The sequence below is a fragment of the Isoptericola maris genome, assembly GCF_048065335.1.
GTDB classification, from domain to species: domain Bacteria; phylum Actinomycetota; class Actinomycetes; order Actinomycetales; family Cellulomonadaceae; genus Isoptericola; species Isoptericola rhizosphaerae.
Genome location: NZ_JBLUNY010000006.1, coordinates 20796 through 66943, shown reverse-complemented (window position 1 = coordinate 66943; position 46148 = coordinate 20796). Strand labels below are relative to the sequence as shown.

Annotated in this window: 47 protein-coding genes; 24 read left to right on the top strand and 23 right to left on the bottom strand. The window is 73.4% G+C overall.

The features are described from left to right. Positions 1–89: 89 nt before the first annotated feature. The 4 genes from ACH5HR_RS10535 to ACH5HR_RS10520 all read right to left on the bottom strand — a co-directional run bounded on the left by ACH5HR_RS10535 (position 90) and on the right by ACH5HR_RS10520 (position 4234). Positions 90–752, bottom strand: coding sequence for a hypothetical protein (locus tag ACH5HR_RS10535; protein WP_416477758.1), 663 nt, complete (start codon positions 750–752; stop codon positions 90–92). Next, a complete protein-coding gene (locus ACH5HR_RS10530) occupies positions 749–1345 on the bottom strand; it encodes a TetR/AcrR family transcriptional regulator (RefSeq protein ID WP_416477757.1) in 597 nt (198 codons plus the stop codon). The genes ACH5HR_RS10535 and ACH5HR_RS10530 overlap by 4 nt, the downstream gene beginning before the upstream one ends. After that, complete coding sequence (locus ACH5HR_RS10525) at positions 1338–2204, bottom strand: alpha/beta fold hydrolase (protein WP_416477756.1); 867 nt, start codon at positions 2202–2204, stop codon at positions 1338–1340. Before ACH5HR_RS10525 ends, ACH5HR_RS10530 begins: the two co-directional genes overlap by 8 nt. Positions 2205–2317: 113 nt before the next feature. Then, entirely contained in the window at positions 2318–4234 is a 1917-nt protein-coding gene (locus ACH5HR_RS10520; RefSeq protein WP_402377567.1) for a glycoside hydrolase family 15 protein, read from the bottom strand. A gap of 163 nt (positions 4235–4397) precedes the next feature. Here ACH5HR_RS10520 and ACH5HR_RS10515 point away from each other — a divergent pair, with 163 nt between their 5' ends. From ACH5HR_RS10515 to ACH5HR_RS10505, 3 genes are read left to right on the top strand one after another with little or no spacing between them, the layout of a single operon-like run. Continuing rightward, the gene (locus ACH5HR_RS10515) at positions 4398–4826 is read left to right on the top strand and encodes a YciI family protein (protein ID WP_402377564.1); all 429 of its coding nucleotides are present in this window, start codon (positions 4398–4400) and stop codon (positions 4824–4826) included. A gap of 37 nt (positions 4827–4863) precedes the next feature. Then, positions 4864–5286, top strand: a complete 423-nt coding sequence (locus tag ACH5HR_RS10510; RefSeq protein WP_402377561.1) for a YciI family protein — start codon at positions 4864–4866, stop codon at positions 5284–5286. Then, entirely contained in the window at positions 5283–6641 is a 1359-nt protein-coding gene (locus ACH5HR_RS10505; RefSeq protein ID WP_402377558.1) for an RNA polymerase sigma factor, read from the top strand. Before ACH5HR_RS10510 ends, ACH5HR_RS10505 begins: the two co-directional genes overlap by 4 nt. Here the strand turns inward: ACH5HR_RS10505 and ACH5HR_RS10500 are convergent. Beyond that, positions 6633–7688 (bottom strand): DMT family transporter, encoded by a 1056-nt coding sequence (locus ACH5HR_RS10500; protein WP_402377556.1) that lies wholly within the window; start codon positions 7686–7688, stop codon positions 6633–6635. The two genes, ACH5HR_RS10505 and ACH5HR_RS10500, sit on opposite strands and share 9 nt — an antisense overlap. Before the next feature lie 82 nt (positions 7689–7770). Between ACH5HR_RS10500 and ACH5HR_RS10495 the strand changes: the two genes are divergently transcribed. Both ACH5HR_RS10495 and ACH5HR_RS10490 read left to right on the top strand, forming a co-directional pair. Then, positions 7771–8664, top strand: coding sequence for a LysR family transcriptional regulator (locus tag ACH5HR_RS10495; RefSeq protein ID WP_416477754.1), 894 nt, complete (start codon positions 7771–7773; stop codon positions 8662–8664). 65 nt (positions 8665–8729) lie between these two features. Continuing rightward, positions 8730–9131 (top strand): FKBP-type peptidyl-prolyl cis-trans isomerase, encoded by a 402-nt coding sequence (locus ACH5HR_RS10490; protein ID WP_402377550.1) that lies wholly within the window; start codon positions 8730–8732, stop codon positions 9129–9131. Between the two features lie 169 nt (positions 9132–9300). Here ACH5HR_RS10490 and ACH5HR_RS10485 read toward each other — a convergent pair whose 3' ends face one another. Further along, positions 9301–10545: a class I SAM-dependent methyltransferase gene (locus ACH5HR_RS10485; protein ID WP_416477752.1), complete on the bottom strand. Its 1245-nt coding sequence runs from the start codon at positions 10543–10545 to the stop codon at positions 9301–9303. 22 nt (positions 10546–10567) lie between these two features. Between ACH5HR_RS10485 and ACH5HR_RS10480 the strand changes: the two genes are divergently transcribed. Further along, entirely contained in the window at positions 10568–10909 is a 342-nt protein-coding gene (locus ACH5HR_RS10480) for an Rdx family protein (protein ID WP_416477751.1), read from the top strand. 34 nt (positions 10910–10943) lie between these two features. Here ACH5HR_RS10480 and ACH5HR_RS10475 read toward each other — a convergent pair whose 3' ends face one another. Continuing rightward, on the bottom strand, positions 10944–11351 hold the full coding sequence (locus tag ACH5HR_RS10475) for a DUF5997 family protein (RefSeq protein WP_416477750.1): 408 nt from the start codon (positions 11349–11351) through the stop codon (positions 10944–10946). Positions 11352–11403: 52 nt separating this feature from the next. Between ACH5HR_RS10475 and ACH5HR_RS10470 the strand changes: the two genes are divergently transcribed. Further along, positions 11404–12285 (top strand): LysR substrate-binding domain-containing protein, encoded by an 882-nt coding sequence (locus ACH5HR_RS10470; RefSeq protein ID WP_416477749.1) that lies wholly within the window; start codon positions 11404–11406, stop codon positions 12283–12285. 20 nt (positions 12286–12305) lie between these two features. On the opposite strand, the gene ACH5HR_RS10465 is transcribed toward ACH5HR_RS10470, so the two are convergent. Both ACH5HR_RS10465 and msrA read right to left on the bottom strand, forming a co-directional pair. Further along, positions 12306–13901, bottom strand: coding sequence for an ATP-dependent DNA ligase (locus ACH5HR_RS10465; RefSeq protein ID WP_416477747.1), 1596 nt, complete (start codon positions 13899–13901; stop codon positions 12306–12308). A 285-nt stretch (positions 13902–14186) separates the two neighbouring features. Then, positions 14187–14858 (bottom strand): peptide-methionine (S)-S-oxide reductase MsrA, encoded by a 672-nt coding sequence (msrA, locus tag ACH5HR_RS10460; protein WP_416477746.1) that lies wholly within the window; start codon positions 14856–14858, stop codon positions 14187–14189. Positions 14859–15114: 256 nt separating this feature from the next. Between msrA and ACH5HR_RS10455 the strand changes: the two genes are divergently transcribed. From ACH5HR_RS10455 to ACH5HR_RS10425, 7 genes are all read left to right on the top strand, one after another. Continuing rightward, positions 15115–15726, top strand: coding sequence for a YdeI/OmpD-associated family protein (locus ACH5HR_RS10455; RefSeq protein ID WP_416477745.1), 612 nt, complete (start codon positions 15115–15117; stop codon positions 15724–15726). A 117-nt stretch (positions 15727–15843) separates the two neighbouring features. Beyond that, positions 15844–17073 (top strand): AI-2E family transporter, encoded by a 1230-nt coding sequence (locus tag ACH5HR_RS10450; RefSeq protein WP_416477744.1) that lies wholly within the window; start codon positions 15844–15846, stop codon positions 17071–17073. Then, on the top strand, positions 17070–18290 hold the full coding sequence (gene ilvA, locus ACH5HR_RS10445; RefSeq protein WP_416477743.1) for a threonine ammonia-lyase: 1221 nt from the start codon (positions 17070–17072) through the stop codon (positions 18288–18290). The genes ACH5HR_RS10450 and ilvA overlap by 4 nt, the downstream gene beginning before the upstream one ends. Positions 18291–18400: 110 nt before the next feature. Then, complete coding sequence (locus ACH5HR_RS10440) at positions 18401–18565, top strand: hypothetical protein (protein ID WP_416477742.1); 165 nt, start codon at positions 18401–18403, stop codon at positions 18563–18565. 10 nt (positions 18566–18575) lie between these two features. Further along, the gene (locus ACH5HR_RS10435; RefSeq protein WP_402377510.1) at positions 18576–18941 is read left to right on the top strand and encodes a YciI family protein; all 366 of its coding nucleotides are present in this window, start codon (positions 18576–18578) and stop codon (positions 18939–18941) included. 94 nt (positions 18942–19035) lie between these two features. Beyond that, positions 19036–19209 carry a YciI family protein gene (locus ACH5HR_RS10430; protein WP_402377508.1) on the top strand — a complete coding sequence of 58 codons (174 nt, stop codon included), beginning with the start codon at positions 19036–19038 and terminating at the stop codon, positions 19207–19209. Beyond that, complete coding sequence (locus ACH5HR_RS10425) at positions 19206–20537, top strand: RNA polymerase sigma factor (protein WP_416477741.1); 1332 nt, start codon at positions 19206–19208, stop codon at positions 20535–20537. Before ACH5HR_RS10430 ends, ACH5HR_RS10425 begins: the two co-directional genes overlap by 4 nt. A gap of 96 nt (positions 20538–20633) precedes the next feature. On the opposite strand, the gene ACH5HR_RS10420 is transcribed toward ACH5HR_RS10425, so the two are convergent. From ACH5HR_RS10420 to ACH5HR_RS10400, 5 genes are all read right to left on the bottom strand, one after another. Further along, entirely contained in the window at positions 20634–21047 is a 414-nt protein-coding gene (locus ACH5HR_RS10420) for an ectoine synthase (RefSeq protein WP_402377502.1), read from the bottom strand. Positions 21048–21087: 40 nt separating this feature from the next. Further along, a complete protein-coding gene (ectB, locus tag ACH5HR_RS10415; protein WP_416477739.1) occupies positions 21088–22386 on the bottom strand; it encodes a diaminobutyrate--2-oxoglutarate transaminase in 1299 nt (432 codons plus the stop codon). A 97-nt stretch (positions 22387–22483) separates the two neighbouring features. After that, on the bottom strand, positions 22484–23035 hold the full coding sequence (gene ectA / locus ACH5HR_RS10410) for a diaminobutyrate acetyltransferase (RefSeq protein WP_416477737.1): 552 nt from the start codon (positions 23033–23035) through the stop codon (positions 22484–22486). Between the two features lie 126 nt (positions 23036–23161). Then, entirely contained in the window at positions 23162–23644 is a 483-nt protein-coding gene (gene greA, locus ACH5HR_RS10405; protein WP_402377494.1) for a transcription elongation factor GreA, read from the bottom strand. Between the two features lie 165 nt (positions 23645–23809). Further along, positions 23810–24241: a DUF4307 domain-containing protein gene (locus ACH5HR_RS10400; protein ID WP_416477735.1), complete on the bottom strand. Its 432-nt coding sequence runs from the start codon at positions 24239–24241 to the stop codon at positions 23810–23812. A 53-nt stretch (positions 24242–24294) separates the two neighbouring features. On the opposite strand from ACH5HR_RS10400, the gene mca reads away from it, so the two are divergent. The 3 genes from mca to ACH5HR_RS10385 are packed head-to-tail and all read left to right on the top strand — an operon-like array spanning position 24295 to position 26380. Continuing rightward, positions 24295–25191 carry a mycothiol conjugate amidase Mca gene (gene mca, locus ACH5HR_RS10395; RefSeq protein ID WP_416477733.1) on the top strand — a complete coding sequence of 299 codons (897 nt, stop codon included), beginning with the start codon at positions 24295–24297 and terminating at the stop codon, positions 25189–25191. Then, positions 25191–25574: a hypothetical protein gene (locus ACH5HR_RS10390; RefSeq protein ID WP_416477732.1), complete on the top strand. Its 384-nt coding sequence runs from the start codon at positions 25191–25193 to the stop codon at positions 25572–25574. The genes mca and ACH5HR_RS10390 overlap by 1 nt, the downstream gene beginning before the upstream one ends. After that, positions 25571–26380, top strand: a complete 810-nt coding sequence (locus ACH5HR_RS10385) for a nitrilase-related carbon-nitrogen hydrolase (RefSeq protein ID WP_402377482.1) — start codon at positions 25571–25573, stop codon at positions 26378–26380. The genes ACH5HR_RS10390 and ACH5HR_RS10385 overlap by 4 nt, the downstream gene beginning before the upstream one ends. Positions 26381–26420: 40 nt before the next feature. On the opposite strand, the gene trhA is transcribed toward ACH5HR_RS10385, so the two are convergent. Beyond that, on the bottom strand, positions 26421–27098 hold the full coding sequence (gene trhA / locus ACH5HR_RS10380) for a PAQR family membrane homeostasis protein TrhA (protein WP_416477901.1): 678 nt from the start codon (positions 27096–27098) through the stop codon (positions 26421–26423). 283 nt (positions 27099–27381) lie between these two features. Between trhA and ACH5HR_RS10375 the strand changes: the two genes are divergently transcribed. The 3 genes from ACH5HR_RS10375 to ACH5HR_RS10365 are packed head-to-tail and all read left to right on the top strand — an operon-like array spanning position 27382 to position 29905. Next, the gene (locus ACH5HR_RS10375) at positions 27382–28143 is read left to right on the top strand and encodes an isoprenyl transferase (RefSeq protein ID WP_402377480.1); all 762 of its coding nucleotides are present in this window, start codon (positions 27382–27384) and stop codon (positions 28141–28143) included. A gap of 48 nt (positions 28144–28191) precedes the next feature. After that, complete coding sequence (locus ACH5HR_RS10370; RefSeq protein WP_402377477.1) at positions 28192–28680, top strand: MarR family winged helix-turn-helix transcriptional regulator; 489 nt, start codon at positions 28192–28194, stop codon at positions 28678–28680. A 22-nt stretch (positions 28681–28702) separates the two neighbouring features. Beyond that, positions 28703–29905: a glycerate kinase gene (locus ACH5HR_RS10365; RefSeq protein WP_416477730.1), complete on the top strand. Its 1203-nt coding sequence runs from the start codon at positions 28703–28705 to the stop codon at positions 29903–29905. A gap of 24 nt (positions 29906–29929) precedes the next feature. Here ACH5HR_RS10365 and ACH5HR_RS10360 read toward each other — a convergent pair whose 3' ends face one another. Continuing rightward, a complete protein-coding gene (locus tag ACH5HR_RS10360) occupies positions 29930–31396 on the bottom strand; it encodes a hypothetical protein (RefSeq protein WP_416477729.1) in 1467 nt (488 codons plus the stop codon). Positions 31397–31595: 199 nt separating this feature from the next. On the opposite strand from ACH5HR_RS10360, the gene ACH5HR_RS10355 reads away from it, so the two are divergent. The 3 genes from ACH5HR_RS10355 (at position 31596) to ACH5HR_RS10345 (ending at position 34444) form a co-directional block, all read left to right on the top strand. Continuing rightward, positions 31596–32741, top strand: coding sequence for a ferrochelatase (locus ACH5HR_RS10355; RefSeq protein WP_416477728.1), 1146 nt, complete (start codon positions 31596–31598; stop codon positions 32739–32741). Positions 32742–32783: 42 nt separating this feature from the next. Next, the gene (gene hemQ / locus ACH5HR_RS10350; RefSeq protein WP_402377466.1) at positions 32784–33548 is read left to right on the top strand and encodes a hydrogen peroxide-dependent heme synthase; all 765 of its coding nucleotides are present in this window, start codon (positions 32784–32786) and stop codon (positions 33546–33548) included. A 68-nt stretch (positions 33549–33616) separates the two neighbouring features. Then, positions 33617–34444 (top strand): TspO-related membrane protein, encoded by an 828-nt coding sequence (locus ACH5HR_RS10345; RefSeq protein ID WP_416477726.1) that lies wholly within the window; start codon positions 33617–33619, stop codon positions 34442–34444. Between the two features lie 16 nt (positions 34445–34460). Here the strand turns inward: ACH5HR_RS10345 and ACH5HR_RS10340 are convergent, their stop codons facing one another. The 3 genes from ACH5HR_RS10340 to ACH5HR_RS10330 all read right to left on the bottom strand — a co-directional run bounded on the left by ACH5HR_RS10340 (position 34461) and on the right by ACH5HR_RS10330 (position 37510). Next, positions 34461–35216, bottom strand: coding sequence for a putative protein N(5)-glutamine methyltransferase (locus tag ACH5HR_RS10340; protein ID WP_416477725.1), 756 nt, complete (start codon positions 35214–35216; stop codon positions 34461–34463). A gap of 47 nt (positions 35217–35263) precedes the next feature. Further along, complete coding sequence (locus tag ACH5HR_RS10335) at positions 35264–36562, bottom strand: Glu/Leu/Phe/Val family dehydrogenase (protein WP_416477724.1); 1299 nt, start codon at positions 36560–36562, stop codon at positions 35264–35266. A gap of 153 nt (positions 36563–36715) precedes the next feature. Next, positions 36716–37510, bottom strand: coding sequence for a helix-turn-helix domain-containing protein (locus ACH5HR_RS10330; RefSeq protein ID WP_416477722.1), 795 nt, complete (start codon positions 37508–37510; stop codon positions 36716–36718). 125 nt (positions 37511–37635) lie between these two features. On the opposite strand from ACH5HR_RS10330, the gene ACH5HR_RS10325 reads away from it, so the two are divergent. Further along, positions 37636–41160, top strand: a complete 3525-nt coding sequence (locus tag ACH5HR_RS10325; RefSeq protein WP_416477720.1) for a proline dehydrogenase family protein — start codon at positions 37636–37638, stop codon at positions 41158–41160. A gap of 110 nt (positions 41161–41270) precedes the next feature. On the opposite strand, the gene ACH5HR_RS10320 is transcribed toward ACH5HR_RS10325, so the two are convergent. The 4 genes from ACH5HR_RS10320 to ACH5HR_RS10305 all read right to left on the bottom strand — a co-directional run bounded on the left by ACH5HR_RS10320 (position 41271) and on the right by ACH5HR_RS10305 (position 46036). Then, complete coding sequence (locus ACH5HR_RS10320; RefSeq protein ID WP_402377616.1) at positions 41271–42284, bottom strand: LacI family DNA-binding transcriptional regulator; 1014 nt, start codon at positions 42282–42284, stop codon at positions 41271–41273. A gap of 17 nt (positions 42285–42301) precedes the next feature. Further along, positions 42302–43858, bottom strand: coding sequence for a glycoside hydrolase family 1 protein (locus ACH5HR_RS10315; RefSeq protein ID WP_416477719.1), 1557 nt, complete (start codon positions 43856–43858; stop codon positions 42302–42304). A gap of 76 nt (positions 43859–43934) precedes the next feature. After that, entirely contained in the window at positions 43935–44858 is a 924-nt protein-coding gene (locus ACH5HR_RS10310) for a carbohydrate ABC transporter permease (protein WP_402377446.1), read from the bottom strand. Beyond that, positions 44855–46036, bottom strand: a complete 1182-nt coding sequence (locus tag ACH5HR_RS10305; RefSeq protein ID WP_416477717.1) for a carbohydrate ABC transporter permease — start codon at positions 46034–46036, stop codon at positions 44855–44857. Before ACH5HR_RS10305 ends, ACH5HR_RS10310 begins: the two co-directional genes overlap by 4 nt. Positions 46037–46148 lie beyond the last annotated feature (112 nt).

The following is a 46148-nucleotide window of genomic DNA, read 5'->3' as shown; positions in this document are numbered from 1 at the left end:
GGGGGGCCGCCGGCCGCCCCCCGCCCCCCCCCCCGGGCCCGCCCACCCCCACGGGGGGGGCCGCCCGTCGTCGTCCCGCAGCGCCCGGCTCAGCGCGCGGGTGCCAGCCGGACGGCCGCACGCGCTACGAGCAGCATCCCGACCGCCACGAGCACCCCGTGCGCGATGCGGACCCCGGGCCCAGCCCAGAACTGCGGCAGCAACAGGACGAGGCCGACGGCGAGCGGGATCCCGGCCCAGCGTGGCGATACCCCGGCACGCCACAGCGCGACGGCGGTGAGCACGCCGGCCGCCGCGACCAGCAGCAGTCCGAGCCCGAACAGGACGACCGCCGTCGGCTGCTGGCGCAGGACGTCGACCTGATCGAGCAACGACAGGTCCGCCTCGCGCAGTGCGGCTCGGGCGATGACGCGCAGGCCGAAGGTCTCCGCCCCGAAGTACAACGCCGACAGTCCGGCGCCCGCCCAGGCCGTCACGACCGCCGCGGTGGCCGCGCCCTCGGCGGACGAACGGCCGGCGTGCCGGGCCAGCAGCGCGCGGAGACCGAGCAGCGTCGGCGCCAGCAGCCCGATGCCGAGGATCCCGCAGAGGTGCGCCGCCACCCAGCGGTCGGAGGCGAACGCCTCGGCGAGCGCCGCCGTCGGCACCGTCTCGTCGGGCCAGGGGCGCAGGACGGGGAAGAGCAGGAACGCGGCGGCCGCGCCGACGGCGCCGGCCGCGGTCCAGCGCGCGGTCCGGACGACGTCGCTCACGGGGAGTCCTGGTGAGCGAGTGCGGAGATCCCGGCCACGAGCATGTCGACCAGAACGTCGAAGCTACGGTCCACGTCCTGCGGCATCCGGAAACCGCCCCCGAGCTCGAGGGTGACGAAGCCGTGCACGGCGGACCGGGCGGCGCGGACGGCGTCGACCACGCCGTCCTCGGGCAGGTCGAAGCCGCGGAGCGTCGCCACCGCGACGGCGACGCTCTCGGCGGCTGCCGCGCGGTGCTCGGCGTGCGACGGGTCGTCGGGGTCCGGCCCCACCTGGGTGGCGACGTACCGCCCTGGGTGCGCGCGGGCGTAGTGGCGCCAGGTGTGCGCCATGGCGCGGACGGCGTCGGGCCCTGCCGTCCCGACGGTCGCGCGGGAGGCGAGGGCGGTGAGCTCGCGGACGGCGCGGACGGAGATCTCGCGGCGCAGCTCCGCCAACGAACCGACGTGCTTGTACAGGCTCGGTGTGGCCACGCCGGCCCGCGACGCGACCTGGGCGAGCGTCAGACCGGAGAACCCGTCCGGGCCGCCGTCGTCGACCACCTCGAGGGCCAGCCCGACGACGGCCTTGCGCGACAGCCCGGCCCTAGCCATGCCGACCACCCGCCGCGGGAAGCCCGGCGAGGAATCCGAGCACGGCCGGGACCACGACGTCGGGCGTCTGGTGCTGCGGGTAGTGCCCCGCGTCCGGGACGAGCACGCTGTGCTCCGACGGCACACCCAGCGCCTCGCGCACCCAGGCGAGCTCGGCGGCCGGGTCGGTGAAGTCGGGGTCGAGGGCGCCGACGACGGCGAGCGCCGGTGCCTGCACCTGCGCCAGACGGCGCTCGACGACGCCGTGGTCGAGCGCCAGGGCGAGGTGCCGGAACGAGCGCAGGCGGTCGGCGTCGGACATCGCGGACCTGACCTGCGCGACGTGCTCGGTGTGCCGGGGCGAGCGCCGGCCCTTGCTGATCATCGAGTAGTAGCCGGCCCACACGGCGGCGCCCCACGGCCGGGTGAACAGCACGCGGTAGGCCGCGTGCAGCAGCCGCTGCTTGCCGGGTGAGGTGGTCTCGCGCAGGAACGGGCTGAGCAGCACGAGCCCGCGGACGAGGTCGGGCCGCTCGGCGGCCGCCCAGGTGGCGGCGGACGCCCCCATCGAGCTGCCCATCAGGACGGCGGGGCCGGCGTCGAGGTGCTCGACGAGCGCCAGCAGGTCGGAGCCTGTGGCGTCGTCGCCGTGCCGGGTGAAGGTGGTGTCCGCGTCGCCGTGGCCGCGCAGGTCGGCGACCACGACTCGCCAGCCGGCCTCCACCAGGGCCGGGGTGACGTCGTCGTACGTGGAACGCAGGTCTCCCATGCCGGGGACGGCGACGAGGAGCGGGCCGCCGCCGTCGGCGGGGGACGTGTCGGTGTAGGTGAGGCGGCCCTCGGGCCGATCGAGGTGCCGGAGTGCTCGGCTATTGCCCATGCCCCTGAGGCTAATGGCATTAGCCAAAGAGGGCAAGAGGCACGGCGCGTGCGATGCGCCACGATCTCGGCGGGCCGACTACTACCCCGGCTGGCCTGCCACGACCTCGGCGGTCAGGCGCCTCGGGGGGTACGGAACGCGCGGTGGTCCGTGGGCTCCTCCTCGGCCCGGATCACGTGCATGACCGCGTTGATGAGGGCCAGGTGGGTGAACGCCTGCGGGAAGTTGCCGAGGTGCCGGCCGGTGTGCGGGTCGATCTCCTCGGCGTACAGGTTCAGCGAGGACGCGAAGGACAGCAGGCGCTCGCACAGGGTGCGCGCCTGCTCGATCTCACCGATCTCGCACAGCGCGCTGACGAGCCAGAACGAGCAGATGGTGAACGTGCCCTCCTCGCCCCGCAGACCGTCGTCGGTCTCCTCGGTCCGGTAGCGCAGCACCAGGCCTTCCTCGGTGAGCTCGTCGGCGATGGCCAGCACCGTGGCGCGCACACGCTCGTCGTCCGGCGGCAGGAACCGCAGGAGCGGCACCAGCAGCAGCGAGGCGTCGAGCGCGTCGTCGCCGTAGCGCTGGGTGAAGACGCCGCGCTCGTCGACACCCTTGGCGCAGATGTCGGCATGGATCTCGTCCGCGAGCTTCTGCCACTGCGCGGCGAAGTCCGGCTCGTCGTAGAGGCGGGCGAGGCGTGCACCACGGTCGAGCGCCACCCAGCACATCAGCTTGGACGACGTGAAGTGCTGCGGCTCGCCACGCACCTCCCACATGCCGCGGTCAGGCAGGTGCCAGTGCTTGGCGGCCTGCTCGACCTGACACTTGAGCACCGGCCACAGGGCCTCCGGGAGCTGCTCCCGGTTGCGCGTGTGCAGGTAGACCGAGTCGAGCACCGCGCCCCAGACGTCGTGCTGGCGCTGGTCGTAGGCGGCGTTGCCGATCCGCACCGGACTGGCCCCCTCGTAGCCGCTCAGGTGGGACAGCTCCGACTCGGTGAGCTCTTCCTCGCCGCCCACGCCGTACATGATCTGCAGCTCTTTGTTGTCCTGGCAAACGTCCTGGATGAACGCGAAGAAGTCGTTCGCCTCGCGGTCCAGGCCCAGGGTGTACAGCCCCCACAGAGCGAACGTCGAGTCCCGGATCCATGCGTAGCGGTAGTCCCAGTTGCGCTCGCCGCCCGGCGTCTCGGGCAGCGACGTCGTGGCCGCGGCCAGCAGAGCACCTGTCGGCGCGTAGGTCAGGCCCTTGAGGGTCAGCGCCGAGCGCTGCAGGAAGATCCGCCACGGGTGGTCGGGGAACGAGCCCTGCGTGATCCAGTCGCGCCAGAACTGCTCGGTGCGCCACATCTTCTCCAAGGCCTCGTCCCAGGTCGCGGGAGCAGGCAGCGAGGACCAGGCGAGCGCCACGAAGTGTGTCTGCCCCTCCTCGAGGCGGGTGCGGGCGTGCGCCCGCTGCCCCTCGAGCCCGAACCGGAGGTCGGAGCTGAGGCGCAGGTCCGGGTTCTTGCCGCCCATCCTGGCCACGACCGAGGAGTAGCCGTCGTCCAGGTACTCCCACTCCGGCTCCCCCCGGGCGTAGTCCGGCTTGGGGGCGCAGACCACCTCGAGGTCGACGGTGCCCGACACACACTTCACGGTGCGCAGCAGGACGTGCTCGGTGTCGTGGTCGGTGGGCGTGCGCCGGTGCGTCTGCGAGCGCTCCTCGACGTTGTGCCACGGGCCCATGACCATCGCGTCCCGCACCACCAGCCAGCCCGTCGACGTCTGCCAGGTGGTCTCGAGGATCAGGGTGCCCGGCACGTACCGGCGCGCCACCGGGACGCGGGCGCCGTGCGGCCCCACGCGGAACATGCCCGCTCCCCGGTCGAGGATCGACGAGAAGACGCTGGGCGAGTCGGGCCGGGGCAGGCACATCCACTCGATGGCGCCGCTGGGGGCGACCAGTGCGTTGGTCTCGCAGTCGGACAGGAACGCGTACTCCGCGATGGAGGGGAAGGAGCTGCGGCCGTCGGTGCGCGGCGTCGGCTGGGCATCGAGCATCATGACACCAGACTGCTCTGCCCGGGGGGCCGGACGCCAGTCCGTGCCCCGTCGGGCCAAGAAGATTCACACACTTGTGACGTGACGTGTCGATCCCCGGGTTTCCCGTTCGACCTGGGGGTGAGAAGGTCCAGACGGGGCCACCACATCACGGGAGATGAGAAGAATGGCCAAGTACATGCTGATCATGCGCAGCACCGACGAGGCGGAGGCGGCGTTCGCCGACTCCGGCATCGACTTCGACGAGATGCTCGCGACGATGGGGCGTTTCAACAACGAGATGATCGAGGCCGGCGTGCTGGTGGCCGCCGAAGGGCTCGAGGAGGCCGACAAGGGCGTCGTCGTCGACTACTCCACGGACGAGCCGACCGTCACGGACGGGCCGTACGGCGAGACGAAGGAGCTGTTCAACGGCTACTGGATCCTCGACGTCCCCACCATCGACGACGCCGTCGCGTGGGCGAAGAAGGCCCCGCTGGCAGGCCCGGGCATGAAGTCCGAGATCCGCCGCATCCCCACGATCGACGAGTTCCCCGCGGACAACGAGTGGATCCAGGCGGAGCGCGCCTGGCGCGAGCGCACCGGCCAGCTCTGAACCGCACCACGCCGAGAACGTCTTTCGAGGAGGAACCATGCCGAAGTACATGCTGATCATGCGCGGGACCGACGAAGGTCAGGCTGCCTACGAGCAGACGGACTTCAACGAGGTCATCGCCGCCATGGGCCGCTACAACGAGTCCATGATGGACGCCGGGGTGCTCTCCGCCGGTGAAGGGCTCTCCGACGCGTCCGAGGGCGCCGTCGTCGACTTCTCCACCGACACCCCGGTGGTGACGGACGGGCCGTACGGCGAGACGAAGGAGCTGTTCAACGGCTTCTGGATCATCGACGTCTCCACCCGCGACGAGGCGGTCGAGTGGGCCAAGCGCGCGCCGCTGAGCGGCCCGGGTACGAAGCTCGAGGTCCGCCGGGTGAACGGCGACGAGGACTTCCCGCAGGACAACGAGTGGATCCAGAAGGAGAAGGAGTGGCGCAAGGACCTCGGGACCGAGTGAGCGCACCGCGCGGGGTGCCCGACGACGGCACCCCGGCTCCGGCGTCCGGTGTCGGGACCGACGATGGTCCCGACACCGGGCGCCGTGCGCTCGAGGCGACCTGGCGCATCGAGTCCGCGCGGATCGTCGGTGCGCTGGCCCGCTACACCGGTGACCTCGCGCTGGCCGAGGACGTGGCGTCCGAGGCCGTCGCCGAGGCCCTCGTGAGCTGGCCGCGCGACGGGGTGCCCCGCGACTCGACGGCCTGGCTCCTCGCCACCGGGCGCCGTCGGGCCATCGACGCGTTCCGCCGTCGGGCCGGCCGCGACGTGCGGTACGCGGCGTTCGCCCGCGACCTGGACGAGGGCGGCGTGCACGCCGGGGCCACGCCGTCGGGCGACGACGAGCCCGACCTGCTGTGGGACCCCGACCGCATCGAGGACGACAAGCTCGCCCTGATCTTCACCTCCTGCCACCCGGTGCTGCCCAAGGAGGCGCGCGTCGCGCTGACGCTGCGGGTGGTCGGGGGACTGACGAGCGAGGAGATCGCGCGGGCCTTCATCGTCCCCACCCCGACGATCCAGGCGCGCATCACCCGGGCGAAGAAGCAGCTCGGCGCGGCCCGGGTCCCGTTCGAGGTGCCGCCCGCGGACGAGCGGCCCGCGCGGCTCGGATCGGTGCTGAACGTGCTGTACGTGATCTTCACGGAGGGCTCCTCGGCGTCGGGCGGTGGTGACTGGATCCGGACGGACCTCGCCCGGGAGGCGATCCGGCTGGCGCGCGTCCTGTCGCGTCTGATGCCCGACGAGCCCGAGGCGGCCGGGCTGCTCGCCCTGCTCGAGCTGACGGCCGCCCGCTTCCCGGCACGCACCGGCCCGGACGGTGAGCCGATCCTCCTGGCCGACCAGGACCGGCGGCGGTGGGACGCCTCGGCGGTCCGGCGCGGCCGGGCCGCCCTCGCGCGTGCCGAGGCAGCCGGTCGGGGGCTGGGCCCTTACGCGCTGCAGGCGGCCATCGCCGAGCAGCACGACGTCGCGGACTCGGTGGACGGCACCAACTGGGCGCGGATCGTCCGGCTGTACGAGGCGCTCGGCCGGGTGGCGCCGTCGCCCGTGGTGGAGCTCAACCGGGCGGTGGCCGTGTCGATGGCGTCCGGGCCGGAGGCGGCGCTCGAGATCGTGGACGTGCTGGTCGGCTCCGGCGCGCTGGCCGGGTCCTACCTGCTGCCGAGCGTGCGGGGCGAGCTGCTGTCCCGGCTGGGGCGGCGTGACGAGGCCCGGCGCGAGCTCGAGACCGCGGCGCAGCGGTGCGGCAACGAGCGCGAGCGCGGCGTGCTGGAGGCCAAGGCCGCCGCCCTGGGCCCGCCGTCAGGCTGAGCTCGTCGCGGCGGCACGTCGGCGCCGGAGCGTCGGCAGGGTGGCCACCGCGACGCCCGCCAGGGCCAGGGCGCCACCGAGCAGCGCGGCCGGAGCGGGCACCTCCGCGAGGAGTGCCCACGACAGCAGGACGACGACGGCCGGCACCGCGTAGGTCGTGGCGGCGGTGCGCCCGGCGCTCGCTCGCGTCAGCACGTACCCCCAGGTGCTGAACGCGATCGCCGTGGGGAAGACCCCGAGGTAGACGATGCCGAGCACGGTCGACGTCGTTGCCCCGGACACCTGGCTCACCAGGCCCGGCAGGAACGGCAGGGAGGCCACCGTGCCGGCGAGGCAGCCCAGCCAGGTCATGGTGAGGGCGTCGACACGGGGCAGCAGCCGCTTCTGGAGCGTCGCGGCGCCCGCGTACAGGACGGCGGAGACGAGGCCCAGCACGACGCCGACGGCATCGAACCGGCCCGAGGAGGTCGTGGTGGCGATGACGACGACGCCGGCGAACGCCACGGCGATCCCGACCAGGAGCCGTCGAGGGAACCCCTCGCCCAGGAGCGCGCCGGCGAGGACGGCGACGAGCATCGGGGCGATGTTCACCAGCAGGGCGGTCGTACCGGCGTCCAGGTGCTGCTCGGCGGCGTTCAGCGTGAGGTTGTACGCGCCGAACCAGGCCACGCCCCAGACCAGGACGAGGAGCAGCACGCGTCCGCGCGGGACCGCCGTCCGCCCAGGGCCGGCCGGCACGCCGGTGGTGGCCGGCACGCTCGTGGTGGCAGCGCGGGCGCGTCGGCGGGCGCGCACGACGAGGAGCATCGCCGTCAGCGCGACGCTGCCCACGGCGACGCGGCCGAGGGTCAGGGGGCCGGGGTCGACGTCGTGGCCGACGGCGCGGATCGCGACGAAGGCCGAGGCCCAGAGCAGCACGGTGACGGTCATGGCGGCGGCCGTCAGACGTCCGGCGCGGCGGGTCGTGGCGCTGGGTCCGGTGGCGCGAGGTGCCGTGGCGCGGGGTCCCGTGGCGGGCGCGGTCGCTGCGGTGCTGCTCGTGGTCATGTATCGATGGTGGACCGAGCGAAGGTTCAGCACCAGTCCCGATATCTATCGCATCATTCAGTACCGCTGTATTGTTCATGGCATGCTGGACGTCCACCGCCTGCGCATCTTCCGCTCCGTCGTGGCGAGCGGCTCCGTGGCCGCGGCCGCCGCCAACCTCGGCTACACGCCGTCGGCCGTGAGCCAGCACGTCTCCGCCCTGCAGCGCGAGACCGGCCTGCAGCTCGTCGCCCGGCACGGCCGCGGCGTGCGGCCCACCGCGGCCGGCGAGGCGCTCGCGGCCCAGGCCGACGGGGTCCTCGCGCGGCTCGGCGAGGCCGAGTCGTTCATCGCCGACCTCCGCTCGGGCCGCACCGGACGGCTCTCCATCGCGTACTTCGCCTCCGTCGGGGCGGCCTGGCTGCCGCGCGTGGTCAGCACGCTCACCGACAGGTTCCCCGGGCTGCGCCTCGAGCTCGAGCTGCGCGAGGACGTGCCGACCGACGCTGCGCAGCGCGCCGATCTCCAGGTCGCCGTCGCCCGGCGCGGGTACGAGCCCGGCCAGGGCTTCACGGCGCACCACCTGCTCGACGACCCGTACGTCGCCGTCCTGCCGGTGGACCACCCGTTCGCCGGCCGCGACGAGGTCGAGCTGGCCGAGCTCGCCGACGACGCCTGGATCGACAACGACTTCGCCCGCGGCTGGTGCCGCCGCAACCTCCTCGAGGCCTGCCGTGCGGCCGGGTTCAGCCCGGCGTTCCGCGTCGAGGCGCACGACTACCCGACCGCGCTGGCCTTCGTCGCGGCCGGGATCGGTATCACCGTGCTCCCCGAGCTCGGCGCCGTGCACCTGCCACCGGGGACGATCGGCGTCCCCGCCGTGCGTCCCACCCCCTCGCGGACCATCTACGCGGTGGTGCAGGACGCCGTCGCCCACACGCCGCCGGTCCGCGCCGCGGTGGACGTGCTGCGCGAGGTGGCCGGCGACCCCGCGTAGGCTTGACGCGCACCTGCCGCAGGGAGACACGACCCGCGGCTCCCCGAGAACGGATGAGGTATCCCGTGACCACGCTCCCCACCGCCACCGGCTCGTTCGGCGACAAGCCCGAGATCACGTTCCCGGAGGGCGACGCGCCGACCGGTCTGCAGGTGCAGGTCCTCGCCGAGGGCGACGGGCCCGTCGTCGACGCCGGCCGCACCATCGTCGTGAACTACCTCGGCCAGACCTGGGGCGGCGACGTCTTCGACAACTCCTGGGACCGCGGTCAGACGATCGACTTCCCGATCGGCGTGGGCGCCGTCATCGGCGGCTGGGACAAGGGCCTCGTGGGCCGCAACGTGGGCGACCGCGTGCTGCTGTCCATCCCGGCCGAGCACGGCTACGGCTCGCGCGGCGTGCCGCAGGCCGGCATCCCCGGCGGGGCGACGCTGGTCTTCGTCGTCGACGTCGTGGGCGTGCGCTGAGCGTTCTTGGTTTCGAGCGGGGCGAAGGAACCCGTGCGAGCTCGCGTTCACGGGCCCCAGGGGGCCCTCCACTTCGGGAGATGACGAGCTCGCACGGCTTCCTTCGCCCCGCTCTTGTGTGTCCGGCTCAGCCTCGTCCACCACGCGAGGGGTTGGGGGTGTGGAGGGGTCAGGGTTTGCGCGAGCGGGTGACCGTGAAGCGGGGGTCCTGGGCCACGTGCTCGGTGGGGCCGACGGCGCGGTCCAGCGAGCCGCGGTAGCGGAGCTTCGTGTTGAACACGCACCACAGCTCGCCGCCCGGGCGCAGGACCCGGCCGGCCGCGGCGAACATGCGGTGCGCCGCGTCGGTGCTCACCGCCGACCGGTCGTGGAACGGCGGGTTGAGGAGCACGAGGTCCGCGCTCGCGTCGGCCAGGTCGGCACCGGCGTCGCTCCTCGTCACGGTGCCCTGCACGCCGTTCGCCGCGAGGGTGGCCCGCGTGGAGGCGACCGCCGCCGCCGACCGGTCGGTGCCGACCACCCGGGCGTCCGGGTAGCGGCGTGCCAGCACCACCGCGAGCAGCCCCGTGCCGGAGCCGAGGTCGACGGCGTCGCGCACCCGGGACGCCGCCGGCCAGCGCCCCGCCGTGCTCAGCAGGAACCGGGTGCCGTGGTCGAGGCCGGCACCGGCGAAGGCGCCCCCGTGCGCGACGACGTCCACGTGCTCGGCCGGTGCGGCGCCGTCGTGCGTGGGCGTGGCCGCTGCGAGCAGCTCAGGATCGGTGAGGCGCACACGGGCCGGGTAGAGCGGAGCGGCCGAGCGGGCCTCGGGCCGGGGCGTCGTGGCCACCAGGGCGCGGGACTTGCCGCGCGCCAGGGTGGCGTGCACGGACTCGAACCGGTCACCGAGCACGTCGTTCATGGCGCGTGTCATGTGCTTGATGCGGCCGCCGGCGAGGAGCGTGACGTCGTCGGCGGCATACCGGGCGACGGCCTCCGCGATCTCGGTGAGCTCGCCCAGCGACTTGGGCAGCTGCAGCAGGACGAGGCGGGCGCCGTCGAGCAGGCTGGGGCCGAGCTCGTCCGACGTGACGACGCGGTCTGGTACGGCCGCCGTCCCGAGCGCGTCCTGCGCGCGGGCCGCGTTGTGGCGCGCCGCTGCCTCGGAGTCGACCGTGTCGTGATGGACGCGGACCACGTCGGCCCCCAGGGCGAGAGCGCCGAGCGTCAGTGCCCCGAACCGGTCCCCGAGGACGACGACGCCGCCTGGTGCGGCACCTGGCCCGGCGTCGGCGACGAGCGGAGCCGCCTCGGTCAGCAGCAGGCGGTCGGTGGCGTCCACGGCGACGGGAGCGTCGGGGCGGGTGCCGTCGGCGGGCCAGGGGACCAGCTGGTCGAGCAGGGCGGTCAACGACGGTGCGGCGGGGGAGGTCACGGGACGACCGTAGTCTGGCCGCATGGACGAAGCCACGTCGTCGGACGCCCGGGTGACCATCACCTACTGCACGCAGTGCCGCTGGTTGATGCGCGCTGCGTGGGTCGCCCAGGAGCTGCTGCAGACGTTCCGTACGCGGCTCGGCGAGGTCGCGCTCGTGCCGGGGACGGGCGGGGTGTTCCGCGTGGAGCTGGTGCCGTCGTCGGGCGCGGAGCCGGTGCTGCTCTGGGATCGCAAGGCGGAGGGCGGGTTCCCGGAGATCCCACCGCTCAAGAAGGCGATCCGGGACGCCGTCGCGCCGGATCTGGCGTTGGGGCACACGGACCGGGTCGCCGGGACGGATCAGGTGCCCGGGGAGGGCTGATCTCTGCCGTCCAGATCGCGCCGCGGCCGGCGGATCAGCGGTTCTCGCGGGCTTCCTTCTTCGCGGCCTGCGCAGCCTCGGCCGCGACCCGCTCCTCCTCGGCACGCACCTTCTCGGCCGTCTCGCGCTCGCGGACCAGCCACTCGGGCGGGTCTCCGCGCAGCTCGTTGATCTGCTCGGTGGTGAGCGGGTCGGTGATGCCGCCGCGCGCCAGCCCGGCGATCGAGACGCCCAGGCGGCCGGCGACGACGGGCCGCGGGTGCGGTCCGTTCCGGCGCAGCTCGGAGAGCCACTCGGGCGGCTGCTCCTCGAGCTTCTCGAGCTCGGCGCGCGTGATCCCGTGCTCCTGGAACTCGGGCGGCGTGGCGGGCAGGTACACCCCGAGCTTCTTCGCCGCGTTCGTCGGCTTGAGGACCTGCTGGGAGAAGGGGGTTCCGGCCATGGGCCCAGCCTAGTCGCCGGTGGGCGGCCGCAGCGCCCCGTAACCTGGTCGCGTGAGCGACGACACCCGCCCCGTGCCGGGCGACACCGGGGCCGACGACGTCGGTCCCGACCGGCAGGACGGCCCTCGGTTCCGGCTGGGCTACGTCCCCGGGGCGACTCCCGGCAAGTGGGCGAGGACCTGGCGGGAACGGCTGCCCCGGGTGTTCCTCGAGCTGGTCCCCGTGGGCGCCGCCGACGTGCCGTCCGCCCTGCGTGACGGTGAGGTGGACGCGGCCATCGGCCGCCTGCCCGTCGACAAGGAGGTCTTCCACGCGATCCCGCTCTACTCGGAGCTGCCGGTCGTCGTCGCCTCGAAGAGCCACCTGGTCGCGGCGACCGAGGAGTCGGAGCACGTCGCGGCAGAGGACCTGGGCGACGACGTCCTGTGGGTCCCGCGCGACGACGTCCTGTTCGGCGCGGGCACCGGCCGTCCGGGCCTGCGCCCCGAGGCGTACGACGACGGCTCGGGCACGTTGGTGGAGCCCGAGCCGGCCTCGACCGAGGAGGCGATCGCGTGGGCCGCGGCGGGTTCCGGCGTCGTGGTGACGCCGATGTCCCTCGCGCGGCTGCACCACCGCAAGGACACGGTGCACCGGGTGGTCGACGGCGCGCCCGAGTCTCCGGTCGGGCTCGTCTGGCGGCGGGACGGGCTGGCGGACGGGGTGGCTGAGCTCGTCGAGGAGCTCGTCGGGATCGTGCGCGGGCGCACCGCCAACAGCTCGCGCGGGCGGGGGGCTCCGGAAGCGGCGCGTCCGTCGAAGAAGACGGTCGGCAAGGGCGGTTCCGGTGGAAAGGGTGGTGCCGGCGGCGCCGAGGGCAAGAGGGCTGCGGCTGCTCGTCGGGCCCGGACGCAGCGTCCACGCGGCGGCGGGAACCGGGGGCGCGGACGCTGACGGGCCGACGAGCCCCCGCCTCAGCCGGGCATGTTGCCGAGGGCGCGCACCTGCGCGAGGGTGTCGGCCTCCTCGGCCGTCTTGTCGTCGCGGTAGCGCACCACCCGTGCGAAGCGGAGGGCGACGCCACCGGGGTAGCGCCGGGACCGTTGCACCCCGTCGAAGGCGATCTCGACGACCTGCTCGGGTCGTACCCGGACGACGTAGCCGTCCGTCGGCCCGTCGGCGAGCTCGGTGAACCGCTCGGTCTGCCAGGCGAGGGTCTCGTCCGTCATCCCCTTGAACGTCTTGCCCAGCATCACGAACCCGCCGGTGTCCCGGTCGCGTGCCCCCAGGTGGATGTTGGACAGCCAGCCCTCGCGGCGGCCCGATCCTCGTTCGACGCCGAGCACCACGAGGTCGAGGGTGTGCCGCGGCTTGACCTTGACCCAGGCTGCACCGCGCCGTCCGGCGTCGTACGGGGCGTCGAGTGCCTTGACGACGAGGCCCTCGTGCCCGGCGCCGACGGTGTCCTCGAAGAACGTCTGGACGGCGTCGGGATCGGCGGTGACGACGCGCGGGACGACGGCGGCCGGCGGCACGACGCGGTCCAGCGCGGCGAGGCGCTCGTGGGCCGGGGCGTCCAGCAGGTCGGCGCCGTCGAGGTGCAGGACGTCGAAGAACCGCACGCTCAGGGGTACCGACGGTGCGGTGGGGCCGACGTCGTGCGTCCCGGCGCGCGCGGCAGTCTCCTGGAACGGGCGCGGGCGTCCGGCGTCGTCCAGGGCGAGGGCCTCGCCGTCGAGCACCGCGGCCTGGACGTCGAGCGCACGTGCGAGGGACACGACCTCCGGCAGCCGCTCGGTGATGTCGTCCAGGGAGCGGGTGAACACCGCGACGTCGTCGCCGACGACGTGCACCTGGACGCGGATCCCGTCGAGCTTGACGTCCGCGGCCACCTCGGCGCCGTCGAACCGGTCGAGCGCGCCGACGACGTCGGGGGCGGACGAGGCGAGCATCGGCCGGACCGGACGCCCGACCTGCAGCCGGAAGGTCTCGAGGGCGCTGACGCCGCCGGCGAGCGCGGCCCGGGCGATCGGACCCGACGGGGCGCTGAACATCGCGGCCCGCCGGACGGCCTCCGGCGGCACGTCCGCCGCCGCGGCGATGGCGTCGAGCAGCAGGGAGTCGAGGGCACCCTGGCGCAGCTCGCCCAGCACGAGCCCTCGCAGGAAGCGCTGCTCGTCCGGCGTGGCACGGGCCAGCAGCCGGGCGAGGGCGTCGGAACGGGCGGCGTGGGAACCGGCGCCGGTCAGCGCGGACATGGCCTCGAAGGCGCGGTCGACCTCGACGGGTGTGAGCGTCGGGTCGGTGGCTGCCGGCGGCAGGTCGGTCAGGGACCGTCCGCCGACGCCGGTGCGGCGCTGCCGCAGGCGCCCCGAGAGGTACGAGGCGACGATCTCGGCCTCGTCGGCCTGGCGTCCCGACGGCGCACCTGCGGCTTCCTGGGACGCGTCGGCAGCGTCACCGTCGTCGGCGACACGACGCAGGGTCCCGGCCAGCAGCTCGCGCTTGCGCAGGCGCGAGCGTGTCGCGGCGACCGCGGCGTGGGTCGTGACGAGCTCGGACAGCAGCACCGTCCCATCGTGGCAGCGGCCACTGACGCCTGCTACCGGTCCGTGCGAGGCGCCCGGCGCGGCCGCGCGTCGTAGGCCCGGCGCATGGAGACCGTCCGAGGTATCGGGGGCGTCTTCTTCCGCGCTCGTGCAGGAGTACCCCAACGGCCGTTTCGCCGACCTGACCGACCCCGAGGGCACCCCGGGTCCAGCTCTGGGAGCCTGCCGGCGTGGACGTCGGCGAGCGGTCGCCGGACGGCGGAGCGTGAGCACGGCGCTCTCCGCCATGCGGCGCTCGTGGCCCGCTCAGACCGCCGCGGGGAACGGCACTCCCGTCGTGGCGTGGCAGCGGTAGCCGTGCGGGTTCTTCGCGTCCGACAGGTACTGCTGGTGGTAGTCCTCGGCGTAGTAGAACGGCCCTGCCTCGACGGCCGGCCGCATGTCGGTGGTGATCGGGTCGTAGCCCTTCACGGCAAGCACCTCACCGTACTGCTCGGCGGTGGTGTGTACCGCCTCGGCCTGCTCCGGCGTCGTCCAGTACACGCCGGAGCGGTACTGGGTGCCCACGTCGTTGCCCTGGCGGAAGCCCTGGGTCGGATCGTGCCGCTCCCAGAAGATCTTGAGCAGCTCGGCCTCGCTCACCCGGGACGGGTCGTACGCGACCATCGCCGTCTCGGTGTGCCCCGTGCGGGCCGAGCACACCTCCTCGTACGTGGGGTTCGGCGTCGTGCCACCCATGTAGCCGACGGCGGTGCTCACCACGCCGGGGACCTGCCAGTAGATCTCCTCGGCGCCCCAGAAGCAGCCCATCGCGAGGTAGAGCACGCGCGTGCCCGGCTCCCACGGGCCGGTGAGCGAGGTCCCCAGGACGGTGTGCGACCGCGGGGCGGGCAGGATCGGCGACTCACGGCCCGGCAGGGCGTCCTCGGGGGTCACCATCGTGGTCTTGGCCGACTGGCCGAACAGGTTCTCGAACATCGCGTCGCCTCCTTGGTGCGGTGCGGGGGCGTTCCGCCGACCCCGCACCTGCGCAACGATGCGGGGCGCGCGGGTGTTCCGTGGTCGTCGCCCGCCCCTCCGCGGGGGGGGGGGGGGGGCCCCCCGGCCCCCCCCCCGCCCGGGGGGGGGGGGGGGGCGGGGGGGGGGGGGCCCCGCCCGGGGGGGGGGGGGGGGGGCCCCCCCACAGCGCAGAGAGGGGGTGCGGGGTGTCGGGGGCTGGGCGTAGCGTCGCAGCATGACGCAACCGGTCGACGTCGACGAGTTCCTGCTGCCCGACGCGGCGGCCTGGCGTGCGTGGCTCGACGAGCACGAGGACTCCGCGCCCGACGGCGTCTGGCTGGTCCTGGCGCGCAAGGGCCAGGACGCCCCGACCACCCTCACCCGCGCCGCGGCGCTGGAGGAGGCGCTGTGCAGCGGCTGGATCGACGCGCAGGCGAAGAGCCGTGACGGCGCCACGAGCCTCCAGCGGTACTGCCCGCGACGACGCCGCAGCATCTGGTCCGTGCGCAACCGCGAGATCGTCGCGCGGCTGATCGACGAGGGCCGGATGCGCCCGCGTGGCCAGGCGGAGATCGACCGCGCGAAGCAGGACGGCCGCTGGGAGGCCGCCTACGCCGGGCCGGCCACGATCGAGATGGCCCCCGCGCTCACGGCGGCGCTCGCGGAGAGCCCGCGCGCGACAGCGATGTGGGAGATCCTCACCTCCCAGAACCGCTTCGCGATCCTGCACCGCCTGACGACGGCGAAGAAGGAGGAGACGAGGGTCCGCAACGCCGCGAAGTTCGTCGCGATGCTCGAGCGCGGCGAGACGGTCCACCCGCAACGGCGCACCCTCGACACGGACTGACCGTTCCGCCGTCGGCGAACCCCGGACCTGCCGCGACATCGTCGCGCAGCGCTGCTTCCGGCCATTTAGTGTGGGTCCGTGAACGCCCCTCAGGAGACGTCTGCCAACGGACGTGACATGGTCCCCGCCAGCGTGCGGGGCGCTGCGGCGTGGTCGTGGCGGCTGCTGATCATCGCTGCCGGTGTCGCCGGCTTCTTCTGGTTGCTCGCCCAGCTCAAGACGATCGCCGTCCCGGTCGCGATCGCCCTGCTCATCACCATCCTGCTGCGCCCCCTGCGGCTCACGCTCGAGCGGTGGCACGTGCCCCGCGGGCTGGCCACGGCGCTGTCCATCCTGGGACTCATCGCGTTCGTCACCGGCCTGATCGTGATCGCGGGCCAGTCGATCGTCAACGGCTTCCAGGACCTGTGGGACCAGGCTGTGGCGGGTTTCGAGGAGTTCCTCAGCTGGCTGTCGGACGGACCGCTCGGCCTCGACACGGCCACGCTGAGCGATCTCGGCAGCCAGGCGCAGGACATGGTCGCGGACCAGAGCTCGTCGCTGATCACCGGCGCGCTCGGCGCCGCCACGACGGTCGGCCACGTGCTGGTCGGCATCATCATCGCGCTCTTCTGCACGATCTTCTTCCTGCAGGACGGCCGGAGCATCTGGACCTGGGTCGTCAACATCCTGCCGATCGCCGCCCGGGAGAAGGTCCACCAGGCCGGCCGGCGCGGCATGGTCACCCTGTCGTCCTACGTGCGCACCCAGATCCTGGTGGCCCTGGTCGACGCCCTGGGCATCGGCATCGGCTCCGCGTTCTTCGTCCCGGCACTCGCGATCCCGATCGGCATCCTCGTCTTCGTCGGCTCGTTCGTCCCGATCCTCGGCGCCATCGTGACCGGCGCGATCGCCTGCGCCGTCGTCCTCGTGGCCGAGGGGTGGGTCGCCGCGGCGATCATGCTCGGCATCGTGCTGCTGGTCCAGCAGGCGGAGAGCCACATCCTCCAGCCGTTCCTCATGGGCCACGCGGTCTCCCTGCACCCGGTGGCCGTGGTCCTGGTCGTCGCGGCCGGCAGCCTTGCGGCGGGCCTCATCGGGGCGCTGTTCGCAGTGCCGCTCGCCGCCGTCCTCAACACCGTCATGCAGTACCTGCACGGGCACGACAAGTTCCCCGAGCTCGGCACCGACGACCATCTGCCGCTGCTGCGCCGCCGTCCCTCCCTCGCGGACCTGCCAGGTACGCTCCTGTGGCCGAGCCGGTCGGGCGCGTCGCAGGACGACGCCGGTGCAGCACCCACCACCCCGGGTGATGTTCCTGCCGCACCGGCTGACGATGCCGGACCGGCAGGAGAGAGCAGGACGTGACAGCACCGCACCCCATCCATCGTGTGACACTGGCCGACGTCAGGGCGGCCGCCGAGCTGCTGGCACCGGTGGTGACGCGCACGCCGGTCCACCCCTTCCGGGCGTTGACGCAGATCGCCGGGGCCGACGTCGTCCTCAAGTGCGAGAACCTGCAGCGCGCCGGGTCGTTCAAGATCCGCGGTGCGTACACGCGGCTCGCGGGCCTGACGCCGGAGCAGCAGGAGCGCGGCGTCGTCGCGGCCTCCGCCGGGAACCACGCGCAGGGCGTCGCGCTCGCCGCGGAGCAGCTCGGCATCCCCGCCGTCGTCTACATGCCGCAGGGCGCCTCGGTACCCAAGCTGGAGGCCACGCGGAGCTACGGTGCCGAGGTGCGCCAGCTCGGTGCCAGCGTGGACGAGGCGCTGAGCGCCGCGCGTGCGGAGGCCGCTCGCACGGGCAAGGTGCTGATCCACCCGTTCGACCACGTGGACGTCGTGGCGGGTCAGGGCACGGTCGCGCTCGAGATCCTCGAGCAGGTGCCCGACGTCGGCACGGTGGTCGTGCCCCTCGGGGGCGGCGGGCTCGTGGCCGGCATCGCCACGGTGCTGGCGGAGCTCGCACCGCACGTCCGGGTCGTCGGTGTGCAGGCGGCGTCGGCCGCCGCGTACCCGGCCTCGCTGGCCGCCGGGCGCCCGCTGGCCGGTGACCTGGGCGCGACGATGGCGGACGGCATCGCCGTCGGCACGCCCGGCGACGTGCCCTTCGAGGTGCTCACCCGGCTCGGGGTCGAGGTGCGGACCGTCACGGAGGACCAGATGTCCCGCGCGCTGCTGATGGTGGCCGAGCGCGGCAAGCTCGTCGTCGAGCCGTCGGCGGCCGCGTCCGTCGCAGCGGTGATGGCCACGCCCCACGCCTACACCGGGACCGTGGTGCCGGTGCTGACCGGTGGGAACATCGACCCGCTGCTGCTGCAGCGCGTGGTGCAGCACGGACTCGTGGCCGCGGGCCGGTACCTGCAGCTCTCGGTGCGGCTGGACGACAAACCGGGTGCGCTGGCCACCCTGCTGGAGACGATCGCCGCCGCCGAGGGCAACATCGTGCGGGTGGACCACCGCCGCACGGACACCACGCTGGAGATCTCCGAGGTGCTCGTGACGCTGCAGCTCGAGACCAAGGGGTACGACCACCGGGCGGCGGTGCTGGACCGGCTGCGCAGGGACGGCTACCGCATCGGCTGAGGGCCGGACCGGACGAGGTCGATCCTGCTCCGCTCCGGGTGTCGATCCGGGCGTCCCCCGTTCGTCGAGGTGGTGACGCGGCCACCAGGGCCGCACGGAGCGAGGAGTCCATGATGCGATTCGTGTCGACGATCCTGTGCAGAGGACCCGAGGTGGAGCGCCACCGGCGGTACGTCGCCGAGCGGCGGTACGGTGTTGGCGACGGCATCGAGGCCGCAGACGTCGCGATGTTCGGACCTGTCGTGTACGTCCGTCCGGACGCCCGGATCCGCTGAGGAGGCAGTGATGCGCTACCTGATGCTGGTGCTCAGCACCCCGCAGGACCCGGACGCCGTCGACGAGAGCGGCGCCCCGGCGATCGAGGACTGGGTGGACCGCTACTACGGCGACGGCACGGCCTCGGCCGGGGACCGGCTGCGTCCGCCCGAGGACGCCGTCGGCGTCCGGGTGCGCGGCCGGAAGGTGCTCGTGACCGACGGTCCGTTCTCGGAGTCGAAGGAGGCGATCGGCGGCTTCGACATCATCGAGGCCCCCGATCTCGACACGGCGATCACCGTCGCCTCCGAGCATCCCATGGCGCACCTCGGGGCGATCGAGCTGCGCCCCTTCTGGCCGCTGGACCTCGACGGGCAGCAGGGAGGTGACCGATGATGCGGTACCTGTTCCTGGTGCGCGAACCCGACGTCCCGGACCGTGGCCCGACCCCTGACATCGACGAGTGCGGGTCCACGACGGTGCGACGGTCGTGACCGACGGCCCCTTCGCGGACTCGAAGGAGATCATCGGCGGTTTCGACATCATCGAGGCGCCGGATCTCGCGGCGGCGCTCGCGATCGCCGCCGAGCACCCTGGTTCGTGGGGCGGATCGACGATCGAGGTGCACCCGTTCTGGCCGACGGGCGGGGACCCGGCGGCGTGACGGGTGCGGCGTCCGCGGTCGAGGACGCGTTCCGCAGCGAGTGGGGGCGCGTCCTCGGCGCCGTCGCGCGCAGCACCGGCGACCTCGACCTCGCGGAGGAGTCGGCGCAGGAGGCGTTCGCGACCGCGCTCCGGACGTGGTCTCGGGACGGCGTCCCCGGCCGGCCGGGTGCCTGGCTGACGACGACGGCTCGTCGGCACGCGATCGACGTCCTGCGGCGGCGTCGCACCGAGGGGGAGAAGACCACCGCGGCGGCGCGTCTCGGGGAGCGGGTGGACGGCGGCCTGCGCGCCGCCGGCGCCGCGGGTGACCCGGTGCCCGACGAGGTCGCGCTCGGGCTGGAGGACGAGGCGTGGGAGACCGACGACCCCGACGGTGACCTGCTGCGCCTGCTGTACACGTGCTGCCACCCGGCGATACCGCTGGACGGGCGGGTGGCGCTCACGCTGAGGTCCCTCACGGGCATGACGACCGCTCAGGTCGCCCGGGCCTTCCTCGTCCCCGAGCCGACGATGGCGCAGCGGCTCGTCCGGGCCAAGCGCCGCATCCGCGCCACGGGGATCGTCTTCCGCGTGCCGCCGCCCACGTTCCTGGCGGACCGCACGGCGGGGGTCCTCGCGGTGCTGTACGTGCTCTTCACCGAGGGTTACGACGCGTGGGCCGAGCCCACCGACGCCGCTGAGGGCACCACCGCCCGTCGAGCACTGGCCGACGACGCGGTGCGGCTCGCGCGCATGGTCGCGCGGCTGCTGCCCCACGAGCCCGAGGCGCAGGGGCTGCTCGCCCTGTTCCTGCTCCAGCACGCCCGGCGGGAGGCCCGTACCGGGCCCGACGGTGCGACCCGCGTCCTGGCGGAGCAGGACCGGATGCGGTGGCGCCAGGACGAGACGGCCGAGGGTCTGGAGGTGCTCGACGCCGCGCTCGCGGCACGACGGCCGGGCCCGTACCAGGTGCAGGCCGCGATCGCGGCGCTGCACGCTCGGGCGGCGGACGGCACGGAGACGGACTGGACCGAGATCCTCGCGCTCTACGACGTCCTGGGCGAGATGACAGGATCGCCCGTCGTCGCGCTGAACCGGGCGGTCGCCGTCGCGCAGGTTCACGGCCCTGGTGCGGCGCTGGAGGCGCTGGACGCCGTCGCCGGCGTTCCGGAGTTGGCCGGCTATCACCTGCTGGCGGGTGTCAGAGCAGACCTGCTCGCTCGGCTCGGGCGGGCGAGTGAGGCCGCCGACGCCCTGCGGACCGCCCTGGCGCTCGTGGACCGCGAGGGGGACCGCCGACTCCTGCGCCGCCGGCTGGCCGACCTGGTGGACCCGGAGACGACATGAGCGTGCCCCCTCGTCCCGTGGAGGGACGAGGGGGCACGCTCCTCGAGACGGCGACGCCCGGTCGGCCGGACCGGCACGCGGGCGGCGCACGGAGGGTCAGACCGCCGCGGTGGTCTCCGGCTCCGGCTCGGTGACGAGCGGGTACACGCCGTTCTCGTCGTGCACCTCGCGGCCGGTGACCGGCGGGTTGAAGACGCAGACGCACGTGATGTCGGTGCGCGGGCGCACCTTGTGCTTGTCGTGGTCGTTCAGCAGGTACAGCGTGCCGGGCTTGAGCTCGTGCACCTCACCGGTGGCCAGGTCCTCGATCTCGCCCTCGCCGGACGTGATGAAGACGGCCTCGATGTGGTTGGCGTACCAGAAGAAGCTCTCGGTCCCGGCGTACAGCGTGGTCTCGTGCACCGAGAAGCCGACGCGCTCCTTGGCGAGGACGATGCGCTTGGAGCGCCAGTTCTCGCTCTTGATGTCGGCCTCGGTGTCGGTGATCTCGTCGAGCGTGCGGACGATCATGTGTCTCCTCGGTCGTGAGAGGTCAGGTGGGACGGGTCGGTCAGGAGCCCAGGACGGCGTCGAACGCCTCGTCCAGGATGGCCAGGCCGCGGCGCAGCTCGTCCTCGGTGATGGTCAGCGGCGGCAGCAGCTTGACGACCTCGCTGTCGGGACCCGAGGTCTCGACCAGCAGACCGTGCTCGAACGCGTACTGCGTCACCCGGCCGGCGAGCTCGCCGTCGGGCATCTGCAGACCGCGGGCGAGGCCGCGACCCTTGGAGAGGAGCTCGTGGTCGGGGTGACGCGAGACGACCGAGTTGAAGGCGCTCTCGACGATCAGGCCCTTGGCCTTGACCTCGTTCTCGAGGGTGTCGTCGGACCAGTAGGTCCGGATCGCCTCGGAGGCCGTGGCGAACGCCGGGGCGAACCCGCGGAAGGTGCCGTTGTGCTCGCCCGGCTCCCACACGTCCAGCTCGGGACGCACGAGGGTGATCGCCATGGGCATGCCGTAGCCGGAGATCGACTTCGACAGGCAGATGATGTCCGGGACGATGCCGGCCTCCTCGAAGGAGAAGAACCCGCCGGTCCGGCCGCAGCCCATCTGGATGTCGTCGAGGATCAGCAGGATCCCGTGCGCCTTGCACAGCTCGGCCAGGCCACGGAGCCACTCGGCGCGCGCGGCGTTGATGCCACCCTCGCCCTGGACGGTCTCGACGATGACGGCGGCGGGCTCGTTGAGGCCGGACCCGCCGTCCTCGAGCATCCGCTGGAAGTACTGGAAGTCGTCGACGTCACCGTTGAAGTAGTCGTCGTACGGCATCGGGGTGGCGTGCACCAGCGGGATGCCGGCGCCGCCGCGCTTCATCGAGTTGCCGGTCACGGACAGGGCGCCGAGCGTCATTCCGTGGAACGCGTTGGTGAAGTTGATGACCGACTCGCGGCCCGTCACCTTGCGGGCGAGCTTGAGGGCCGCCTCGACGGCGTTCGCGCCGCCCGGGCCGGGGAAGACGACCTTGTGGTCGAGTCCGCGCGGCTCGAGGATGTTGGTGCGGAAGGTCTGCAGGAACTCGCGACGCGCGGTGGTGAACATGTCGAGCGTGTGCACCATGCGGTCGTCGGCGAGGAAGTCCAGCAGGACCTTCTTCAGGATCGGGTTGTTGTGCCCGTAGTTGAGGGAACCTGCACCCGCGAAGAAGTCGAGGTACTCGGTACCGTCCTCGGCGTACACGGTGGCGCCGACCGCACGGTCGAACACCACGGGCCAGGCGCGGGAGTAGCTGCGGACCTCGGACTCGAGGGCGGTGAAGCCCGTCGGGTCATCGGTGGTCGACGCGTCGGACTGGGGGGTCAGGGTCGTCACGAAGGACACTCCTCTGAGGTGGTGCGCGCGGGTGCTTCGAATGGAACGGGGGCTGTGTCGTCACCTGCGCGCGGGACCGGCGCAGCCCGGTGTCGTGTCAGTTGCGGAAGCCCTCGATCACGAGCAGCGGTTCTGCCTCGTGGCCGTCGGGGAAGTGCTGTGCCTCGAAGCCGGGCACCTCGGTGAGCGAGGCGGTGCGGTCCTCGGACCAGCGTCGGAAGACGCGGCGGGAGGCTGCGTTGTCCTCGGTGACCGTGGTCACGAGGGAGGTGATCTCCGGCTGCTCGTCGATCACGGCGTCGATGAGACGCCCTGCGAGGCGGCGCCCGCGGGCGCGCTCGTCGACCGCGACCTGCCAGAGGAAGTAGCGGCTGGGATCCGCCGGCAGTCGGTAGCCGGTCACGAAGCCGACGACGTTGTCACCCAGCAGGGCGATCCGGCACGTGTCGGAGAAGTGGTCGGCCAGCAGCAGATAGCTGTACGACGAGTTGAGGTCCAGCGATCCGGAGTCGCGGGCGACCCGCCACATGGCGCCTCCGTCGTCGACGGTGGGGCGGCGGATGGTGAGTGGCGTGGAGCCGTCCCCGGCAGCCGCGTCCGCGGGCGCCGAGGGGGTCGGTTTGGTCGTTGGGCCGTCAGAAATTGTCATACCGGCATCAACCATAGACACGATCGAGGGATAATCCCACCCCGCCACGTTGAATCCGGGGTGCGATGTTGACCACAGCCGCACGATGCCGGGGCGTCCGACGGTGGGCGCCCCGGCATGTGGCAGTCAGCCGGAGAACGGCTTGGCGGAGCGGATCTCCACCGGGATCTCGCGCCCGTTCGGCGCGGTGTAGCTGGTGGAGTCGCCCACCTTCTTGCCGTCGATGGCCGCCCCCAGGGGCGACGTGGGGGAGTAGACGTCGAGGTCCGTGGTCCCGGCGATCTCGCGCGAGCCCATGAGGAACGTCATCTCGTCACCGGCGACCTCGGCGACGACGACCATGCCGGCCTCGACGGTGCCGTCGTCGGCGGGCTGCCCCACCTGCACGTGGCGCAGCTTCTCGGTGAGCTCGCGGATGCGGGCCTCGTTCTTCGCCTGCTCCTCGCGGGCAGCGTGGTAGCCGCCGTTCTCCTTGAGGTCGCCCTCGTCGCGTGCGGCAGCGATGCGCTCGGCGATCTCGGTGCGGGCCGGTCCGGAGAGGTGCTCCAGCTCGGACTGCAACCGGTCGTGAGCCTCCTGGGTGAGCCAGGTGACGTTGCTCTCGGTCACGAGGGCTCTCCTTTCGTGGTGCTCGTCGCCTGCCCCGGATGACGCACGCCGGGCCGCCCGGCGGGCGTCGGCACGCGCGCCGGACGGCGCAGGACTGCGTGTGAATCCCTCAGGATAGCCGACGGTGGGTGGATTCGTGGACTTCGTGGCACCGTCGTCGAGCCGTCAGAGGTCGGAGACGACGCAGTCGGTGACGTCGGCGGCGGTCGCCTGCTCGGAGGTGCCGACGGTCACCTGGTAGGCGGAGGTCCGGCCGTCCGCGGGGCCGACCGGGACGTCGAGGGTGCCCACCTGGGCGTAGCTGGTGGACAGGGCGTCGACGGTGCAGACCGCCGTCGTGCCCGGGGGCATGTGCACCTGGAACGTGACGTCCACGCGCTCCGCGTCGACGACGTCGAAGCTCACCATCTCGGCGGTGACGGGATCCGCGGCGCTCTGCGCCAGGGAGAACCAGGCGGTGGCACCGACGGCGGCCGCGAGGGCGACCCCGATCGCGACCTTGGCGCCCCGCCCCGGGCCGCGGGCCGGCGTCGAGGAGGCCCTCGCCGCGCCTCCGTAGCGGCCGGCGGGGACGGTGGGGAGCTGCTCGGAGGTCATGACACCATTGTCCTCCACGACGCGGACGTCTCGAACTCATCCCAGGAGGACCCTTGACCGGCGAACCACTGCGGCTCATGGCGGTGCACGCGCACCCGGACGACGAGGCGAGCAAGGGTGCCGCGACGACGGCGAAGTACGCCGCCGAGGGTGTCGAGGTCCTCGTCGTCACCTGCACCGGTGGGGAACGTGGCGACGTGCTCAACCCGTCGTTCGCGCCGCCCGAGGGGCACTCCTTCGACACGCTCGAGGAGAAGCGCGCCGTGCGCCGCCTCGAGATGGCAGCGGCCGCGGCGGCGCTCGGCGTGCGTCAGCAGTGGCTCGGGTTCGTCGACTCCGGCCTCCCGGAGGGTGACCCGCTGCCCCCGCTGCCGGAGGGCTGCTTCGCCCTGCTGCCGCTGGAGGAGGCCTCCGCACCGCTCGTCGAGCTGGTCCGCCAGTTCCGGCCGCACGTCATGACCACGTACGACCCGACCGGCGGCTACCCGCACCCGGACCACATCCGCTGCCACGAGGTCTCGTACGAGGCCTACCGTGCGGCGGGCGACGCGAGCCGCTACGTCGTCGACGGCGGCGCGGAGCCGTGGGAGCCGCGCAAGCTCTACTACAACCACGGCTTCTCGATGGAGCGCATCCGTGCGGCGCACGAGGCCATGGAGGGCGCCGGCCTGGAATCCCCGTTCGGCGACTGGATCGAGTCCCGCACGGCGCGGGAGATCCCCGAACGGGAGGTCACCACGCGGATCGACGTCTCCGGCTACTTCGCCCAGCGGGACGCCGCGCTGGTCGCCCACACCTCGCAGATCGACCCCGACGGATTCTTCTTCGCCGTGCCGCGAGACCTCGAGGTCGACGTGTGGCCCACGGAGGAGTTCGAGCTCGCGGACTCCCGGGTGCCGGTCGAGACCCCGGAGTCCGACCTGTTCGCCGGCGTCGAGGAGGAGTCCTGATGTCCGTCGCGCTGCTCGGCGGCCTGCTGGCCGACGTCAGCCCGTCGCCCAGCCCGACGGCGCCCGTCCTGGAGGACTGGGAGGTCACCCCCGGTCTGACGGGATTCCTCGCGACGTTCGCCATCGCGGCCGCCGCGGTGCTCCTCTTCCTCTCCCTGAGCCGCCACGTGCGCAAGGCGGACGCCTACGCCCGGGCGCACGGCATCGAGGTGCCGCAGCGGCGGTCCATCGGGTTCCGGACGTCGACGGGCGAGGCGTCCGACGGCGCCGCGACGCCCGACTCGCCCGCTTCGCCGTCGCCCGCTTCGCCGTCGCCCGCTCCGCCGTCTGACGCGTCGCCCGACGGCGGCACCCCGGACGGGACGGACCGGCCCGCGTCATGACGCGCGTCACCGTGGCACAGGTCGAGGTGGCCGACGACCACGAGGCGAACCGGTACATGGTCGCCGACGCGTTCCAGGCCGCCGCGGCGGTGGACGCCGACCTCCTGGTGCTGCCCGAGTACGCCTCGGGGTACCACCGGCACGGCGTCGGCATCGAGCACGCCGAGCCGCTGGACGGCGCGTTCGTGTCCACCCTGCGCACGCTCGCCGCGGAGCACGGGACGGCCGTGATCGCCGGGACGACGCTGCCGGGCGCGACGCCCGGCCCGGCCGACGCACGTCGTGCGGTGAACGCCGTCGTCGCCGTCGACGCCTCCGGCGAGCTGGTCGGCGCGTACCGCAAGGTCCACCTCTACGACGCGTTCGGCACCCGCGAGTCCGACCGGCTGGAGCCGGGGCCGGCCGACGCGGCACCGCTCACGCTGCGGGTCGGCGACCTCACCTTCGGCGTCATCACCTGCTACGACCTGCGGTTCCCCGAGTCGGCGCGGCGCGTGGTCGACGCCGGGGCGGAGGTCCTGGTGGTCCCGGCGGCCTGGGTCGCGGGTCCCCTCAAGGCGGAGCACTGGCGCACGCTGCTGGCGGCGCGGGCGATCGAGAACACCGTCGTGACGGTCGGCGTCGGGATGGCCGGCAAGGGCGTCACGGGCAGGTCCGTGCTGGTCGGGCCGGACGGCGTCGTCGGCCTGGAGCTGGACGAACGGCCGCAGTACCGCACGGTGGACCTGGATCCTGAGGAGCTCGCCGCGGTGCGCCGGGCGAACCCCTCGCTGCAGAACCGGCGCTACGCCGTCGTCCCCCGCTGACCCTCGCCCCAGCCCTGACGTTCGGCGACCGGGGGGAGGGTCAGGTGGCCGCGAGGTAGATCGCCACGGTGTGGCAGGTGAAACCGACGACCGTCAGGACGTGGAAGATCTCGTGGAACCCGAACCACCGGGGTGAGGGGTTCGGGAACTTGGTGCCGTAGACGACCGCGCCGAGCGTGTAGGCGAGCCCACCGCCGGCGACGAGCCAGACCACGGCCGGGCCGCCGGTGGCGCCGAACTGGCCGAGGTAGCCGACGGCCACCCAGCCGAGCGCCAGGTAGATCGGCACGTAGAGCCAGCGTGGCGCGCCCATCCACAGCAGCCGCGTCAGCACCCCGGCGGCGGCGCCGATCCACACGATGGTGAGCAGGATCGTGGCGGCGCGCGGGTCCAGCAGCATGACGGCCAGCGGCGTGTAGGTGCCGGCGATGATGACGAAGATGTTCGCATGGTCCGCGCGTCGCAGGGCCGCCTCGACGCGCGGCGACCACGTCCCGGTGTGGTAGACGGCGCTGGTGGCGAAGAGCATGAACGCGCTGAGTCCGAAGACCGCCGCCGCGACCTTGCCGGCCACCGGTTCGGCCAGCACGACGAGGACGATGCTGGCAGCCAGCGCGAGGGGGGTCGTGGCCGCGTGGATCCATCCGCGGAGCCTGGGCTTGAGCCGGCGGGCGACGTCCTTCGCGTCCCGCGCGACGTCCTTCGCGGCAGCGGTCAGGTCACCGCGGTCCGGGGCTTCCGTCCCCGGACCACGACGCTCGGCTCCTTCGGCCACGGTGTCTCCTTGCTGGTGCTGGTGCTCGTCGAATGAACCTACGGTCCCGTAGGTTACGCCACCGTAGGCGCGGTGCGGGAACCGTCCCGCCGGGGACCTGTGAAGATCGTGCGACGAGACGGCGGGGCACGCGCGCGAACCTCGCCCGGTCGTCCCGGCGGGGCGACCCGGAGCGGTACCGTTGTCCCGATTCGTCCGACCCCCCGCCACACCGCGAAGGACCAGCGTGCGCCTGCCCCACCCGCTGTACAGCCTGTACGAGCGCCGGCTCTCCGGGTCGTTGGACCGCGAGCAGATGCCGCGCCACGTCGGCGTCATCCTCGACGGCAACCGGCGCTGGGCGAAGTCCTTCGGCGAGACGGCAGCCACGGGCCACCGGCGCGGGGCCGACAAGATCACCGAGTTCCTCGGCTGGGCCGAGGAGCTGGGCATCGAGGTCGTGACCCTGTGGATGCTCTCCACGGACAACCTCGCGCGACCCGAGTCCGAGCTCGCCAACCTGCTCGACATCATCGAGGACGCCGTCTGCGACCTCGCCGGTTCCGGGCGATGGCGCCTGCGGGTCATGGGACGACTGGACCTGCTGCCCGAGCGTCTCTCGAACGCGCTGCGGAGCGCCGTGGCCGAGACCTCCGACGTCGTGGGCCTGCACGTCAACGTCGCCGTCGGCTACGGGGGCCGCCACGAGATCGCCGACGCCGTGCGGTCCTACCTGCGCGCCGAGGAGGCCAACGGCACCACGCTGGCCGAGCTGGCCGAGCGACTCGACGTCGAGGACATCGCCGCCCACCTGTACACCAAGGGCCAGCCCGACCCCGAGCTGGTGATCCGCACCTCCGGCGAGCTCCGCGTCGGCGGGTTCCTCATGTGGCAGAGTGCCCACTCCGAGCTGTCGTTCGTCGAGGCATACTGGCCGGACTTCCGGCGCGTCGACTTCCTGCGCGCGCTGCGTGACTTCTCCCGGCGCGAGCGCCGGCTGGGTCGATAGACGACGCCCTCGGACTCTCGCGGCGACGACGCCAGGACAGGAGAACCCATGACATCGACCGACAGCAGCCTGCCCGGCACGGCTCGGGATGCCGCCCGGACCTGGGAGGCGCTGTTCCGCACGCAGGTCACGCTCATGCGCCGGTTCCAGGCGGACTCGGTCTGGGACGAGGTGTCCATGCGCGAGTACGACGTGCTCTTCACGCTGTCCCGGGCGACGAGCTGCACCATGCGGCTGCGCGACCTCAACGAGAGCGTCCTCATGGCGCAGTCCTCGCTCTCCCGGCTCGTGGAACGGCTCGAGGACCGCGAGCTCGTCCTGCGGTCCGTGCCGGACGACGACGCCCGCGGCACCCTGGTGGCGCTGACGGAGACGGGACGGCGGATGCAGCGCGACGTCGGACGGCGCCACGTCCGTGCCATGGAGCAGTACGTCGGCGGTGCCCTGGACGTCGAGGAGCAGGCCGAGCTGACGCGCCTGCTCGACAGGCTGCGGGCCGCGCAGGCCGGCATCGCGGACTGGTCACCCCAGGGTTGATCGGGCCGGTTATCCTCGGCGCGTGACCTCGCCGACACCCGCCGAGCCCGCCCCTCGCCACGTGACCCGCACCGCCACGCCCGACGAGCCCCACGTCGTGGTGGTGCCCGACTCGTTCAAGGGCAGCCTCGGGGCCACCGACGTCGCGGCGGCGCTGCGGGCCGGCGTCCTGGCCGCCAGCCCCGACGCGCGCGTGACGTGCCTCGCGATGGCCGACGGCGGCGAGGGCACCCTCGACGCGCTGGTCACCACCTGGCTGACGCCCGTCCAGCACGTCGAGACCGTCGACGCCGTGGGTCGTCCGAGGACCGCGCGGTTCGCCGTCTCGCCCGACGGTCGCACCGGCGTCGTCGAGCTCGCCGAGGCGAGCGGTCTGCCGGCCGTCGGCGACGTCCCGCCCCAGCCGCTGCACGCCGGTACGCACGGCACGGGCGAGGTCGCGGCCGCCGTGCTCGACGCCGGCGTCGAGGAGGTGCTCGTCTGCCTGGGCGGCTCTGCCTCGACCGACGGTGGCGCCGGCCTCCTGACCGGTCTGGGTGCCCGGCTCCTCGACGCCGACGGCGCACCCGTCCCGGACGGCGGCGAGGGCCTGGCGCAGGTCGCCTCGCTGGACCTGTCCGGCCTGCACCCGCGCGCCCGCCAGGTGCGCTGGCGTCTCGCCGTCGACGTCACCAACCCGCTCGTCGGCGAGCTCGGGTCGGCCGCCGTGTTCGCCCCGCAGAAGGGCGCCGGGCCGGGGGAGGTCGAGTTCCTCGACGCGGCGCTCACCCGGTGGGCCGACCTCCTGGAGCGTCGGTCCGGCGTCCGGGTCCACGAGCTGCCAGGAGCGGGTGCCGCCGGCGGCGTGCCCGCCGCGCTCGTGGCGCTGCTCGGCGCGGAGCTCGAGCCCGGGGCGTCGCTCGTGGCGGAGGCGGTCGGTCTGCCGGCGGCGCTCGCGGACGCCGCGCTCGTCATCACCGGCGAGGGGTCGTTCGACTCCCAGTCGGTGCGGGGCAAGGTGGCCGACGGCGTCGCCCGCCTGGCTGAGGCGTCCCCGGCCCGGCCCCCGGTCGTCGTGGTCGCCGGCCAGGTCCTGCTCCCGGCCGCGCAGGCACGCGCGGCGGGGATCGCGGCGGCGTTCTCGATCGCTCCCGGGCCGATCGGGCTCGACGAGCTGATGTCGCGCACGGCCACGCGGCTGACGGAGGTCGCGGCGTCGGTCACGACCCTGGCCCTCGCGAGGTAGCACGGCCCCGGCGAGTGGTGCGTGTCAGGGGGCGGAGTCGTCGTGCAGCACCACGCGGGACAGCTCGACGTCGCCACCCGGCAGCACCCAGTAGTGCAGCCGGCGGGCCTGCGGCGAGCTCGCCTGGAGGGACAGGCGCATGGCGTGCGCGCCGTCCGACTCGCGCACCAGGTACGGGCTGCCACCGCCGTCGCCGCACCGCAACCGGTGCAGCCCGAGGCCCGGCACGTCGGGCGCGCGCCCGGTCAGGACGAGGACGACGGCGCGGTGGACACGGTCCTCCAGCCCTCGCCCCACGTCGGCGAGCGACTCGCAGAAGCGTGGACCGACCGTGAAGCGGGGCAGGGGGTATTCGTCCTTCTCGTCCGCGCCGATGATCTCGGCCCAGGCCTGCAGCACGTCGTACCGCAGCTGGGCCTCGGGGTCGGTGAAGAGCCGCCGCGCCGGTGCGGGCTCCGTCGGGCGTGCGCGGCGTTTGCGGGCGCTGCGGATCTTGGCCTTGTACCGCTCGACGTCGTCGTGCAGGCGGTCGAGCCGGTCGCGCTGCTCCCGCACGAGGTCGCGCAGCCCGGTCACCTCCAGCTCGAGCGCCCGGACGGTGGCACGCAGCTCGACGGCGTCGTGCTCGGCGCGGTCGGCCCGGGAGCGGTGCTCGTGGACGGACAGCTCGAGCTGGTTGACCAGCGCCTTCTTGGGCGGGGTCGGCGCGGCCGCGGTGTCGTCCTCCTCGGGCACGTGAGCGTCGGACGACGGCGCGGCGGCCCGGGTGCGCCCGTCCGGCCCCTGGTGGACGTCGGGCGGGGGGACGGCCGGTCGCGGACCGGGCCCGGGGACGGGTCGCGGCCGTGGTGCCGGCTCCGGGGGCGTCGCTGCGGAGGGGGCGGACGACGCGTCGTCGGGGCAGGGCGACGGGAGCCAGGGGGGTCCGCCGTCGAGGAGGCTGACGGCCTCGAGCGCCGTGTCGGCGTCGTCCACGTCGTCGAGCCGCAGGTCCGGCTGGATGGTGCCGCCACCGGGGCCGGGAACGGGGCGGCCCGGGAGCATCCTCGCCGCGACGGTCTCGCCCACCGAGAACAGGTCGCGCAGGTCGGCGTCCCCACGGGCGGCATGCTCCCGCGGGACCCGTACCGTCACCGCCGGGGCGAGGGCCAGCAGCACGGTGTCGGCCGCGACCTGGTGCACCTGTGCCGGCACGACGGCTCCGTCGGGGTATCGGCCGTGCACGCGGGCGAGCTGAGCGGCCGGGTCCGGCAGCATGCCCCGCACGTCGAGCCGCCGCGAGCCGGCGTCGAGCGCTCCCCGGACCCGCATGCCCGGCGCGAGCAGCCGGTCGATCGGGACGACGGGCAGCGTCAGCTCCTGGGCGACCTGCGCGGTCGTGCCGTCGGGGGCCTGGACCAGCGCCCGGGTGCCGACGACACCGAGCACGGTGGCCGACGTCGTCGGCCGGGTGGCCGCGGCGGGGGAGGCGGCGGTGCGAATGCTGGCCACGATGCCTCCTCCGCGACGGTACGGGCGGATTCTCGAGCCTACCCGCGGCCGTGACCTGCGGCTCGACGGCGCCGCCGCGCGGCGAGGATCGGCACCCGGTCGACGCCGGGAAGGAGATGACACGGTGTGCGTTCAATGTCACGTCCGTTTTCGCTGACCGGGGCGACCGAGCGTCCCGTCCGGTGCGAGGATGAGGGACATGCCGATGACCTCCCGGTCGGCCGATCCCGGCCCGTACGACGCCCTGCTCCTCTACTCCTTCGGTGGCCCGAACAAGCCGGAGGACGTCGTCCCGTTCCTCCGCAACGTGACGGCCGGCAAGGGGATCCCCGACTCCCGCCTGGAGGAGGTCGGCGAGCACTACTACGCGTTCGGCGGCAAGAGCCCCATCAACGACCAGAACCTCGCGCTCAAGGCGGCGCTCGAGGCCGAGCTCGCCCGCCGCGGTATCGACATCCCCGTCGTGTGGGGCAACCGCAACTGGGAGCCGTACACCACGGACGCGATCGACGAGCTCGAGCGGCTCGGGGCGCAGCGCGCCGTCGCCCTCGTGACCTCGGCCTACTCGTCCTACTCCGGCTGCCGCCAGTACCGGGAGGACCTCGCCGTCACGCTGGACGAGCGTGGCCAGCTCGGCCCGGACGGCTCCACGGGCGTCCAGTTCGACAAGATCCGCTCGTACTTCAACCACCCGGGGTTCGTGCAGGCGAACGTGGACGCGGTGCTGGACGCCTATGCCGCGCTGGAAGCAGCGGGTGGCACGCCGGCCGAAGCGCGGCTGGTGTTCGTCACGCACTCCATCCCTGACACGATGGAGGCGGCGTCCCGGGTCTCCGGCGCCACCTACTCCCAGCAGCACCTCGACGTCGCAGCCGTGATCGCCGAGCGTGTCGGCCAGCAGCGCGGGCACGCCGTCGAGTGGGAGCTGTCCTACTGCTCCCGCTCCGGCCCGCCCACCCAGCCGTGGCTGGAGCCCGACGTCAACGACCTGCTGACCCAGCGCGCGGGCGAGGGCCTGCGCGACGTGGTGCTGTCCCCGATCGGGTTCGTCTCCGACCACATGGAGGTCGCGTACGACCTCGACACCGAGGCGATGGACACCGCCACCGAGCTGGGGATGAACGCCGTGCGGGCCGGGACCGTCGGCACCCGGGAACCGTTCGTCGCCGGCCTGGTCGACCTGCTCCTGGAGCGCGCCGCGATCGCCCGTGGCGAGGACGTCGACGAGGCGACCGTGGGCGACCTGCCCGCGTTCCGCTCCGTCTGCGAGGTGGACTGCTGCCTGCGGCGCGACGGCGAGCCGAGCGGTGTCCCCGCCCTGTGCTCGCGCGACCTGCACCGCTGATCCTGCCCGCCCACGGCGTACCGAACACGAAGGAGACCACCCGTGACCGACCAGCACATCCACGGCGACACCGGCGAGGCCGTCGACGCGCAGCCCCTCAACGAGTCCGTCCGCTACGCGATGATCTCGGTGTTCTCCCTCGCCGAGCCGCTGCCGGCCGACGGCGGCGCGCGCGCCGAGCTCGTGGCCGCGGCCGAGGACGCGCTGTGGGACGGCCGGCCCCGGACCGACCGTGACGCCGCGGGCACCGAGGGCGACGTCGTCGTGCGCGGGGTCTACGACGTGGCGGGCCTGCGGGCCGACGCCGACCTCATGGTCTGGGTGCACGGACCGTCCGTGGAGTCCGTGCAGGGCGCCTACCAGCGACTGCGCGCCTCCGGGCTCGGGGCGCACCTGGCGTCCGAGTGGTCCGTCGTGGCGCTGCACCGCGCCGCCGAGTTCAACAAGGGTCACGTGCCGGCGTTCCTCGCCGGTGAGGCACCGCGTGACTACCTGTGCGTGTACCCGTTCGTCCGGTCCTACGACTGGTACCTGCTGCCCGACGACGAGCGCCGCACGATGCTGCGCGACCACGGGATGGCCGCGGCCGGGTACAAGGACGTGCGGGCCAACACCATGAGCACCTTCGCCCTGAGCGACTACGAGTGGCTGCTCGCGTTCGAGGCGGACGAGCTGCACCGCATCGTGGACCTCATGCGCGACCTGCGGGCCACCGAGGCGCGCCGCCACGTGCGCGAGGAGGTGCCGTTCTTCACCGGCCCGCGCGTGGAGCTGGGCGCCTGGGCCGACCGGCAGCCCCTCGCCTGACGGGCCGAGGGCCGTCACGCGGCCGGCCAGCGGATGCTCAGCCGGTTGATGTTCGACATGCTGGAACCATGAGCACCGACAACGACTCCGCCGCGTCCCCGGCCCCTGCCACCACCGGCGACCGGGTGCGCCAGGTCGTCGTCCTGCTCGGGTCGCTCGTCGCGATCGCCGGCGCTGCCGTCGGCTCCGGAGCGTTCGGGGGGCAACCGATCGCCGAGGCGGCGGGCGGCGCGCTCTCCGCCTCGGCCACCGTCGTCGCGCCCGGCTCGTCGGCTTTCTCCATCTGGTCGGTGATCTACGCCGGGCTCCTGCTGTTCGCGATCGTCCAGCTCCTGCCCGGACGCGGCGGGGACGCGCGGATGCGGGCCGTGGGCTGGTGGTTCCTCGGGTCCATGCTGCTCAACGCCGTCTGGATCGCCGTGGTCCAGGCCGGCTGGCTGTGGGGCAGCGTGCTGGTCATCGTCGCCCTCCTCGCCGTCCTGTGCGTGATCTTCGTCCTGGTCGTGCGCATCCCGTCGCGCCGGCCGCTCGACACCGTCGCGACGGACGTCACCGTCGGGCTCTACCTGGGATGGGTGAGCATCGCGACGATCGCCGACGTCGCGGCGACCCTCGCCGCCCAGGAGGTCGGCGGGCTCGGTCTCGGCGAGAGCGTCTGGGGAGCGGTCCTGGCCGCTGCGGGAGCGCTGGTCGTGGTGGCCGTCGCCGTCTACGGCCGGACACGTCCCTTCGTGACGATCCCCGTGGGCCTCGCCGCGGGTTGGGGTCTCGCCTGGATCGCGGTCGCACGCACGCAGGGGCCGTTGACCGACGTCGTGGTCGCCGTGGCCGCCACGATCGCCGCCGTCGTCGCCGTGGTGGCGCCGATCATCGTCGCCCTCGCGCGCCGGCGCTAGCACCGCCCACGGGTGGCTAGGTGCCCGCCGCCGCGACGACGACGGTGCCGCCGGGCCCGTCGTCGTCCTCGGCGTGCACGACGCGCCCCCTCAACGCGGCGGCCGCCACGAGCGCGAGCGCCCCGCCCGTCTGGTCGGTGCCCACCTCGAACAGGAGGCTGCCGCCCGGCCGCAGCCAGGCGGGTGCGTCGGCGACCACCCGGCGCAGCACGTCGAGCCCGTCGCTGCCGCCGTCGAGAGCGACGACCGGTTCGTGGTCCCGGGCCTCGGGCGGCATCCCGGCGATCGCGGCGGTGGGTACGTACGGGGCGTGGCAGAGCAGCACGTCGACCCGGCCCCGCAGCGCGGCCGGGAGCGGGTCGAAGAGGTCGCCCTGGTGCACCGTCCCTCCGAGCGGTGCGAGGTTGCGTCGGGCGTGGGCGACGGCGGCCGGGTCCAGGTCGCTCGCGTGCAGGGCGGCGGACGACCGGCCGTCCAGGCCCAGCAGCACCGCCCCGCCGACGGCGCCGCAGCCGCAGCACAGGTCCACCACGACCTCGGTCGGGGGCGTCACGTGCAGGGCGGTGCGGACCAGCAGCTCGCTGCGGCGCCGCGGGACGAACACCCCCGGGCCGACGGACCACCGGTGGCCGGCGAGCTCCACCCAGCCGAGCAGGTGCTCCAGCGGCTCGCCGGCGACACGACGGGCGACCAGCGCCTCCAGCTCGTCGGGCACCGCCGCTCGGCCGTCGGTGTGGTCGAGCAGCAGCCGTGCCTCGTCCTCGGCGAACACGCAGCCGGCCGCCCGCAGCCGGGCGACCAGCGCGTCCCCGTCGCGGCTCAGGGGTAGAGCCCCCGCGTCTCGTGCGCCTCGGCCGTGCGCTGCACACCGATGACCAGGGCGGCGTCGCGCAGCGAGATCCCGTCGCGCCGGGCCAGCATCGAGACGTCGGCGTAGGCCGACGACATGCGCCGGGCCAGCTTCTCGGCGATCTCCTGCTCCGACCACCAGTAGGTCTGGTTCGCCTGCACCCACTCGAAGTAGGAGACGACGACGCCGCCCGCGTTCGCGAGGACGTCCGGCACCACGACGACCCCGTTGCTCGCGAGGATCTGGTCGCCGCGCGCCGTCGTCGGGCCGTTCGCGCCCTCGACGACCCACCGGGCGCGCACCGCCGGGGCCGTGGACTCGTCGAGCACGCCCTCGAGCGCGGCCGGGACGAGGACGTCGACGTCGAGGGCCAGCAGTTCGGCGTTGGAGATCGGGTCGGCGTCGTCGAACCCGACGACCGAACCCGTGGCCTCCACGTGCTGCTGCAGCCGTTCCACGTCGAGCCCGTCGTCCGCCCGCACGCCACCGTACTGGTCGCTCACGGCGACGACCCGGGCGCCACGGTCGGCGAAGATCGACGCGGCGTGGCCGCCCACCTTGCCGAAGCCCTGGATCGCCACGGAGACCTCGGGCAGCGGCACGTCCGCCTCCTTGAGCGCGGCGGCCGTGACGTGCACGATGCCGGCGCTCGTGGCCGTCCCACGGCCCAGCGACCCCCCGACGGCGAGCGGCTTGCCCGTCACCACGGCCGGGATCGTGAAGCCGCGGTTCACCGAGTAGGTGTCCATCACCCAGGCCATCGTCTGGGCGTCGGTGCCCATGTCCGGGGCCATGATGTCTGTGTCCGGGCCGATCACCGGCATGATCTCCGAGGTGTAGCGGCGCGTCACGCGCTCGAGCTCGGCCGCGGAGTACTCGCGCGGGTCGATGCCGATGCCGCCCTTCGCGCCGCCGTAGGGCAGGTCGACGATGCCGCACTTCCACGTCATCCACATGGCCAGCGCCCGCACCTCGTCGATGTCCACGGCCGGGTGGTAGCGCAGCCCGCCCTTGCCAGGCCCGCGCGAGACGTTGTGCTGTACCCGGAAGCCGTGGAACAGCACCGTCTCGCCGCTGTCGCGGCGCAGCGGCACCGCGACATGGGTCTCGCGGCGGGGCGTGGCGAGCATCTGGTGCAGGCCGTCGGCGTAGCCCAGGTGCGCGACGGCCCTGGTGAGCTGGCTGTGCGCCGTCGCCAGGGGTGAGGCGTCCGCCACCAGGGGTGGGGCTTCCGCCACCAGGGTCGTCGGGGTCGACGTCGTCGTCAACAGAACCTCCTGCAAGGCACGGGCCGGGCGCTCGGGTCCGGCCCGGCGGGTCGGTACGCCCCGTCGTGCGGGGTCGCAGGCAAACCGTAACCCCACCGACGGGGGCTCGACGACGGCCCCCCGCCCGGGCGCGGCGGCCCCGGTGCGGCCTCGCTAGCCCCGGCGTGCCCGACGGCGGAACGACGCCGGCGTCTCGCCGGTCAGCCGGGCGAAGGCCCGCGTGAACGCCGCCTGGTCGTAGAAGCCCGTGCCGGCGGCGATCTCGGCGATGGGGGTGCTGCCGCCGGTCAGCAGGTCCGCCGCACGGTCCACCCGGGTGCGCAGCACGAGCTGGCGGGGCGACAGCCCGAACACCTGCTTGACGCGCCGGTCCAGCACCGCCGGGGTGCAGCCCCCCATCGACGCCAGGTCGCGGACCGTCAGCGCCACCTCGGGGGAGCGGTCCAGGTGCCGCTCCACCGCGGACCGCAGCCGCGCCATCGCGTCCATCGTGACGTCGTCGGCGTCCCGGGAACGCAGGTCGCGCGAGACCGAGACGATGCCGACGAGCCGGTCCGCGTCGTCGTGCACGGGGAGCTTGGACGTGAGGTACCAGCCGGGGGTGCCGCCGAGGCGCCGGATCAGCTCCAGCTCGCCCCGCAGCGGCCGCCCGCCCCGGAGCACCTCGGCGTCCTGGGCCTCGTAGCGCTCCGCCAGCTCGGGGACGAACAGGTCCCGCGCACGCCGGCCGACGACCTGCCGGCGCGAACGTTCCTTGGTGCGGTGCACGAACGTCCGGTTGACGAGCACGTAGCGGCCGGACGCGTCCTTGGCGCAGAACATGACGTCGCTCAGCTCGTCCATGAGGGCGACCATGGTCCGCGCCATCGCGGCCAGGACGGCGTCGCCGGCGGGCCAGGTCGGTTCGTCGACGGGCGGCCCGTCGGGCGGCGGTACGGGGGGAGGCACGGTGCCGGTCTACCCGGCACGGCGCCGCGCGGCAAGTTTGTCGCCGTCGTGTTTGTCGCAGGAGCGCCGCGTCGCGAGCGGTTCTGTACAAGACGAGCAGGCGCCGTCAGGAGCATCCTGGAGGGATGAGCACCCACCTGAACGAGCGCGGCGCCACCACCCCCGGCGTCGGACGGCCCGACCTCCCCGACGCCGCCGCCCTGGTCGAGGACGCCGTGGCCCTCGCCCACTCGTGGATCGCCACCGCCGAGGGGACCGGCGGCGGTGCCACCCGCGCCGACCGCCGCACCCGCGCCACCGCCGAGCGGCTCGGCGACCTCGTCGCGGACCCCGCCGGCCTCGAGCTCGCCGTCGGCTTCGTCGACGACGTCGCACGCCCCCAGGACGTCCGGGTGGCCGCCAAGGCCCTCGCGCGGCTCGGGCGCGACGCCGGCAGCGCGAGCTTCCTGTCACCGGTCGACCGGGCGCTGTTCCGCGCCGGGGCCGCCGTCGCGCCGATGCTGCCCGCCGTCGTGGTGCCCGCCGCGCGGGTCCGGCTGCGTCAGCTGGTCGGTCACCTCGTCGCCGACGCGGGCCGAGGGCTCGGCAAGCACCTCGCCCGGACGCGCGACGAGGGCTACACCCTCAACGTCAACCTGCTCGGCGAGGCCGTGCTCGGCGCCGACGAGGCCGAGGCCCGCCTGCAGCGCACCATCGACCTGGTGCGGCGCGACGACGTCGACTACGTCTCCGTGAAGGTCTCCTCCGTGGCGGCCCAGCTCGTCACCTGGGACCTCGACGGCTCGCGGGAACGCGTCGTCTCCCAGCTCCTGCCGCTGTACCGCGCCGCGCGCGACCACGGCGTGTTCCTCAACCTCGACATGGAGGAGTACAAGGACCTCGCCCTGACCACCGCCGTCTTCCGCGACGTGCTGGACCGGGACGAGTTCCGCGACCTCGAGGCCGGGATCGTCCTGCAGGCCTACCTGCCCGACGCGATGGGTGCGCTCGACGAGCTCACCGACTGGGCGCAGGGCCGGGTGCGTGCGGGCGGTGCACGGATCAAGGTCCGGCTCGTCAAGGGCGCCAACCTCGCGATGGAGCACGTCGAGGCGGAGCTGCACGACTGGCCCGCCGCGCCGTACCTCTCGAAGCCCGAGGTCGACGCCAACTACGTGCGCATCCTCGACCGCCACCTCACGCCCGAGCGCACGGCGGCCGTCCGCCTCGGCGCAGCGTCCCACAACCTGTTCCACGTGGCGCTCGCGGTGCTGCTCGCCCGCGGCCGCGGCGTCGGCGAAGGCCTCGACGTCGAGATGCTGCAGGGCATGGCGCCGGTCGAGGCACGGCTCGTGCGGGCCGAGGTCACCCGGGGCGCCCCCGACGAGCACGGCGACGTGGTCCTCTACACGCCGGTGGTCCGCGACGAGGACTTCGACGTGGCGATCTCCTACCTGGTGCGCCGGCTCGAGGAGAACGCCGCCGAGCAGAACTTCCTGCACGCCTCCTTCGCCCCGCCGTCGGCCGTGCCCGGGGTAGCCGGCACGCCGATGGACCGTCAGGAGGTCGCGTTCCGCGCCTCGGTGACGCGCGGCCTGGACTACACGCCCGACGACGTCGCGCCCCGCCGCCGGTCCCGCTTCGCCGCCGAGCCCGCACCTGTCACGGACGGTCCGTTCCGCAACGCGACCGACACGGACCCCACCGTGGCGGCGCACCGCGAGTGGGCACAGCGGATCGTCGGGCCCGACAGCGGATTCGTGCCCGTCCAGGCCCCCGAGATCACCGACACCGCGACGATCGACGCTGCCGTCGCCCGCGCCGTCGAGGTCGGCAGAGCCTGGGCCGCCGTGCCCGCCACCGGACGCGCCCGGGTGCTCCGGGTGGCCGCGCACCGCCTCGAGGCCCGTCGCGGCGACCTGATCGCCGCCGCCGTGCACGAGGCCGGCAAGACCGTCCCGGAGACCGACCCCGAGGTCACCGAGGCGATCGACTTCGCCCGCTACTACGCCGACGCCGCCGAGGCGCTCGACACCGTCGAGGGCGCAGACTTCGCGCCCGACGGCGTCACCCTCGTCACCCCGCCGTGGAACTTCCCGGTCGCCATCCCGATCGGTGGCGTGCTCGCGGCGCTCGCTGCCGGCTCGACCGTGCTCGCCAAGCCGGCACCGCCCACACCGCGCTGCTACGAGCTCGCGGTCGAGGCGGTCCACGAGGCCCTGGAAACGGTGGCCCCCGAGATCGGCCTGGCCCCGGACGTCGCGCGCGACGCCGTGCAGTACCTGCGGGTCCCGGACGGGGACGCCGGCAAGCATCTCGTCACCCACCCCGACGTGGCTCGCGTGGTGCTGACGGGGTCCATCGAGACGGCCGAGCTGTTCGCACGCTGGCGGCCGGAGCGCCCGGTGCTCGCCGAGACGTCCGGCAAGAACGCGCTGGTCGTCACGCCGTCGGCGGACCTCGACCTGGCCGTGGCCGACGTGGTGCGCAGCGCGTTCGGGCACGCCGGGCAGAAGTGCTCCGCGGCGTCCCTGGTCATCCTCGTCGGCTCCGTCGGCGACCCGACGACCGTCACGGGCGAACGCTTCCAGCGACAGCTCGTCGACGCCGTGCGATCCCTCGCCGTCGGGGCGTCCACCACCCTGTCGACCGTGATGGGGCCGCTCACCGAGCCCGCCACCGGCAAGCTCGAGCGGGCGCTCACCACGCTCGAGCCGGGAGAGACGTGGCTCGTGCCGCCGCGCCGGCTCGACGACCAGGCGGCCGCGGCCGGGCTGGAACCCGACCGCCTGTGGACCCCCGGCCTGCGCGACGGCGTCGCCCGCGGCTCGTTCTTCCACCTCACCGAGGTGTTCGGCCCGGTGCTCGGCATCATGCGTGCCGCGACGCTGGACGAGGCGCTCGAGATCCAGAACCAGGTGTCCTTCGGGCTGACCGGTGGGATCCACTCCCTCGACGCCGACGAGATCGCCACCTGGCTCGACCGCGTCGAGGTCGGCAACGCCTACGTCAACCGCCACATCACCGGGGCGATCGTGCAGCGGCAGTCGTTCGGGGGCTGGAAGGCCTCCGTGGTGGGGCCCGGTGCCAAGGCGGGCGGCCCCAACTACGTGGCGCAGCTCGGTTCGTGGAGCGACACGCCGGCGGCGGCCGGCGGACCCCCCTCACGGGGCAACGACCCCCGAGGATGGCTCGCCTGGGCCGAGGCCTCGGACGACGCCGCATGGCAGAGCGAGTTCGGCGTGCCGCACGACAAGACCGGGCTGAGCGTCGAGGAGAACACCTTCCGCTACCGGCCCGTGGAGCAGGTGACCGTGCGCATCGGCGACGACGCGCTGCCCGCCGAGGTGCAGCGTGTCCTGGCCGGTGCCCGGCGTGCCGGGGTGCGCGCCGTCGTCGTCCCCGAGGCCGACGCCGGATGGGGTGTGCCGCACGGGGAGCCCGTCTCCCACGCGCAGTTCGCGGCAGCCGTCGCCGAGGGGCAGGTCACCGGTCGGATCCGCGTGGTCGGGTCCGCCCCCGGGCTGCGCGAGGCAGCCGTGGACCGGCTCGGTGAGGTGACCGTGCTCGACGGGCCGGTGCTGGCCGCCGGGCGGCGCGAGCTGCTGACGTTCCTGCGCGAGCAGGCGGTCAGCCGGACCAAGCACCGGTACGGCCACCTGCGCGACTGACGAGTGCTGTGGGTGCACGACACGCCGTCTAGCCGAACGGTCAGTCGGCGTGTCGTGCACCCACAACGGTGGGTGGGTCAGGCGGTGCTGATGCCGCCCGAGGCTGCGGCTCAGGCGGAGTCACCCTCGACGAGGCGGGGCACGAAGATCCGCGGCTCCGGGTGCACGTCCTCGCCGGCCAGCATGTCGAGGAGCGTCGACGTCGCTGCCGCCACCATCTCCACGACCGGCTGGAGCACCGTGGTGAGCCGTGGCGTCGTGCGCTCCGCGCCCAGGGCGTCGAAGCCGACGACCGCGACGTCGTCCGGCACCTTCTTGCCGTGGTCGCGCAGCACCTGGAGCGCACCGGACGCCATCAGGTCGGAGGAGGCGAAGACACCGTCGATGTCGGGGTGGTCGGCGAGGAGGCGCTCCATCGCCTTGGCGCCGCCCTCCACCGTGAAGTCGCCGTTGGCCACCGCGTCGGTCGGCAGGCCCGCCCGGCTCAGGGTCCGGCGCCACCCCTCGTGGCGGTCGAGCGACGCGGTCATGTCCTGCGGACCGGTGACGGCTGCGATCGTGCGGCAGCCACGATCGACGAGCCGCTGCGTCGCGACGCGGGCACCGGCCGAGTTGTCGACGTCCACGTAGTGCAGACCAGCGCTGTCGAACGGGCGACCCACGAACACGCCGGGGAGCGAGCCGGACCGCAGCTCCGGCTCGAGGCGGTCGTCCTTGTGGTGCGAGGCGATGATGACACCGTCGACGTGACCGCTGTTCAGGTACCGCGCGATGTGCCCCGGCCGCTCGCCCGGGCGAGCGAGCAGGAGCACGAGCTGCAGGTCCGTGCCACCGAGGCCCTCGCTGACTCCGCGCACCACACCGGCGAGGAACGGGTCGGTGAGGATGCGGGCGTCCGGCTCGGGGACCACCAGCGCGATGGAGTCCGTCCGGCGGGTCACGAGGGAGCGTGCCGCCCGGTTGGGCGCATAGCCCAGCCGGAGGATGGCTGCGTCGACGGCCTGCTGGGCCTCGGGGGACACGCGATCGCCCCCGTTGATGGCGCGGGACGCCGTCGACCGCGAGACTCCTGCGGCGCGCGCGACGTCGTCGAGCGTCGGAACGATGTGCTTCGTGACCACGATCGGAGACTACCTTTCGCTCAACCGCGGGCCGGGACGGCGTTGTCCCGGGCGACGTCCGCGTACCAGCGACCCGAGGACTTCACGGTGCGCTCCTGGGTCTCGTAGTCCACGCGCGTCAGGCCGAAACGCTTGGAGTAGCCGAGCGCCCACTCGAAGTTGTCCATGAGCGACCAGGCGAAGTAGCCGCGGACGTCGGCGCCCGCATCGATCGCGTCCTTCAGCGCGCGCAGGTGCGCGTCGAGGAAGGCGATGCGGTCCGGGTCGTCGACGGTGCCGTCCTGCTCGACGACGTCGGGATAGGCGGCGCCGTTCTCCGTGACGAAGAGCGCCGTGCCGCGCGGCCCCGTGTAGTCCTCCTGGATCCGGACCAGCAACCGGGTGAGCCCTTCCGGCTGCACCTCCCAACCCATGTCCGTCGTCGGCAGGCCGCGGCTGTGCGGGTAGACGCCCTCGGGGACCGGGTTGGGGGACCGGGTCTCCCGGGCCGGCGCGCTGTCGTCGTGCTCGCGGACCCCGTCGGGCCCGGCAGTGCCGTCCTGCGCACCGGCCGCGGCCTCGGGGGTCGCGGAGACCGCGCCACCGTTGTAGTAGTTCACGCCCAGCACGTCGATGGGCGTCGAGATGAGCTCGAGGTCGCCCGGCCGGATGAGCTCGGCGAGCCCGAGGTGCGCGACATCGACCAGGATGTCCTGCGGGTACGCGCCCCGCAGGACCGGGTCGAGGAAGATGCGGTTGAACATGCCGTCGTCACGTCGCGCCGCGTCGACGTCCGCCGGGCTGTCCGGGTCGACCGGGTCCGAGACGGTGAAGTTGAGCGTGATGCCGAGCGACGCCTGCGGAGCGCGCTCGCGCAGGGTCTCGACGGCGAGCCCGTGGCCGAGCATGAGGTGGTGCGCCGCCGCCAGCCCGAGCTCCGGCGACGTCCGGCCCGGCGCGTGGACGCCCGCGGTGTAGCCGAGGAACGCCGAGCACCACGGCTCGTTGAGCGTCGTCCAGACGGGCACACGATCAGCGAGGGCGTCCGCCATGACCTCGGCGTAGTCGGCGAACCGGTAGGCCGTGTCCCGTGCGGGCCAGCCGCCGGCCTCCTCCAGGGCCTGCGGGAGGTCCCAGTGGTACAGCGTGAGCCAGGGCATGATGTCGGCTCCGAGGAGCTCGTCGACCAGCCGGGAGTAGAAATCGATACCCTTGTGGTTGACCGTCCTGCCGTCCGGGACCACCCGCGCCCAGGAGGTCGAGAAGCGGTACGTGTCGAGGTGGAGGCTCTTCATGAGCGCCACGTCCTCGTGGTACCGGTGGTAATGGTCGCAGGCGACCATGCCGTCGTCGCCGTGGTGCACGGCGCCCGGGACCCGGGCGAACACGTCCCAGATCGAGTCGAGGCGGCCGTCCTCGGAGCCGGCACCCTCCACCTGGTAGGCGGCCGTGGCAGCGCCCCAGAGGAACCCGTCCGGGAAGGCGACGCGTCCGCTCGTGTTCCGGGTCGCCTGCACCAGCGGGCTGGTCGGCGTGAACGGGACAGCCGTCCCGGGGGCGGCGGTGCGAGCCGCGATGCCCGGCATGCTCAGAGTCATCTGTACTTCCCTGTCGGAGGAGGGGACTGTCCGGGCGCCCTGGGGCGCCCGGACAACCTGTGATCGAGTCTGCGTGTCAGCCCTTCACCGCGCCAGCCATGATCCCGGCCACGAGCTGACGCCCGACGAAGAAGAAGATCACGAGGAGCGGGAGCGTGACGAGGAAGATGCCGCCCATCACCAGCGAGTAGTCCACGAAGTAGTTCGCCTGCAGCGAGCGCACCACGAGCGGCAGCGTCGGATTCTCGTTGGTGAGGATGATCGACGGCCAGAAGTAGTTGGTCCACTGCTGCACGAACTGGAACAGACCGAGCATCGCGGCGGCCGGCAGCGCCGCGGGCATCGCGACGGACCAGAACGTGCGGATCATGGACGCCCCGTCCACGCGGGCCGCCTCGATGAGCTCGTACGGCAGGGCCTCGGACAGGTACTGCGTCATCCAGAACACACCGAACGCCGTGACCAGACCGGGCAGGATGACGGCCTGGACCTTGCCGTACCAGCCGATCTCGCTCATGAGGATGTACAGCGGGATGATCCCGAGCTGGACCGGCACGGCCATCGTCGCGATGACGAAGACCAGCAGCGGGCCACGGCCGCGGAAGTTCAGCTTGGCGAAGGAGTACCCCGCCAGGGTGGAGAACAGCACGACCGACGCCGACGAGATCACGCCGATGAGGGTCGAGTTCCAGAGCGCCTTCCAGAAGTTGATGTTGGAGTCGGTGATGACCGTCTGGAACTGCGTGAACAGGCTCGCGTCGGGGAGCCACTGCGGGATCGCGTTCTGCGCGATCGACGTCGGGTCGGAGGACCCGAGCAGCAGTGTGTAGTAGAGCGGGAAGATCGAGATCAGCAGGACAGCGCCCAGCAGGATGTACGTGACCCGACCGGCACGGCGGGCGGACCCGCCGAGGGGTGCCTTGCCGCGGGCGCGGCGCTTGGCGGCGGCGCGGGCAGCGCGTGTGCCGGCGGTCTGCGCGGTGACGGCGACGGAGCTCATCGGACGTCCTCCCCGGGGTTCTGGTTCGGCGAGCCGGTGGACGGCTGGACGGACGGGATCGACGGCGGTGGCGGTGGCGAGCCGGGCGGGGGGCCGGCGTTGGCACCGGGCGGTGCCGATGGCGTCGGGGTGCCGCTCTGGGCCGCTCCGGCACGGGCTTCGGCGAGCAGGGCCTTGGTGTGGCGTCGGCTCACCTTCGGGCCTCTCGTGCCGCCGGTGGCGATGCGCTGCGTCATGATGAAGTTCGCCATGCCGACGATGACGATGATGATGAACAGCAGCCAGGCGACGGCGGCCGCCTTGCCGAAGCTCTTCTGGTTGCCCCACGCGACGTCGTAGAGGTAGACGACCGTGGTCATCCAGTCACGGTCGGGGCCGCCGAGGCCCTGCGAGTCGTACATGCGGACCTCGTCGAAGATCTGCATGCCACCGACGGTCGAGGTGATGACCACGAAGATGACGGTGGCCCGGATCTGGGGGACCGTCACGGAGAAGAACTGGCGGATGCGCCCGGCGCCGTCGATGACCGCGGCCTCGTAGAGCTCGCGCGGCACCGCCTGCATCGCGGCGAGGAAGATCAGCGTGTTGTAGCCGGTCCAGCGGTAGTTGACCATCGTGGAGATGGCGAAGTGGCTGGCGAGGCGGTCGCCGTGCCACGCGACCGGGTCGACGCCGACCAGGCCGAGCAGCTCGTTGATGAAGCCGTACTGGTCGGCGTAGAGCCGGCCGAAGATCATGGAGATGGCGACCGGCGCCACGACGAACGGCACCAGGACACCCATGCGCCAGAACGTCGCCGCGCGAAGGTTCTGGTCGAGGATCGCGGCGATGGCGATCGCCATGATCACCTGCGGCACCGAGGAGAACAGGAAGATCGAGAACGTGTTCGCGACCGACTTCCAGAACAGCGGCTGCTGCAGGACGGCGACGTAGTTCGCCATGCCGACGAAGTCGCCCTGACCGCCGAGCAGGTTCCAGTCGTAGAGGGACACGACCGCCGTGTAGACGAGCGGGAACAGGCCTACGACGGCGAAGAGCAGGAAGAACGGCGAGATGTACAGGTAGGGCGAGACCTTCACGTCCAGCCGGCCGAGCCGCTGGGAGAGGCCGAGCCGTCGAGGCGGACGGTCCGGTTCGCCGCGCGCGTGCGCGGGCTTGGTGGGGGACAAGATGGCCATGAGTGTTTCCTGTACGTCTCTCCGTGGGCGGGGGCTGGGCACGTGTGGGGGGGGGCGCGCGGGGGCGGGGCCGCCCCGCCCCCCGCGGCGGGCCCGGGGCGGCGGGGGGGCG

Coding starts and splice junctions, on each gene's coding strand:
- ACH5HR_RS10530 (WP_416477757.1), bottom strand. CDS start 1,345: ATGGCTAGGGCCGGGCTGTCGCGCAAGGCCGTCGTCGGGCTGGCCCTC.
- ACH5HR_RS10525 (WP_416477756.1), bottom strand. CDS start 2,204: ATGGGCAATAGCCGAGCACTCCGGCACCTCGATCGGCCCGAGGGCCGC.
- ACH5HR_RS10520 (WP_402377567.1), bottom strand. CDS start 4,234: ATGATGCTCGATGCCCAGCCGACGCCGCGCACCGACGGCCGCAGCTCC.
- ACH5HR_RS10515 (WP_402377564.1), top strand. CDS start 4,398: ATGGCCAAGTACATGCTGATCATGCGCAGCACCGACGAGGCGGAGGCG.
- ACH5HR_RS10510 (WP_402377561.1), top strand. CDS start 4,864: ATGCCGAAGTACATGCTGATCATGCGCGGGACCGACGAAGGTCAGGCT.
- ACH5HR_RS10500 (WP_402377556.1), bottom strand. CDS start 7,688: ATGACCACGAGCAGCACCGCAGCGACCGCGCCCGCCACGGGACCCCGC.
- ACH5HR_RS10495 (WP_416477754.1), top strand. CDS start 7,771: ATGCTGGACGTCCACCGCCTGCGCATCTTCCGCTCCGTCGTGGCGAGC.
- ACH5HR_RS10480 (WP_416477751.1), top strand. CDS start 10,568: ATGGACGAAGCCACGTCGTCGGACGCCCGGGTGACCATCACCTACTGC.
- ACH5HR_RS10475 (WP_416477750.1), bottom strand. CDS start 11,351: ATGGCCGGAACCCCCTTCTCCCAGCAGGTCCTCAAGCCGACGAACGCG.
- msrA (WP_416477746.1), bottom strand. CDS start 14,858: ATGTTCGAGAACCTGTTCGGCCAGTCGGCCAAGACCACGATGGTGACC.
- ACH5HR_RS10455 (WP_416477745.1), top strand. CDS start 15,115: ATGACGCAACCGGTCGACGTCGACGAGTTCCTGCTGCCCGACGCGGCG.
- ACH5HR_RS10450 (WP_416477744.1), top strand. CDS start 15,844: ATGGTCCCCGCCAGCGTGCGGGGCGCTGCGGCGTGGTCGTGGCGGCTG.
- ACH5HR_RS10440 (WP_416477742.1), top strand. CDS start 18,401: ATGATGCGATTCGTGTCGACGATCCTGTGCAGAGGACCCGAGGTGGAG.
- ACH5HR_RS10435 (WP_402377510.1), top strand. CDS start 18,576: ATGCGCTACCTGATGCTGGTGCTCAGCACCCCGCAGGACCCGGACGCC.
- ACH5HR_RS10420 (WP_402377502.1), bottom strand. CDS start 21,047: ATGATCGTCCGCACGCTCGACGAGATCACCGACACCGAGGCCGACATC.
- ectA (WP_416477737.1), bottom strand. CDS start 23,035: ATGACAATTTCTGACGGCCCAACGACCAAACCGACCCCCTCGGCGCCC.
- ACH5HR_RS10400 (WP_416477735.1), bottom strand. CDS start 24,241: ATGACCTCCGAGCAGCTCCCCACCGTCCCCGCCGGCCGCTACGGAGGC.
- ACH5HR_RS10390 (WP_416477732.1), top strand. CDS start 25,191: ATGTCCGTCGCGCTGCTCGGCGGCCTGCTGGCCGACGTCAGCCCGTCG.
- ACH5HR_RS10385 (WP_402377482.1), top strand. CDS start 25,571: ATGACGCGCGTCACCGTGGCACAGGTCGAGGTGGCCGACGACCACGAG.
- ACH5HR_RS10370 (WP_402377477.1), top strand. CDS start 28,192: ATGACATCGACCGACAGCAGCCTGCCCGGCACGGCTCGGGATGCCGCC.
- ACH5HR_RS10355 (WP_416477728.1), top strand. CDS start 31,596: ATGCCGATGACCTCCCGGTCGGCCGATCCCGGCCCGTACGACGCCCTG.
- ACH5HR_RS10345 (WP_416477726.1), top strand. CDS start 33,617: ATGAGCACCGACAACGACTCCGCCGCGTCCCCGGCCCCTGCCACCACC.
- ACH5HR_RS10325 (WP_416477720.1), top strand. CDS start 37,636: ATGAGCACCCACCTGAACGAGCGCGGCGCCACCACCCCCGGCGTCGGA.
- ACH5HR_RS10315 (WP_416477719.1), bottom strand. CDS start 43,858: ATGACTCTGAGCATGCCGGGCATCGCGGCTCGCACCGCCGCCCCCGGG.
- ACH5HR_RS10310 (WP_402377446.1), bottom strand. CDS start 44,858: ATGAGCTCCGTCGCCGTCACCGCGCAGACCGCCGGCACACGCGCTGCC.
- ACH5HR_RS10305 (WP_416477717.1), bottom strand. CDS start 46,036: ATGGCCATCTTGTCCCCCACCAAGCCCGCGCACGCGCGCGGCGAACCG.